The organism is Vibrio sp. OPT18, assembly GCF_015163615.1.
GTDB lineage: Bacteria > Pseudomonadota > Gammaproteobacteria > Enterobacterales > Vibrionaceae > Vibrio > Vibrio coralliirubri.
Genome location: NZ_JADDYK010000063.1, coordinates 104332 through 154336, shown reverse-complemented (window position 1 = coordinate 154336; position 50005 = coordinate 104332). Strand labels below are relative to the sequence as shown.

36 protein-coding genes are annotated in these 50005 nt (G+C 46.0%); 10 read left to right on the top strand and 26 right to left on the bottom strand.

What is annotated here, in order from left to right:
* The 4 genes from IQQ51_RS27320 to pfaD all read left to right on the top strand — a co-directional run.
* Positions 1 to 3896: phosphopantetheine-binding protein (locus tag IQQ51_RS27320; protein WP_228012964.1), on the top strand; the 3896-nt coding region annotated here is incomplete at its 5' end.
* Positions 3896 to 5953: a PfaB family protein gene (locus IQQ51_RS17815; protein ID WP_193841695.1), complete on the top strand. Its 2058-nt coding sequence runs from the start codon at positions 3896 to 3898 to the stop codon at positions 5951 to 5953. The genes IQQ51_RS27320 and IQQ51_RS17815, both read left to right, overlap by 1 nt.
* On the top strand, positions 5950 to 11901 hold the full coding sequence (locus IQQ51_RS17810) for a beta-ketoacyl synthase N-terminal-like domain-containing protein (protein ID WP_193841694.1): 5952 nt from the start codon (positions 5950 to 5952) through the stop codon (positions 11899 to 11901). Before IQQ51_RS17815 ends, IQQ51_RS17810 begins: the two co-directional genes overlap by 4 nt.
* A gap of 44 nt (positions 11902 to 11945) precedes the next feature.
* Positions 11946 to 13583: an eicosapentaenoate synthase subunit PfaD gene (gene pfaD / locus IQQ51_RS17805; protein ID WP_123311352.1), complete on the top strand. Its 1638-nt coding sequence runs from the start codon at positions 11946 to 11948 to the stop codon at positions 13581 to 13583.
* A 96-nt stretch (positions 13584 to 13679) separates the two neighbouring features.
* Here the strand turns inward: pfaD and hflX are convergent, their stop codons facing one another.
* The 11 genes from hflX to prmB form a co-directional block, all read right to left on the bottom strand.
* Positions 13680 to 15047 (bottom strand): GTPase HflX, encoded by a 1368-nt coding sequence (gene hflX, locus IQQ51_RS17800; RefSeq protein ID WP_193841693.1) that lies wholly within the window; start codon positions 15045 to 15047, stop codon positions 13680 to 13682.
* A 226-nt stretch (positions 15048 to 15273) separates the two neighbouring features.
* On the bottom strand, positions 15274 to 16419 hold the full coding sequence (locus IQQ51_RS17795) for a S8 family serine peptidase (RefSeq protein ID WP_193841714.1): 1146 nt from the start codon (positions 16417 to 16419) through the stop codon (positions 15274 to 15276).
* Positions 16420 to 16559: 140 nt separating this feature from the next.
* Positions 16560 to 17672, bottom strand: a complete 1113-nt coding sequence (locus tag IQQ51_RS17790; RefSeq protein ID WP_017056923.1) for an ABC transporter ATP-binding protein — start codon at positions 17670 to 17672, stop codon at positions 16560 to 16562.
* Between the two features lie 6 nt (positions 17673 to 17678).
* On the bottom strand, positions 17679 to 18536 hold the full coding sequence (locus tag IQQ51_RS17785; protein WP_050052727.1) for a carbohydrate ABC transporter permease: 858 nt from the start codon (positions 18534 to 18536) through the stop codon (positions 17679 to 17681).
* A complete protein-coding gene (locus tag IQQ51_RS17780; protein WP_009848503.1) occupies positions 18533 to 19471 on the bottom strand; it encodes a carbohydrate ABC transporter permease in 939 nt (312 codons plus the stop codon). The genes IQQ51_RS17785 and IQQ51_RS17780 overlap by 4 nt, the downstream gene beginning before the upstream one ends.
* 181 nt (positions 19472 to 19652) lie before the next feature.
* On the bottom strand, positions 19653 to 20900 hold the full coding sequence (locus IQQ51_RS17775) for an ABC transporter substrate-binding protein (protein ID WP_193841692.1): 1248 nt from the start codon (positions 20898 to 20900) through the stop codon (positions 19653 to 19655).
* A 111-nt stretch (positions 20901 to 21011) separates the two neighbouring features.
* A complete protein-coding gene (locus tag IQQ51_RS17770) occupies positions 21012 to 22457 on the bottom strand; it encodes an ATP-binding protein (RefSeq protein ID WP_193841691.1) in 1446 nt (481 codons plus the stop codon).
* A 45-nt stretch (positions 22458 to 22502) separates the two neighbouring features.
* Positions 22503 to 23231 (bottom strand): response regulator, encoded by a 729-nt coding sequence (locus IQQ51_RS17765; RefSeq protein WP_050621072.1) that lies wholly within the window; start codon positions 23229 to 23231, stop codon positions 22503 to 22505.
* Positions 23232 to 23390: 159 nt separating this feature from the next.
* Positions 23391 to 24848 carry a protein adenylyltransferase SelO gene (locus IQQ51_RS17760; protein WP_193841690.1) on the bottom strand — a complete coding sequence of 486 codons (1458 nt, stop codon included), beginning with the start codon at positions 24846 to 24848 and terminating at the stop codon, positions 23391 to 23393.
* A gap of 569 nt (positions 24849 to 25417) precedes the next feature.
* On the bottom strand, positions 25418 to 26059 hold the full coding sequence (locus IQQ51_RS17755; RefSeq protein WP_193841689.1) for a LysE family translocator: 642 nt from the start codon (positions 26057 to 26059) through the stop codon (positions 25418 to 25420).
* Between the two features lie 253 nt (positions 26060 to 26312).
* Positions 26313 to 27245, bottom strand: a complete 933-nt coding sequence (gene prmB, locus IQQ51_RS17750) for a 50S ribosomal protein L3 N(5)-glutamine methyltransferase (RefSeq protein WP_017060640.1) — start codon at positions 27243 to 27245, stop codon at positions 26313 to 26315.
* 62 nt (positions 27246 to 27307) lie between these two features.
* Between prmB and smrB the strand changes: the two genes are divergently transcribed.
* Positions 27308 to 27838, top strand: coding sequence for an endonuclease SmrB (gene smrB / locus IQQ51_RS17745; protein ID WP_017633130.1), 531 nt, complete (start codon positions 27308 to 27310; stop codon positions 27836 to 27838).
* 111 nt (positions 27839 to 27949) lie between these two features.
* Here smrB and sixA read toward each other — a convergent pair whose 3' ends face one another.
* Positions 27950 to 28414: a phosphohistidine phosphatase SixA gene (gene sixA / locus IQQ51_RS17740; protein ID WP_017064097.1), complete on the bottom strand. Its 465-nt coding sequence runs from the start codon at positions 28412 to 28414 to the stop codon at positions 27950 to 27952.
* A 305-nt stretch (positions 28415 to 28719) separates the two neighbouring features.
* Between sixA and IQQ51_RS17735 the strand changes: the two genes are divergently transcribed.
* Positions 28720 to 31497, top strand: coding sequence for an insulinase family protein (locus IQQ51_RS17735; protein ID WP_193841688.1), 2778 nt, complete (start codon positions 28720 to 28722; stop codon positions 31495 to 31497).
* 552 nt (positions 31498 to 32049) lie between these two features.
* Here the strand turns inward: IQQ51_RS17735 and fadJ are convergent.
* Together fadJ and fadI are read right to left on the bottom strand one after the other, a co-directional pair.
* Positions 32050 to 34266 (bottom strand): fatty acid oxidation complex subunit alpha FadJ, encoded by a 2217-nt coding sequence (gene fadJ / locus IQQ51_RS17730; protein ID WP_193841687.1) that lies wholly within the window; start codon positions 34264 to 34266, stop codon positions 32050 to 32052.
* Positions 34266 to 35573 carry an acetyl-CoA C-acyltransferase FadI gene (gene fadI, locus IQQ51_RS17725; RefSeq protein ID WP_048607862.1) on the bottom strand — a complete coding sequence of 436 codons (1308 nt, stop codon included), beginning with the start codon at positions 35571 to 35573 and terminating at the stop codon, positions 34266 to 34268. Before fadI ends, fadJ begins: the two co-directional genes overlap by 1 nt.
* A 552-nt stretch (positions 35574 to 36125) precedes the next feature.
* Between fadI and IQQ51_RS17720 the strand changes: the two genes are divergently transcribed.
* The 4 genes from IQQ51_RS17720 to IQQ51_RS17705 all read left to right on the top strand — a co-directional run bounded on the left by IQQ51_RS17720 (position 36126) and on the right by IQQ51_RS17705 (position 40536).
* Entirely contained in the window at positions 36126 to 36674 is a 549-nt protein-coding gene (locus tag IQQ51_RS17720) for a sigma-70 family RNA polymerase sigma factor (RefSeq protein ID WP_017060646.1), read from the top strand.
* Positions 36667 to 37395 (top strand): DUF3379 domain-containing protein, encoded by a 729-nt coding sequence (locus IQQ51_RS17715; protein WP_048613142.1) that lies wholly within the window; start codon positions 36667 to 36669, stop codon positions 37393 to 37395. The genes IQQ51_RS17720 and IQQ51_RS17715 overlap by 8 nt, the downstream gene beginning before the upstream one ends.
* A gap of 297 nt (positions 37396 to 37692) precedes the next feature.
* Positions 37693 to 38931 (top strand): outer membrane protein transport protein, encoded by a 1239-nt coding sequence (locus IQQ51_RS17710; RefSeq protein ID WP_193841686.1) that lies wholly within the window; start codon positions 37693 to 37695, stop codon positions 38929 to 38931.
* 297 nt (positions 38932 to 39228) lie between these two features.
* The gene (locus IQQ51_RS17705) at positions 39229 to 40536 is read left to right on the top strand and encodes an outer membrane protein transport protein (RefSeq protein ID WP_193841685.1); all 1308 of its coding nucleotides are present in this window, start codon (positions 39229 to 39231) and stop codon (positions 40534 to 40536) included.
* Positions 40537 to 40628: 92 nt separating this feature from the next.
* On the opposite strand, the gene IQQ51_RS17700 is transcribed toward IQQ51_RS17705, so the two are convergent.
* The 12 genes from IQQ51_RS17700 to IQQ51_RS17645 all read right to left on the bottom strand — a co-directional run bounded on the left by IQQ51_RS17700 (position 40629) and on the right by IQQ51_RS17645 (position 49915).
* Complete coding sequence (locus IQQ51_RS17700) at positions 40629 to 41414, bottom strand: VacJ family lipoprotein (protein WP_193841684.1); 786 nt, start codon at positions 41412 to 41414, stop codon at positions 40629 to 40631.
* A 118-nt stretch (positions 41415 to 41532) separates the two neighbouring features.
* Positions 41533 to 42753 (bottom strand): c-type cytochrome biogenesis protein CcmI, encoded by a 1221-nt coding sequence (ccmI, locus tag IQQ51_RS17695; RefSeq protein WP_050621064.1) that lies wholly within the window; start codon positions 42751 to 42753, stop codon positions 41533 to 41535.
* Positions 42753 to 43244, bottom strand: a complete 492-nt coding sequence (locus IQQ51_RS17690; protein ID WP_048607850.1) for a cytochrome c-type biogenesis protein — start codon at positions 43242 to 43244, stop codon at positions 42753 to 42755. The genes ccmI and IQQ51_RS17690 overlap by 1 nt, the downstream gene beginning before the upstream one ends.
* Positions 43241 to 43792, bottom strand: a complete 552-nt coding sequence (locus IQQ51_RS17685) for a DsbE family thiol:disulfide interchange protein (RefSeq protein WP_017060653.1) — start codon at positions 43790 to 43792, stop codon at positions 43241 to 43243. The genes IQQ51_RS17690 and IQQ51_RS17685 overlap by 4 nt, the downstream gene beginning before the upstream one ends.
* A 5-nt stretch (positions 43793 to 43797) precedes the next feature.
* On the bottom strand, positions 43798 to 45768 hold the full coding sequence (locus IQQ51_RS17680) for a heme lyase CcmF/NrfE family subunit (RefSeq protein ID WP_193841683.1): 1971 nt from the start codon (positions 45766 to 45768) through the stop codon (positions 43798 to 43800).
* Complete coding sequence (gene ccmE / locus IQQ51_RS17675; protein ID WP_017064106.1) at positions 45765 to 46247, bottom strand: cytochrome c maturation protein CcmE; 483 nt, start codon at positions 46245 to 46247, stop codon at positions 45765 to 45767. Before ccmE ends, IQQ51_RS17680 begins: the two co-directional genes overlap by 4 nt.
* Positions 46244 to 46450: a heme exporter protein CcmD gene (ccmD, locus tag IQQ51_RS17670; protein ID WP_009848525.1), complete on the bottom strand. Its 207-nt coding sequence runs from the start codon at positions 46448 to 46450 to the stop codon at positions 46244 to 46246. Before ccmD ends, ccmE begins: the two co-directional genes overlap by 4 nt.
* 14 nt (positions 46451 to 46464) lie before the next feature.
* Complete coding sequence (locus IQQ51_RS17665) at positions 46465 to 47205, bottom strand: heme ABC transporter permease (protein ID WP_017064107.1); 741 nt, start codon at positions 47203 to 47205, stop codon at positions 46465 to 46467.
* A gap of 148 nt (positions 47206 to 47353) precedes the next feature.
* Positions 47354 to 48022, bottom strand: a complete 669-nt coding sequence (gene ccmB / locus IQQ51_RS17660) for a heme exporter protein CcmB (protein WP_017060658.1) — start codon at positions 48020 to 48022, stop codon at positions 47354 to 47356.
* 1 nt (position 48023) lies between these two features.
* Positions 48024 to 48641, bottom strand: coding sequence for a cytochrome c biogenesis heme-transporting ATPase CcmA (gene ccmA, locus IQQ51_RS17655; RefSeq protein WP_048607846.1), 618 nt, complete (start codon positions 48639 to 48641; stop codon positions 48024 to 48026).
* Between the two features lie 267 nt (positions 48642 to 48908).
* On the bottom strand, positions 48909 to 49421 hold the full coding sequence (locus tag IQQ51_RS17650) for a DUF2802 domain-containing protein (RefSeq protein ID WP_050711930.1): 513 nt from the start codon (positions 49419 to 49421) through the stop codon (positions 48909 to 48911).
* Positions 49421 to 49915: a chemotaxis protein CheW gene (locus tag IQQ51_RS17645; protein ID WP_017064109.1), complete on the bottom strand. Its 495-nt coding sequence runs from the start codon at positions 49913 to 49915 to the stop codon at positions 49421 to 49423. The genes IQQ51_RS17650 and IQQ51_RS17645 overlap by 1 nt, the downstream gene beginning before the upstream one ends.
* Positions 49916 to 50005 lie beyond the last annotated feature (90 nt).

Below are 50005 nucleotides of genomic sequence, written 5' to 3'. Positions count from 1 at the left end.
TCGTTACTTACATGAACAGCAAGATGCCAGCATCAGCGCCTGTTGCAGCACAGCCAAGCGCAGCCGCTCCTGTTCAAGCCGCTAACGGTCTTGATGCGAAAGTCGTTCAACAAACCATGCTAGAAGTGGTTGCTGAGAAGACAGGTTACCCGACGGAAATGCTTGATCTAGAAATGGATATGGAAGCAGACCTTGGTATCGATTCAATCAAGCGTGTTGAGATTCTTGGTACGGTTCAAGATGAACTGCCTACTCTTCCAGAGCTAAACCCTGAAGACTTAGCTGAATGTCGCACTCTTGGCGAAATCGTTGCCTACATGAACAGCAAGCTTCCAGCTTCAGCTCCAGTGTTTGCACAAGCACCAGTAGTTACTCCGGCAACAGCTAGCAATGGTCTAGATGCGGCTGTCGTTCAAAAAACCATGTTAGAAGTGGTAGCAGAAAAGACGGGCTACCCGACTGAAATGCTAGATCTAGCAATGGATATGGAAGCTGACCTTGGTATCGATTCAATCAAGCGTGTTGAAATTCTAGGTACGGTACAAGACGAATTACCGACTCTTCCAGAGCTCAACCCTGAAGACTTAGCTGAATGTCGCACTCTCGGCGAAATTGTTGACTACATGAACAGCAAGCTTCCGGCTTCGGCTCCAGTAGCGGCTCAAGTATCTGCACCAGCGCAAGCAATTTCAAACGGTTTAAACGCAGAACAAGTTCAAGGCACAATGCTGAGCGTAGTAGCGGATAAAACTGGCTACCCAACAGAAATGCTCGACCTAGCCATGGACATGGAAGCAGACCTTGGCATCGATTCAATCAAACGTGTTGAGATCCTTGGTACGGTTCAAGACCAGCTACCAACATTGCCAGAGCTAAATCCTGAAGATCTCGCTGAGTGTCGTACTCTTGGCGAAATCGTTGACTACATGAACAGCAAGCTAGGCGCTAATGAGGCTCCTAACGCAGCACCTGTTTCAGATGCAGTTGCAGAAAGCACGAGCAACGACCTAAACCCTGCTCATGTTCAATCCACAATGATGGAAGTGGTTGCCGACAAAACAGGTTACCCAGCAGAAATGCTCGACCTAGCAATGGACATGGAAGCTGACCTTGGTATCGACTCAATCAAACGCGTTGAAATTCTAGGTACGGTTCAAGACCAGCTACCAACGCTACCAGAGCTAAACCCTGAAGACTTAGCTGAGTGTCGTACGCTTGGTGAAATCGTTACCTACATGCAAAGCAAGCTATCCGCAGCAGCACCCGTAGCGACTCCTAAAACTGAATCGGTAACACCTATCGCAGAAACAGCGACAGCGGAACTTCCTCCACACAATGAGGTGGCGCTAAAAAAGCTACCAGCGGCAGATAAACTCGTCGATTGTTTCTCAAAAGACGCTTGTGTCGTGATCACAGATGATGGTCACAACGCCGGTGTTCTAGCAGAAAAGTTGACCGCTAACGGCATTCAAATTGCTGTAGTGCGTAGTGCTCTTTCTGCCGCGTCACCTTTAAACAGTGAAATCGCAAGCTACACACTCAACAGTATCGATGATGCGGGTGTGACAGCTGTGATTAACGACATCGAAGCAGACCTTAAAACATCGAACAAAGTAATTGCAGGCTTCATTCACCTACAAGCTATCGTTGATGCAAAACAAAGCAACGAGCAAGCGGTTAACTTGAATGCAGACTCAAGAGCTTCGCTAACCACAGCGTTCTTATTTGCGAAGCACTTAAATGGCCAACTGAATGCCGTTTCTGGTCGTAGCGTGTTCTTCACACTAAGCCGTATCGATGGTGGCTTTGGTTACCTAGATACTAAGCAATTAGCGAATGCAGAACTTAACCAAGCAGCGCTGTCTGGTCTAACTAAGACACTGAGCCATGAATGGTCAAACGTGTTCTGCCGTGCATTGGATGCTGACGCTTCTATTGATGCTCGTCACCTATCTGAGGCTATTACAGGCGAACTGTTCGATATCGATACCAACACGGTTGAAATCGGCCTTAGCCATGCGGAAAACGGTGATTCTGGTCGTGCAACATTGATTGCTGCAACACCAGGTACTGCACAAACCAAAAACACAGGTGCTCAACTCACCAAGAGCGACAAAGTTCTGGTGACGGGTGGCGCTAAAGGCGTGACGTTTGAATGTGCACTAACGCTTGCTAAGCAATGTAAGTCTCACTTCATTCTTGCAGGTCGTAGTAAGCATATTACTTCAGCTGAGCTACCTCAGTGGGCACAAGGCAAGCAAGAGAAAGAGCTAAAACCTGCTGCAATTGCGCACCTACAAGCTACGGGCGATAAGCCAACGCCGAAAAAAGTTGATGCCTTGCTAAAACCGGTATTGAGCAGCCTTGAAATCAACGCAGCACTTACCGCTTTCAACGAGATTGGCGCGAGCGCTGAATACCTAAGCTTAGATGTTTCGAACCATGAGTCAGTTGCGAAAACGCTGGCGAATTTCGACGGCATCACGGGTCTTATCCACGGTGCAGGTGTACTGGCTGACAAACACATTCAAGACAAAACACTTGATGAACTGAACATGGTTTACGGCACGAAAGTGGGTGGACTAGAAGCGGTTCTTGGTGGTCTTGATAGCAGTAAGCTAAAACTGATTGCGATGTTCTCTTCGGCGGCGGGCTTCTACGGAAACACAGGCCAAAGTGATTACTCAATGTCTAACGAAATCCTAAACAAAGCGGCTCTGCAACTGTCTGCTCGCAACCCTCAAGCGAAAGTGATGAGCTTCAACTGGGGACCGTGGGACGGTGGCATGGTCAACGCAGCACTGAAACGTATGTTCACCGAGCGCGGCGTGTACGTTATTCCTCTTCAAGCAGGTGCAGAACTATTTAGTTCTCAACTGCTGAACGAAACTGGCATTCAACTGCTGGTTGGTACTAGCATGCAAGGTTCTGACAACAAGGAAGCTGCTGTAAAAAAGCTTAATGCGGAGTCTGTGCACCTTGCAGAGAGTCCGCTGAATAAAAGCATTACTGTGACACGTCATCTTGATCCTAAGGCATTGCCTTTCATTCAAGATCACTGCATTGCCGGTAACCCAGTGTTACCGACAGTGTGTGCCATCCAATGGATGCGTGAAGTCGCTGAGCAACTGTTAGGGGTGAACGTTAGCGTTCACAACTACAAACTGCTGAAAGGTGTGATTTTTGATACTGATGCAGTGCAAGAGCTGAAACTGGTTCTTTCCTCTGATGCTAAATCAAAAGGTCAGCTAAAAGCAGTGATCAGTTGCCAAGGGCGACCACAGTATCAAGCTCAGTTGCAAGTTGCCTCTGTGCAAGTGTCTGAAGATGTTCAACAAGCGTCGACAAAGCGCTTTGAAGCCAACACTTCAGCACCTGTAACAACGGCACAAGCTTTATACAGCGACGGCACTCTGTTTCATGGACCAAGACTGCAAGGTATTACCTCAGTTGAACGTTTTGACGACTTAGGCTTATTGGCTCAATGCCAGTTGCCTCAGATTGAAAACAGCGACTGCGGATCATTTATTCCTAAGCAAGGTTTTGGTGATAGCCAGCCATTTGCTGAAGATTATCTGTTGCAAGCCATGCTGGTATGGGCTCGATTGAAGTACGGCGCGGCAAGCCTACCGTCTGCAATCGGTGAGTTTATTTGCTACGCACCGATGCACAATGGTGACCAAGGTTGGCTAGAGCTGAGCGTAATAAAAAGCACGGCTCGTTCACTGCAAGCTGATATCTCGCTTTACCACCAAGATGGTCGTTTAAGCGCAGTAATGAAAGGTGCCAAAGTCACTATCAGCAAGAGCTTAAATGACGCATTTTTACCGAAATCTAACTCAGCAGTGTCGAAGAAAGAGGCGACTAAGAACCCAGAAAAGGAGCAATTGTCATAGTGACTGTTCCTACTAATAAAGCGATGCCATTGCGCATCGCTCTTTTAGCTCAGCCAGCAAACGCGGCTGAGCTTTCTGCCGACTTATTCCCCTCGTTCCCTGAAATGGTTTCTGTTGTAGTTGATGGCAATTTTAATCAAGCACTTACTCAAGCAATTGAGGTAGTCAATCAAGGTAATGTCGTTAAGCTTGGTTTGGATTCTCACTCACCATCATTGTTGATGTTGAGTGCACTGACCGCTGCTCAGAATAAGATTCATCCACACGCTTATCTAGCGAGTTTTGTAGATGCAGCTACCGAAGATAGCGTTCAGCTTTCTCTGGATATTGCACGCCGCCCCGCTACAGATTTAAGCCATCAACAGCAACACTCAGCACTCTCTGCTTCACAGCAGTTTGATGAATTGTTGAATATGGTTAATGCGATATCGAGCCGTTCATTACCGAGCCATTCATTACCTAACCATTCATTACCGAGCCATTATTGGTTCACTGAGCCGAACAAAGCTCGTGTTGCTTCATTGACCTTCAATGACGATAGCCAACAATCCACCAGCCTGATATTGACTCAAGCGACCGGTTTACACGAACCAAAGCCATTGCTATCCAGCGAGCGTTTGATGTTTGTGGTTTCTGGCTGCGAGCAAACTGAATTGGTTTCTCAGTTGGCCTCACTAAGAGCTGAGCTTAAATGCGTTAGTGATTCGGCAGACAGCGAACTTGTCGCCAGCTTGATGCATTCAAACCTAAGTCATTTCCAAAGCGCTCAGCACAATGCTGGCCTTAGCGCGAACATCGTGATTCAAGCAGCTTCAATTGATGCTGCATTGCAAGAAATCACAGCGGTAGAAAATGCGTTGCCAAAAGTAATGGCTGACAATAGCCACTACAAAACTCCAGCGGGCAGTTGTTTCTCACCGATGCCTCAAAGCAAAGGTGGTGTTGCATTTGTTTACCCTGGTGTTGGCACGGTTTATCCCGGCATGTTGCGCGAATTTCACCACCATTTCCCACAGTTATTTGCCCGTTTAGAGCGCGAAGGTAACTTGAAAGAGATGCTGCAGGCTGAAAAAACCTACGCTGAAGACTCGCAAGAAATGTCACTCAGTGAATTGGCCATTGCAGGTGTGGGCAGTAGTTATCTGTTAACACAACTGCTGTGTGATGAATTCAAAGTACAGCCAGATTTCGCTTTGGGTTACTCCAAGGGTGAAGCTTCCATGTGGGCTAGCTTAAATGTTTGGAAAAACCCACATGCGCTGATTGAGATGACTCAAACCAGTCCTATCTTCACCACGGCTATTTCTGGTGAACTGACAGCGGTACGTCAAGATTGGCAGCTAAACAGCGACGAAAGCATCCAATGGAATAGCTTTGTGGTTCGCAGTGATGCACAAGCGATTGAGGCTCTGTTACCAGAATTCCCACGCGCTTATCTCGCTATCATCCAAGGCGACACTTGCGTGCTAGCAGGTTGTGAAAGCACATGTCGTGCACTACTCAAAAAACTAGGTAAACGTGGCATTGCCGCGAATCGTGTTACCGCAATGCACACCACACCAGCATTGAGCCAACATAGCCAAGTGCGAGAGTTTTACACGCAACCACTGTTCGACGATTTGCCAAAGCATATTCGCTTTATCAGCGCAGCAGGTCTACCGACGGGCGCACCAATCAATATAGACAGCGACAGCATCGCCCTTTCAATTGCTGATACTTTCTGTTCAACGCTGGATTTCACCGCGTTGATCCAAAGTGCGCGTCAACAAGGTGCGCGTCTGTTTGTAGAAGTAGGTGCCGATCGTCAAACCAGCACATTGATCGACAAGATCAATCGTAGCGACGACGTAGCAGACCAATACTGCACAATCGCTTCCAATGCCAAAGGCGGTGACGATGTTGTCACGCTCATCAAGTGCATTGGTCAGCTCATTACTCATCAAATTCCATTGTCTGTCGAGCCACTTATTCAAGGCCTAGAACAACAGATCACCACGAAGCAATTAAGTGGTGTGTCTCAAGGCAGCGCAGTGAATCATCAAGGAGAGCTAGTATGAGTTCTCAATCGAACCAGTATCAGGCTCAAACTCAAACTAAGAATAAGCAGCAAGTGAAGTGCAATAAGATCGCGATTGTCGGTATTGCGAACCAATACCCAGAAGCGGATACGCCAAAAGACTTTTGGCAAAACTTGCTGAATAAAAAAGATTCTCGAACCACATTAAGCGCTGAAAAATTAGGGGCTAAACCTGGAAGCTATCAGGGCGTGCAAGGTGAATCAGACCGCTTTTACTGTGATAAAGGCGGCTACATCGAAAACTTCAATTTCGACAGCAATGGCTACCGCTTAACAGCAGAATCGTTCAACGGTGTTGACCAGAGTTTCCTGTGGGCTTTGGATACCAGTCGTAAGGCGTTAGTTGACGCAGGCATTAGTTTAAATGCCGATGTTTTAGAGCGTACAGGCGTGATCATGGGTGCCCTTTCGTTCCCAACCACACGCTCGAACGACCTGTTTCTGCCGATGTATCACTCGGTCGTCGAAAAGGCACTACAAGCTAAATTGGCTAATGACCAGTTTTCACTGCTACCAACCAATGAAACCGCGCAAGATCTCAACCCTATCAATGGTGCTGCAGCACACAACGCCTCTAAGTTAGTGGCTGATGCGCTAGGTTTAGGCAACGTGCAACTTAGCCTAGATGCGGCATGTGCGAGCTCAGTGTATTCATTGAAGTTAGCGTGTGATTACTTGAACACGGGCAAGGCCGACATGATGTTGGCAGGCGCGGTATCCGGTGCTGACCCATTCTTTATCAACATGGGTTTTTCCATCTTCCACGCTTACCCTGACCACGGTGTTTCGGTTCCGTTTGATAGCAACAGTAAAGGTCTATTTGCTGGCGAAGGTGCGGGGGTTTTAGTCCTAAAACGCTTAGCTGATGCAGAGCGTGATGGCGATAACATTTACGCAGTCGTCAGCGGTATTGGCTTGTCGAACGATGGCCGTGGCCAGTTCGTATTAAGCCCAAATAGCAAAGGACAAGTACAAGCCTTTGAACGCGCTTACGAGGCTTCAAACCTATCACCAGACAGCATTGAAGTGATTGAGTGTCACGCAACCGGCACACCATTAGGTGACAAGGTTGAGTTAACCTCAATGGAGCGTTTCTTTGCTGACAAATTGAATGGTTCTAACCCGCCATTGATTGGCTCTGCGAAGTCAAACCTCGGCCACTTACTGACTGCTGCGGGTATGCCGGGGATTATGAAAATGATCTTTGCGATGAAAGAAGGCGTGCTTCCTCCAAGTATTAATTTGGACAAGCCACTATCGTCGCCTGAAGGTTTATTTGGCCCACAGACTCTGCCAACGCAGGTTCAACCTTGGCCAAGTAAAGCGGGTAACTCAGAGCGCTGCGCGGGTGTTTCTGTATTTGGTTTCGGTGGTTGTAACGCTCACTTACTGCTTGAAGCGTATTCAGACACCAGTCATGTAACCCAGACTTTAGAGTCGGCATATCCAAGCCTACAACCGTCTAATTTAAGCATTACTGGCCTAGCGTCTCACTTCGGTTCTCTGCAAAGTATCAACGCGCTGAGCACTGCAATTGAAACCAACAACGATGCTTTCATTGCTTTGCCTAAGAAACGCTGGAAAGGCTTAGACCAACATCCAGAACTACTGAATCAGTTTGGTTTACACGGCATTCCAAACGGAGCGTACATCGATCAATTCGATCTCGATTTCCTACGCTTTAAAGTGCCGCCGAATGAAGATGACCGTTTGATCTCTCAGCAGTTGTTACTGATGAAAGTTGCAGACGAAGCCATCAAAGATGCCAAGCTTGTAGCAGGCCAAAAAGTTGCAGTACTCGTTGCGATGGAAACAGAGCTTGAGATGCACCAATTCCGTGGACGCGTAAACCTGCATAGCCAATTGGCTGACAGCTTTGCCAACATGGGTATCGAACTAACTCAAGACGAATACCAAGCGCTAGAAACCATCGCGATGGACAGTGTGATGGACGCAGCCAAGCTGAACCAATACACCAGTTTCATCGGCAACATCATGGCTTCGCGTATCTCTTCATTGTGGGACTTTAACGGCCCTGCCTTTACGATTTCAGCCGCTGAACAATCAGTTGCTCGTTGTATCGATGTCGCGCAAAACCTAATGTCGCAAGAATCCATGGACGCAGTCGTGATTGCAGCCGTTGACCTTAGTGGCAGTGCGGAACATGTGATTCTGAAGAACAGCATGAGCCCAGTGTCACTTGCTCCAAAATTCGGACAACCGCAAGACGGCAGTTGGAATGTGGGCGAAGGCGCAGGTGCGATTGTTCTTGTTGAAGAGAGTCGAGTAGCGAGCAACCAAGAGACAGCTTACGGCAGTATCAACGCCTTAGCCTTTGGTTCAAGCGAGCGTAACAACGCCGTTGCTGATGAGTTACTGACTCAAGTCGGTATGAGCTCGAACGATGTTTCTCTGCTTGAGCTTAACCATGCACCAGAGTCTTCGTCATATCAGTCTTCGTCTCTAAGTTTAGCGAGCACAAAGACGACTCAAGCGAGTCAACGTGTGGGTCACTGCTCTGCAGCTTCTGGGATGGCAAGCCTGTTACACGGTCTGCTCAACCTGAACCATGAGCCACTGAATCCAAATGTCAGCTCTAAAAACGCGATTGTTGCCAACATCAGCGAAGGCCAATGTTCACAGCTGTTACTAACTCAATCGAGTGTTGAATCTCAATCACTTTCCGTTCGTTTAAGCAGTGAACTGGCGAGCGATGCTAAACGTCAATTGGTTAAGCAAGTGACTCTTGGTGGTCGCGATATCTATCAACATATTGCCCAAACCCCAGTGACTAACTTAGCAACGATTCAACAGAAAGCTTCTGGTAAACAAGCAGCAAGAGTGGCGTCGGTTCCAACGACCGCAAACATTCAAGCTGCCCTTGTGCAAAAAGAGTTAGAGAAGAAAGCATTAGCGCAGAACGCGGTAGAGCCAGTCATCGAAACTCCTACATCAGTATCCCCTACTCTGGCGCCAACTCGCCACAGTCAGCTAACAGGTAACCACAGCAATATGACTCATGTCCTATCCGCTAAAAATGGCGCGTCTCAAATCGACGCTAATACGGATGCAGCATCACAGCCGTCTGTAACACCACACGACCAAGCTTTTACTCAGAACCAGCAAGCAGCACAGCAAATACACAAAGCATTCCTGCACACTCGTGCCCAGGGTATGCAAATGGCTGATGCACTATTGAAAGCACAGTTAAACGCAATTACGTCTGGTTTAGATAGCTCAGCCGCTTCTCAACAAACGAATGGTCAACAAACGGCAGCTCAGCCTATTCAAGCTCAACAGGCTCCGATTCAGGAAGCACCAGTCAACGTACTTGCAACTCCTGCACCCGTGAAACCTATCCGTAAACCATGTATCTGGGATTACGATGATCTGGTTGAGTACGCGGAAGGCGACATCGCCAACGTATTTGGCCCTGACTACGCGATCATCGATAGCTACTCGCGCCGCGTTCGCCTACCAACCACAGACTACCTATTGGTATCTCGTGTAACCAAGCTCAACGCGACAGTGAACGAGTACAAGCCAAGCACCATGACCACCGAATACGACATCCCAGTTGATGCGCCGTATCTTGTCGATGGTCAGATCCCTTGGGCTGTAGCGGTAGAATCTGGTCAGTGTGACCTAATGCTGATCAGCTACCTAGGTATTGATTTTGAAAACAAAGGCGAGCGTGTTTATCGCCTGCTTGATTGTACACTGACCTTCCTTGGCGACTTGCCTCGTGGTGGCGACACACTGCGTTACGACATCTCAATCAACAGCTTTGCTCGCAATGGCGACACGCTACTGTTCTTCTTCTCGTACGAGTGTTTCGTTGGCGACAAGATGATCCTGAAAATGGATAACGGTTGTGCAGGCTTCTTCACTGACGAAGAGCTGGCTGACGGCAAAGGTGTGATTCACACTGAAGATGAAATCAAGGCTCGTAAGCTGGCAACTAAGCAACGCTTCGCCCCTATGTTGCACTGCCCTAAAACCCAGTTTAACCACCAAGAACTGCGCCACCTACTGACTGCAAACATTGCAGAGTGTTTTGGTCCAACTCACCAATCTGATCGCCACCAGCCTTCTCTATGCTTCAGCTCAGAGAAGTTCATGATGATCGAAAAGGTCAGCCGTGTTGAACCGCAAGGCGGCACATGGGGACTTGGGCTGATTGAAGGTCACAAGCAGCTAGAACCTGAGCACTGGTACTTCCCTTGTCACTTCAAAGATGATTCAGTAATGGCTGGCTCTTTGATGGCAGAAGGTTGTGGTCAACTGCTTCAATTCTTCATGATGCACCTTGGCATGCATACGCTTGTTCAAAATGGTCGTTTCCAACCGCTTGAAAATGCGCCTCAACAAGTACGCTGTCGTGGTCAAGTTCTCCCACAATCGGCAGAGCTGACTTACCGCATGGAAGTGACCAAGATTGGTCTAAGCCCTCGCCCATACGCGAAAGCTAACATCGATATTTTACTGAACGGCAAAGTGATTGTTGATTTCCAAAACTTGGGTGTGATGATCAAAGAAGACGACGAATGTACTCGTTACCTACCTTCTTTAGAAACAGCTGTCGCGACCCCTGTTATCGAAAACTTGGGCCATACACCAGCAGTGAACCAACAAGCTTCAGCAAATGCGCCACTTATGGCTCAAATTGAAGACCTAGAAACTGCGCCAAACAAAGGTGTGATTCCACTTCAACACGTTGAAGCTCCGGTGACTCCAGATTACCCGAACCGAACACCCGATACGGTTCCGTTCACGCCTTATCACATGTTCGAATTCGCAACGGGCGATATCGAGAAATGTTTCGGCCCTGATTTCTCTATCTACCGTGGAATGATCCCACCACGTACTCCATGTGGCGACTTACAGCTAACCACTCGTGTTGTTGAGATCGACGGTAAGCGTGGCGACTTCAAGAAGCCTTCATCGTGTATCGCAGAATACGAAGTGCCAGAAAATGCATGGTACTTTGATGAAAACAGCCACCACACATTGATGCCTTATTCGGTATTGATGGAGATTTCACTGCAGCCAAACGGCTTCATCTCTGGCTACATGGGTACAACACTGGGCTTCCCGGGTGAAGAATTGTTTTTCCGTAATCTAGATGGCAGCGGTAAAATGTTACGTAACGTCGACTTGCGTGGCAAAACGATTACCAACGATTCTCGTCTACTTTCAACGGTCATGATGGGCACCAACATCGTACAGAGCTTCAGCTTCGAACTGAGCACTGACGACGTGCCTTTCTACCAAGGTACAGCGGTATTTGGTTACTTCAAAGGTGCTGCACTGAAAGACCAACTAGGTTTGGACAACGGTAAGGTGACTCATCCTTGGCACGTTGATAACAACCGCACGCCGGATGTAAACATCAACCTGCTAGACAAAACAACTCGTTACTTCAATGCACCCGTTTCAGCTGCAGGTGAAGTTCAAGAGCACTACAAATTGGCTGGCGGTCGTTTGAACTTTATCGATACCGTGCAGATCACTAGCGACGGTGGTAAAGACGGCCTTGGCTACCTATATGCAGAACGTACGATTGACCCAAGCGATTGGTTCTTCCAATTCCACTTCCATCAAGACCCAGTAATGCCAGGTTCTCTAGGTGTCGAAGCGATCATCGAGCTGATGCAAACCTATGCGCTAAACAAAGATCTTGGCGCTGGCTTCCGCAATCCGAAGTTCGGTCAAATCCAATCTGAAGTGAAATGGAAATACCGTGGTCAGATTAACCCTCTGAACAAACAGATGTCACTGGATGTACACATCACTGCAATCAAAGACGAAGACGGCAAACGCATCATCGTTGGCGACGCAAACCTGAGCAAAGATGGTCTGCGTATTTACGAAGTGAAAGACATCGCGATTTGTATCGAAGAAGCCCCTGCTAGCGATAAAGCATAAGCCGCCATTAGTGACAGAGACAGAGAACTAGGAAAGAATTTAGTATGACAACTCAAACTACAATCAATAACGAAAAGCTATCTCCGTGGCCTTGGCAGATCGAAGAGAACACAACGCGTTTCGATAGCGCTGCAATGTCGACAATTTTGAAAGATTTAAGCCTTGCTTGTTACGTAGTGAACCACCCAGAGAAAGGCCTAGGCGTAAGCCAACAAGCTGAGATTGCATCGGGCGATTCAGCAAGCTCTGCGAACAGCCAGCCTGTTAGCGCCTTTGCTCCCGCTCTTGGTACACAAAGCCTAGGCGACGAAGATTTTCGTCGCTGCCACGGCGTGAAATACGCTTACTACGCTGGCGCAATGGCAAATGGCATTTCATCTGAAGAGTTGGTGATTGCGCTTGGCCAAGCTGGCATTCTTTGTTCATTTGGCGCGGCGGGTTTAATCCCGTCTCGTGTTGAGCAAGCGATTAACCGCATTCAAGCAGCACTGCCAAACGGTCCTTACGCGTTTAACCTGATTCACAGCCCAAGCGAACCCGCACTAGAGCGCGGCAGTGTTGAGCTGTTTTTGAAGCATAAAGTAAAAACGGTTGAGGCTTCTGCTTTCTTAGGTCTAACACCGCAAATCGTTCACTACCGTGCAGCGGGCCTTAGCCGCGATGCACAAGGTGAGATTCAGATTGGCAACAAGGTTATTGCTAAAGTAAGCCGTACTGAAGTCGCAAGTAAATTCATGCAACCTGCTCCGGTGAAAATGCTACAAGCTTTGGTTGATGAAGGTCGAATCACAGCAGAACAGATGGAGCTAGCACAGTTGGTTCCAATGGCGGATGACATTACTGCAGAAGCGGATTCTGGTGGCCACACCGATAACCGCCCTCTGGTTACCCTATTGCCAACGATTCTTGCGTTGAAAGAACAGATCCAAGCTCAGTACCAATTCAAAACACCGCTGCGTGTTGGATGTGGTGGTGGCGTCGGCACGCCTGACGCAGCTCTAGCAACGTTTAACATGGGCGCAGCATACATTGTTACTGGTTCGATTAACCAAGCCTGTGTTGAAGCTGGCGCGAGCGAACACACACGTAAGCTGCTTTCGACAACTGAAATGGCTGACGTGACTATGGCTCCGGCGGCAGACATGTTCGAGATGGGTGTGAAGCTGCAAGTGGTTAAGCGCGGTACTTTGTTCCCAATGCGTGCAAACAAGCTTTACGAGATCTACACACGCTACGACTCAATTGAAGCGATTCCAGTTGAAGAACGTCAAAAGCTTGAGAAACAGGTATTCCGTTCAACACTGGATGATATTTGGGCGGGTACTGTGGCTCACTTTAACGAGCGTGACCCTAAACAGATCGAACGTGCTGAAGGCAATCCAAAACGCAAAATGGCGTTGATCTTCCGTTGGTACTTGGGGCTTTCTAGCCGTTGGTCAAACACAGGTGAACAAGGTCGTGAAATGGATTACCAAGTATGGGCAGGCCCTGCACTTGGCGCATTCAACGCATGGGCGAAAGACAGCTACCTAGATGATTACCAGCAGCGTAATGCAGTCGACCTAGCAAAACACCTAATGCACGGTGCGGCGTACTTGGCTCGTGTTAACTTGCTGACCTCACAAGGTATCAAGCTTGATCCAGAGCTAGCACGTTGGAAACCGACTCAAAGAATGGCATAGTCATTTCAATACAGAGTTAATTAACTCAGCGAATAAAAAAAGCGACCTTATCAAGTCGCTTTTCTTTTGGTCATTATTCTTAAGCTAGCTAAAAGATTAAGACTTCTGCATACGCTTTTTCAGTCGAGCTAAGTCAATTTCACTAGAGCGAACGGTCAACTTAATACACTCGTAATCGTATTCTTCTTTTACCACACTCATGTTTGAGCGAATCTCACCGATGATGCCTTGGCCAGAATAAGGAATCGTGATCTCTTCTTCGATCATGCCTTCTTCAGCAACACCAACAATGTACTTGTGCAGTTTCGTGATATCCAGAGGATCACGAGTTGACGTTAGCATCGCATCTGGGAATTCTTCGATCAGCTCTAATTGCTGCTCTTCAGTCAATCTATCGCACTTATTCAGCACTAATAGTTTTTCGCTGCCTTCAACGCCCACTTGCGCTAATACTTCGTGTACCACATCAAGCTGTGCGCGGAATGAAACATCAGAAGCATCAACCACATAAAGCAGTAATGAAGCATCATGCGCTTCTGCTAGCGTTGAGTGGAATGAAGCAACCAGATCGTGTGGCAGTTTCTTGATGAAACCCACAGTATCCGAAACCAGAATACGCGGTTGAGTGATTGGCTGAAGCGCACGAACCGTAGTGTCTAGCGTTGCGAACAGTTTATCTTCACCCACCACTTCGGTTGCGGTCATTGCACGCATCATCGAAGATTTACCGGCATTGGTGTAGCCCACTAAAGCAACAGTGAAAAGCTCCGCGCGCCTTGTGCGTCGGGTCTTCATTTCATCTTGTACGCTTACTAGTTCACGCTTAAGCGCAGCAATTTGGTCACGTACGTTACGACGGTCTAGCTCTAGTGAAGTTTCACCGGCGCCCTGACCCATTTGACGCTCTTTATCACCCTCAGCCGTTTCACGAAGTCGTGGCACTAAGTAGTTTAGACGAGCGATATCAACTTGCAGGCGAGCAGTACGAGTACGAGCGTGACGGCTGAAGATTTCGATGATGATGCCAGTACGGTCAAATACTTCCACACCCAAACTCGCCTCAACAGTACGCAGTTGAGATGGGCTTAAATCACAGTCAAAGACCACAACATCAGCGGCGCCGTATTGGAAATTGCCCGTTGGAAGATCATCAAAATCTAGCTCGTCGATTTCTGAATCAAATAGACCTGATTCATCAAGGAAGTCTTCATCTTCTGCTTCTTCAATCGAACCTTGGTAACCGGTTAGATGAGCAATTTCCGCAAGCTTACCTGCACCCAACACGTTTTGTCGTTGAGCTGAGCTGTGGTGCTGCGATTGAGTACCAACCACTTTAAACCCTAGGGTTGTTACTAAGCGAGCAAGTTCGGCAAGAGACTCTTTTGCTTCGTCACCTTTGAAGTCCGGTGTCGTAATAGAAATAAGTAAAGCGTTACTAGCTGAGGGTTTTGCTGTTAGTTTCATGTATTCTTCTGTTTATGCACCAAAGTGCAACCTAGTATTTGGTCTAAAGTTAAGTCGATCCTACGCGTTTCTACGTCAGCTTTATATAGCCACATCACACTAAATATCAGCTTTGATGATAATTAACTGTCTACTCGATGATTATTCACAATAAAAAACGACCCATTAGGTCGCTTTTTATTGCCTACAACGGCATTTGTTACACCTACTTAAACTATCAAACAAGTTAATTACTCACTGCAATAGGGTCAGGAGATCCGTCGGGATCATTATTCACATCCCCGTCCAAAGAAAATGAGCCTCCGGTGGCTAACAGTACTCCACAGAAGTGAGGAGCCGCCATTGAGGTACCATTATAAGAAACCGTTCCTCCGCCCGTTTTGGTCGATAACACATCGACTCCAGGTTGAGCGTAATCTACATCAGAGCCATAATTGGAAAAGTAAGCGAAATTATCGTTAGATTCGCCAAATGCGGAAATAGTAAATATATTCGTGCCGTTGGTACTCGCTGGCGTAAACCCACTGGCATCCTGCCCTGAATTACCCGCTGCGATTGAGAAAAATATCCCTTGAGCAGCGGCCGTTTTAATCGCGCCATCCAAGGCGGCTGAATATCCAGCTCCTCCCAAACTCATATTGGCACAGTCACCAGAGTCACCATAACGAGCAACATGATCAACTCCTGCAATCACGCCCGACATTGAACCACTGCCGCTATTATCTAACACCCGTACTGGAATTACCTGTACACCAGGAGCAACACCAACGACATCAAAACCGTCATCACACGCACCAATCGTTCCTGCTACATGCGTGCCGTGACCATTACCATCGCTAGTATTGTTTTTCTTACCGCGAGTAAAGTTTGCCCCTCGAGATTTGTTTACATTTAAATCTGGGTGATTACTGTCAATACCCGAGTCTATAACCCACGCAACAGATGAGGAATTACTCATATCAACAGTACCACCGTTGACTCTGGTTACACCCCAAGGAACCTGCTGAACAGCTCGCTCAACACTATCTCCACCTCCGCCTCGATTAGGTTTACCTCCTCGCGGTAAAGCATGCATGACGATATCAGGCTCAATGTAATCAATCTCGGGGAACCTATTTTTAAGACCTTTGAGAGCTTGCTCTGGGACCTTAACAGAAAACCCTTTCAAGGCATGGCTATATTGATGACCAACTACACCACGCCCATTGGCAACTTCGCGCGCGATATCGTTCGCCCGTGATTCCGATACACTCTGTTTTAAAACGACAATATAACTGTCTCTCAAATCATGATTAACAACAGCAGATACAGGAGAGGAAAGAAGAGCAAGTGACATTGCTCCTACGAGTAATTGGACTCTCATTGCAGACATCCTTTTTATAAAAATTAATCTCCCATCAAGCATAGACTCTACTGAGTTTTTTATCATTAATGTGACAATTAACCTGTCTTGATACAAAAACACCCCATCAAACGATGAGGTGTTTGGTGAAACTAACTTGCTAGTAACACTTAGAAATCGATTCTCGCTTCCGTCTGAGCATCGAAGAATACGGCTTTGGATAGGTCAAAATGCAGCGGTGCCATTTGCCCAACCGACACCTCAAACTCCGGTGACAAGCGACACGCGACTTCTTGGTCATTCACTTTGACCATCGCGATAGTATCTGGCCCTGTCGGTTCCAATACCTCCAGCTGTAAGTCCAGCTTTGTCGAGGCAGAAACATCATCGCCTTCCTGTTCAGTAATGTGTTCTGGACGCAGCCCAATCACCAACTCTTTGCCATCTTGGTCACGCATACTTTGTGGCAAACGAATATGGTGTTCTTGATCTGCGGTACCAACCACTTTAATAATCGGATTCTGTTCCTCATCCAAGTCCACCATGGTTTTAATGAAGTTCATTGACGGTGACCCCATAAAGCCAGCCACAAACATATTGTTGGGTTTGGTGTAGATCTCTTGCGGTGTACCGAGCTGCTGCAGTTCACCATCTTTCATTACTGCGATGCGATCCGCCAGTGTCATTGCCTCGATCTGATCATGGGTTACATAAACGATCGTGGTATTCAGCTTCTGGTGCAAGCGCTTAATCTGATGACGCATCTCAACACGTAACTTGGCATCCAAGTTCGAAAGCGGCTCATCAAACAGATACAGCTTAGGACGACGAGCTAGAGCGCGTCCCATCGCGACACGTTGACGCTGACCACCAGAAAGCTGCGATGGCTTACGATCCAGCAACTGTTCAATTTGCAGCATTTCTGCCACTCGATTTACTTCAGCATCGATCTCGTCCTGAGGCATCTTGCGAATCTTCAAACCGAAAGCGATATTGCCGCGTACCGTCATGTTTGGGTAAAGCGCGTAGGATTGGAATACCATCGCAATGTCGCGGTCTTTAGGTTCAACCTGCGCCACATCTACACCATCAATCACAATCTCACCCGAGCTAATATTTTCGAGCCCAGCAATGGTGTTCATTAAGGTCGATTTCCCACACCCCGAAGGGCCGACAAGTATCAAAAATTCCCCCGAATCGATACTGATGTCGATGCCCTTTAACGTTTCGTTGTCCGCGTTGCGATAGGTTTTACGGATCTGTTTTAAATCTAATGTTGCCATGGGTAATTATCCTTTTACTGATCCTGCCGTTAGGCCACGAACAAAATATTTTCCTGCGAAGACATACACCAACAGCGTTGGCAGTGCGGCGATGATCGCGGCAGCCATGTCGACGTTGTATTCTTTAACGCCTGTACTGGTGTTCACCAAGTTGTTTAATGCCACGGTGATCGGCTGAGTTTCTGAGCCGGAGTAAACCACCCCAAACAAGAAATCATTCCAGATAGCGGTGAACTGCCAGATCACCGTCACCATGATGATTGGCGTTGAGATCGGTAATAAGATCTTGAAGAAGATGGTAAAGAAGCCTGCACCATCGAGCTTTGCCGCCTTGATTAATTCATCAGGAATCGAGATATAGAAGTTACGGAAAAACAGTGTCGTAAACGCCATGCCGTAGATAACGTGGACAATCACCAAGCCAATCGTAGTGTTCGCTAAACCCATCTTGCCGAGCATTGTTGCCATTGGTAGTAGCACCACTTGGAACGGAATAAAGCAGCCAAATAACAACAAACTAAAGAACAGGTTTGAACCTCTGAATTGCCATTTCGTCACCACATAGCCATTGAATGCACCGAGCAGTGTTGAAATCGCAACCGCAGGAATCACCATTTGGAATGAGTTCCAGAAGTAGCCTTTGATACCTTCACATTTCACGCCCGTACAAGCGGTGTCCCACGCTTTATACCAAGCATCAAACACCCACTCTTTAGGCAAGCTCATTAAATTACCCGCCTTGATGTCTGGCAGAGTTTTGAATGACGTCAGCGCCATTACGAACAATGGCATTAGATACACTAAACAGAAGAAAAGCAGTGCTGAATAGATAAAGATTCGAGCAAAGTTGACGTTATTCATCATGACTTTTTCTCCCTAAGTTCAGAGTAAAGATAAGGCACGAGAATCGCTAAGATACCAGCAAGCATCATCATGGCACTGGCAGCACCAAGGCCGATTTGTCCACGAGTAAAGGAGTGCGCATACATGAAGAGCGCAGGAAGATCCGATGAATAGCCCGGACCACCCGCCGTCATTGCGGTCACAAGGTCGAAGCTCTTAATCGCAATGTGTGAGGTGATAATCACCGCACTGAAAACCACTGGGCGCAAGCAAGGCAGAATGATTTTGAGATAAATAGTAGGTAAGCTTGCCCCATCAATTTGTGCCGCTTTGATAATTGATGAATCGATGCCGCGAAGACCCGCTAAGAACATCGCCATCACAAAGCCTGAAGACTGCCAAAGTGCCGCGATAACCAAGGTATAGACCGACATTTCAGAGTCAACCAACCAATCAAATTTGAAGTCAGTAAATCCCCAATCTTGCATCAGCTTTTCAATGCCAAGACCCGGATTAAGAATCCATTTCCACGCCGTACCTGTCACGATAAATGACAACGCCATTGGGTAGAGATAGATAGTTCGAATCGCCCCTTCTTGGCGGATATTCTGGTCAAGCAATACCGCTAAACCAACACCTAGCAAGATAGCAATTGCCATGAACAGAAAACCAAACACACCGAGGTTGGTGATAGAGGTGATCCAACGATCGTTATCCATCAGCTTTTCATATTGGGTTAAACCAACGAAGTTAAAGCTCGGCAGAAATCGAGAGTTGGTGAACGACAGCGCTGCCGTCCAAAAAATGTAGCCGTAGATACAGACCACGGTTACTAACGCGGTCGGCGCCAGTACAATTTTAGGTAACCAATGTTGCAACCTGTCAGCAAAACTTGGTTTCGGTGCAGGCTGGCTCCTTGTGGGTTTTGGAGTCGACTCAGTCAAAACATGCTCCATAACTTATCCTTGTTGCACAATCGAGCCGATGGCTTACCTTTTGGCACCACATCAGCATCACGCATATCAGAATTGGGAGTGAAGAGTAGATAGGCTCCCTACGAGCCTACCCACCCTGGGGGTTCGATAAAGCAACACAATCCGTCACTCACGTGCGTTGTGTGTCACTTATCAAGTTAGATTAGATAGCCGCTTTCACTGCTTTTGCTAACTTAGCTGCCGCTTGTTTAGGATCGGCATCTTTCTCGTTGAAGAAGTTGGTTACCACGTCGTAAATTGCGCCTTGCGCGTAACTTGTCGTCGCTAGGCCGTGAGCCATACTCGGAACAAGGTCGCCAGATTCCGCACTCGCTTTGAAGGTTGCCATAGAGTCCAACGCACATTGGTCGAACTTAGACATATCCATATCGAGACGTACAGGGATAGAACCTTTGTTTAGGTTAAAGACTTCTTGGAAATCTTTAGTAAGAATGGTTTTTGCTAGGTCTTGTTGCGCTTTTTGGTTCTCTTTGTCACTTAGTTCAAAGAACGCAAAGCTATCGATGTTGAAAGTGAATTGGCCATCAGTACCCGGAGCTGGTGCACAGATGTAGTCTTTACCCGGCACTTTGCCTGCTGCAGTAAACTCACCTTTCGCCCAGTCACCCATGATTTGCATTGCCGCTTCACCATTGATAACCATTGAAGTTGCGACGTTCCAATCACGACCTGGCGAGTTGCTGTCGATGTAGTCACGCATCTTTTTGAACTTAGTGAACACTTCCACCATTTTGTCACCAGATAACACGTCCATATCAAGATCAACGAACGCTTTGTTGTAATCTTCACTGCCTAGTACATCAAGTGCTACCGCTTCAAAGACAGTCGCGTCTTGCCAAGGTTGGCCACCGTGAGCCAGAGGAATAAAACCAGCCGCTTTGATCTTGTCTGCCGCCACGAAGAACTCATCTAATGTGGTTGGAACTGTAACGCCTGATTTGTCTAAAACAACAGGGTTAGCCCAAAGCCAGTTAACACGGTGAACGTTGACAGGAACCGCTACATATTCACCGTCCCACTTCATCACTTTAGTGACAACTTCTGGCAGTAGTTCATCCCACTGTTCTTGTTTCGCGGTTGCATCGAGAGACGTTAGAAAACCTAAACCACCCCACTCTTGAATATCATGACCTTTGATCTGCGCGGCAGATGGAGGATTGCCCGACACTGCTCGAGTTTTCAAAACAGTCATCGCACTTTCACCGCCGCCACCAGCAACAGCGAAATCTTTCCAAGTATGGCCTTGTTCTTCAATCATCTCTTTCAGTACAGCTGCGGATTTCGCTTCGCCACCGGCAGTCCACCAGTGAAGCACTTCCACTTCACCAGCTTGAGAAAATGTTGAGGCAGCAAGAAGAGATAGAGTAAGTAGGGTTTTATTGATTTTCATTATTATCTTCCATGTTTTAGCGGACTCGACGTCCGGTTCAATAAAGAGTCTACTTATTTTGATTTTTAGGATTGAAACAAAAGGTAAGCCCTATGTAACATAATTGTTACATTACACTTCTAGGCCTGTTGGGATATAGACTTTGGCTTCTAAGCCACCTTGAGAGGAGTTGCGAATAATGAGATCTCCGCCGTGCCCATGCAGGATATTTCGGCAGATCCCGAGGCCAAGACCGTGTCCTTGATCATCCGTTGCTAACCTAAAGTAAGGTTCAAAAACTAACTCTAGCTTGTCTTCTGGAATACCGAGACCACGGTCTTGAATGGTCACGACCACCCAAAGATCATCACCGCTGATTTCAACAACTGCTGAGGAACCATACTTAACCGCGTTGTCGATTAAGTTGGTGAGTACACGCTTTATCGCCAATGGTTTAGCGACCAATGGCTCAATGACGACCGGCTCGAACTCAACCTTTGTCTGATACTGATTATGCGATTCAATCACAGCAAGCACCATTTCGTTGAGGTCAATAATGGCATTGTTCTCGTGTAGATCGGTGTCTCTTACCGCTTGCAAAGCACCTTTAACCATCATCTCAAGCTCATCGAGATCTTTGTTGAATTTGTCTTTCTTTACTTCACTCTCCAACAACTCTGCACGCAATCTAAGCCGCGTTATTGGTGTCTTTAAGTCATGGGAAATTGCCGAAAAAAGGTGCTCACGGTCGGCAACATAACGGCGAATCCGCTGCTGCATGCGGTTGAATGCTCGGGTTGCGGTGACCAGTTCCGTTGCCCCTTCTTCGTTAAGTGGAGGCTGCTGAATATCCATGCTCATTTCGTTGGCTGCCCTTGCTAGCTTTTTAAGCGGGCGAACTTGGCGGCGAATCATTAAGTAGGTCAACACCAATAGAATCAGCGTTGAAGAGAGTAAAAAGATCACCTGTTCACGACCAAGAATGGTGTCATCAAGTTTTACATAGGGAGCTGGTAACAGTGCGGCAATATACACCCATTCGTGACTGGCTAGCTCTATCTGAACAACCAAAATAGGTGGATTAAGAGGTTCTAACGTTAAAGTATGATGTGCCCACGATCGCGGGAGATCGCTTAAATATATGTCATTTTTAAGCAAACGAAGATGTTCAGGGCGAGAGAAATCTACACGAACTGATTCCACTTTATTGAGCTTGTTACTCAAAACACTTTCTATCGCTTCAATCGAAGCGGTTTTTAAACGGGTATCAGGGATCGGTTCGACAATCAAAGCCTCTTTATTGAAAGAAACAAAGAAGCGCGTACCGCCCATATTGCGGATCTGATCTAATACGATATGACGATATTTGACGGGTAGAGACTGAAAGAAAGTCACCGTCGAGGCAAACATATTGGCCATGCTTTCGGAGGCAGAACGAATCCCTTCCAACTCTTTGTGTTTGGATTCGCTATACCAAATAGACGTTGCGATACCCTGAGCAATCACCACGGCTAACAAGGTCAGTAGCAATGTTCTTGCGACCAAGGAATTGGGTTTTAATCGACTCATCCAGTTCATAGGAAGTACTTCATTGGCAAGGCGTTCATTAACAGCACTTGATTATCAGTGTTCATACTGAACAGGCACAGCGAGGATATAGCCATTGCCGCGCATGGTTTTGATGTAGTGAGGATACTTGCCACTGTCGCCCAATCGGCTTCTCAGGCGACTAAGCTGCACATCAATGCCTCGCTCAAAAGGCAACGCTTCACGGCCTCTGGTAGCGAAAGAGATGGTGTCACGGTCGAGAACTTCGTTAGGACGAGTTAAGAACAACATCAACAGAGAAAAATCACTGCCCGACAAATCCATCTCTTCTGAGTGTTCATTGTGGGAAATTCGATGCGCTAATGTATCAAGCGTCCAGTCCCCAAAAATAATCTGCTTTGGCAATGCATCACTTGGCTTGTCATCCACCACTTGAACGCGGCGCAACAACGCTTTGATACGAGCCATTAACTGACGAGGGCTAAACGGCTTGGCAATGTAATCATCAGCACCAATTTCTAAGCCGATAATCTGGTCGGTTTCATCCGATACGGCAGTAAGCATGATGATAGGCACATTCGATTGCTTACGGACGCGTTGACACAGGGTAAAACCATCGTCACCGGGTAGCATCACATCCAGCAGAATCAGATCTGGATAACCTTGGTTTTGCAGATGAGCTTCTAGTTCAATACCATCTCCCACAGAAGAGACATCGAAACCCGATTTTGTGAGGTACTCTTCCAGCAGCTCGCGGATTTCTTGATCATCATCCACCACGAGAATTCGAGTATTTGTTGGCATCGCCCAAACCTATTAAATTTACAACTTATTCACATAGTGTATAGGCTGGCCGATTGTTTGATTATTGACATGTTTGTAAAGTTAGAAGAACAAACAGATAAAGATCACAACTTAGTGACCTCTACCTGAATCTTTAGGGCTTAATCCGCTATTGGTTGGTTATGAAGAGCAGCTGATCTCCATGGCTTTACCCCACTCAGGAGGTAGAGCCGCAAGGTATTCATAATCCGGGTGTTCCGCATAAGGGTCAGCCAGTACCACCATCAAAGCGTCAATATCGCTGCTATCACCGCGCTCTGCTTTGTCGATAGCTAACTGAGCTAGGTAGTTTCTAAGGATGAATTTAGGGTTTACCTGTCTCATCTTTTCGCAGCGCTCTGCCACTGAGCTCTCTTCCAGTTCACAGCGTTGTAAGTAGTTATCTACCCACAGCTTTGCTGCCTCTCGGTCGATAACCAAATCAATCACTTCTTGCGGCTGCAAGGTATCCAAATTCGACAACGTTCTAAAAAATCTTGGGTAGTCGACTTTGTTTTGCGACATCAGCTCGAACATAGATTCAAACAAACGACTGTCACCGTCTTGTTTCGAAAGCAGCCCCAATTTACGACGCATCATCTGACTGAAATAACCGTTCATTTGTGGTTCGTACTGCTCTAAAGCCGCCTCTAAGTCGGCCTTATCCACCAGCGGAGAAAGTGAGTGAGCCAGTGCCGACAGGTTCCAAAGCCCTATTCTTGGCTGTTGGTTAAAAGCATAACGACCTTGGTAATCCGAGTGATTACAGATCAAGCGAGAGTCGTATTCGTCAAGAAATGCGAATGGACCATAATCGAAAGTTTGCCCGATGATCGACATGTTATCGGTGTTCATCACACCATGAGCAAAACCATTCGCTTGCCACAACGCGACCATTTCCGCAGTGCGATCGACAATCTCATTAAACATGGCAGCGTAAGGCTTCTCTTGATTAAGGCATTCCGGAAAGTGCCATTCAATCACTTTATCAGCCAGTAATTTATGTTCTGCCAACTGATTTGTATAAAAAAGATGTTCAAAGTGACCAAATCGAATGTGGGATTCTGCAGCACGCACCAGTAGCGCCCCCCACTCTTGCTTCTCACGATAAACTGGCGTGTCACTGGTCATCATGGCTAATGCACGTGTGGTTGGGATGTTAAGCCCCGCCATCGCCTCGCTACATAAGTACTCACGAACCGTTGATCGAATAACAGCGCGTCCATCACCCATACGAGAATAAGGCGTTTTACCTGCACCTTTGAGGTGTAAATCGAACGTTTCGCCACTTTTCGCGACAACTTGAGCTAATAATAGCCCTCTTCCATCACCTAAATCCGGGTTATAAGAACCAAACTGGTGGCCTGCGTATTTCATTGCTACAGGCGAAAACTGCTCAGGTTCAACATTGCCAGATAACGTTTCAAGCAATTCCTGTGAAGCATCATCAAATGGCGGAAAGCCTAGTTCATCCGCAAGCTTATGGTTCCATGCGAGCCATTGAACATTATTTAGCGGTGTAGGTTGAATTGGGGTATAGAACAATCGAGGTAATGCAGTAAATCGATTGTTAAATGAAATAGAATCCCAGACAGACATGAGAGATACACTGTAGATAAAAGATAACTTAAGATTATCACAGTTTCGTAACAACTTCAGAAGTGCGATGACGCTTGTTTATAGAGATAAGGTGACAAACCAGTCCACTGAAAGAAGGTGGTGACTTAAGGCAAGGAGTGACAACGAGAAAGTGGCAACTAGGAGTAAATGACTAGGGGAAGCTTGCTAGAAGAAGATGACTAAGAAAAAGTTAAGTGGCTAGCCTGATGAGAAAAGCCACATTTATAAGAGAAAGAGTTCTGACTTTGAAGACTTTTTAACAAGTGATTTCATAATAAAAACTAAAACTATAGAGCCATGAAGCTGACTACATTAGAGCAAGAATACCCACTAGAGAAAGGGTAGAGAAAATCCAAGTACGACTGATTACGCCAAAGTTACTGTGTTGAATCATTTCTTGATGCTGCATATGTCTCTCCTTGAGAACGTGATGGTGTAACTACAATATATCGGCTTTTCGCCAAAAGCAGCAAGCACATTAATATTAACCTTTTATGACAGCACCAAGAATATTCTGTAATCATTCACCTCTCTGATAAAACAGAAAGTTATGCTCGACTGGTCGTCGAAAGCAGTGCACCAGCCCCAATAAAGACACCTCCAGTGACACGATTAAAGACCCTAGCTCGACCTTTCGCAAACAACCAATTTGACGACTTCGCACCCAAGTAGGCATACACCAGTAACCAAGACAATTCCATGACTGCGAAGGTCAAAGCAAACACGGCAAACTGGGGAACCAGAGCGATCGATGGGTCAATAAATTGAGGAAAAAGTGCGGTAAAAAACAGGATAGCTTTGGGGTTACTCGCGCCAACAATAAAGCCACTTAGGTAATGTTGCACAGCACTTTCTTTAACAGATTGAGCACCGCCTTGTTGATTCGACAGGTTGTCATAATCTTGTTGGCTAGAGCGCAGTGACTTCCAGCCGAGGAAGATCAGATAAGCTGCACCAGTCCATTTTATGACATTAAATACCACTTCAGACGAAGCAATAATTACCCCTAGTCCGGTAAACGATAAGGTTAGAATGCCAGTAATCGCTGTTAAGCTGCCCAAGGCGGTAAATATCGATAATTTAAAGCCAGATTGCACACCTTTGGTCATGCACAATAAAGAACTCGGGCCTGGTGATGCCGTTAAGATCAGCACCGCAAATAAATAATAAATCCATGTATCAAAGCTCATCGTGAATCCTCCTTAACTCACTAAAACGACTAAATATTAAACACCAATATGTAATAAGCCCTCATATTAATCAACTAAATATTGCGCTGAACTTCTTCGATATAAAGGCAAACATCTTTAATCTAGGCAATAAAAAACGCCATGCATTGCTGCATGGCGTTTAAATAAAAACGTTTCAAATCGAACGTCTTATTCAGTTTCAGGTTCTAAGCTTACAGCCCGATGACCGGATCATTCGTTTATTAGCTGCAACCTAGTCTTTGTAGATAGAGAACTCATCAGCGCAAGCAACAAGCTGCTCACGAGTGATCATGAATACGCCATGACCACCGTTAGAGAATTCAATCCAAGTGAATGGAATCTCTGGGTATTGATCCATCATATGAACCATTGAGTTACCTACTTCACAGATAAGAATACCATCGTCAGTTAGGTAGTCTGGTGCGTTAGCTAAGATGCGACGAACCAATTTCAGACCGTCTGTACCCGCAGCTAGGCCAAGTTCTGGCTCGTGAGTAAACTCATCAGGCAGGCTGTTCATATCTTCTTCGTCCACGTAAGGTGGGTTAGATACGATCAGGTTGTATTTCTCTTTTGGCAAATCACGGAAAAGATCTGAACGGATTGGGAACACTTGTTGCTCCATGCCGTGATCTTGAACGTTCTGCTCTGCAACTTGCAATGCGTCTGTAGAGATATCAATCGCATCTACTTCAGCGTCAGGGAATGCGTGAGCACAAGCAATAGCGATACAACCGCTACCCGTACACATATCCATGATGCGAGTTGGCTCTTCAGTTAACCAAGGTTGGAATTGAGCTTCGATCAGCTCACCAATTGGAGAACGAGGCACAAGAACGCGCTCATCAACGAAGAACTCAAGACCACAGAACCAAGCTTTGTTGGTTAGGTAAGCCGTTGGTGTACGATCATTAATACGCTTGATTACGCGCTCAACAATACGCAGACGCTCGCTACTCGTTAGACGAGAGTTCATCACATGCGAAGGAACATCAATCGGCAGATAAAGAGTAGGTAAGATAAGTTGTACTGCCTCATCCCACGCGTTATCAGTGCCGTGACCATAAAATAGGCCAGCTGCGTTAAAGCGGCTAACAGTCCAACGAATCACATCTTGAAGCGTGTGTAGTTCTGATACCGCTTCTTCTACAAAAATCTTATCCAAAATTGTCTCCGAAAAGCGCTACAATACTGCTAATTACGTTTCTAATTAGAATTCATAACCTGATGAGCAAAAAAGACACCGACTTCGATGACGATTTCGCCCTGTTCAACGATGCAGTAAAGGGCGTTAAAAAGTTGCAACAGGATACCATAGTCCAGCAGCCAAAAAGAAATGCCAAGCAAAAAGAAATTACTCGAACGGCAAGACAAGCCAGTGATAGCGAGTTTTATTTCTCGGATGAGTTCATTCCGCATCTTAGCGAAGACGGTCCGACACGTTATGCGCGCGATGATGTCTCTAAATATGAGGTCAAGCGCCTACGTCGTGGTGTCTATGTTCCTGACGTGTATCTCGATATGCATGGTATGACTCAACAAGAAGCCAAACGTGAGCTTGGCGCGATGATTGCGCACTGCGTGAAAGAGAGCGTGGCGTGTGCCTGTGTTCAGCACGGTATCGGTAAACACATCCTTAAACAGAAGGTGCCTTTGTGGTTAGCACAGCACCCAGATGTGATGGCTTTCCACCAAGCGCCGTTAGAGTTTGGCGGCAATGGCGCACTATTGGTTCTGTTATCGATTCCTGAGAAATAATTCTGGTTAACGAATTCTCTCTCACCAAAAAACAACAAAGGGCATCCCAATCATATTGAGATGCCCTTTCTAATTATCTGCAACTTTGTCATCAAACAGAGCTCAACGAGCTTATGGATTGATGTTCCAAAGCAACTCACCTTTTTGTGTCTCAAGGTTGAAGTCGATACACGCTAGGCCCGAAGTGGGAAACATAGGCGGCGCCATGCCTGTTGCAAACTCTGCCGTTAGGTAGCCCACTAGAGGTAAATGAGAAACAAATAAAATGGTCTCTAGTTTTTCTACTTCAGCCATTGCTAAGGTCAAATCAAACACATCGTCGGACATTCCATAAGGCGTAATATCATCACAGGTTTCAACTTTCTTTCCAGAAAACGCCTGAGAGATCTCTAACCACGTTTCTTGTGCCCTTAAATATGGGCTCACCAGCACTTTATCGAATTGACTAATCCCCTGCTCATTTGCAGCTTGTGCTACTGCAAGAGAAGCCATTTTCCCGCGCTTGGTCAACGCTCGTTCTGCATCCGAGTTCGCAAAATGTTCTGCTTCACCGTGGCGCATAATGAATATTTTCATGTTCAATCCTGTCTTCGTAACATGTCGAAAGTCGATATATCCCATATATCAGCGAAACGCTACTTAGGTTTGGCTCTCAATCCAGAGAAACCGCAGTCAATATAAATAATTATATCAAGTCACTTGCCAAAGAGTTCGACTTTCTTAACAATCTTGTTAAAAGAAAATAAATTACTGATAAAAATCGATAAAAGTGATTTAGAAATCGCCAAAAAGCACTTCATATCCCAAAATATGATCACAAGGTTTGCACGCCGAATCATCGGGTACATAATTTAAAAACCACCTTCTCTGGAGATGCTCCTGTGCACTTAAGCCCAAATGATGAACATCAATACCGCTACATAACCTTAAATAACGGGTTACGTGTACTGTTAGTTCAGGATCAAAATGCTCAAAAAGCAGCAGCCGCATTAGCCGTCAATGTGGGGCATTTTGATGACCCTACAGACCGAGAGGGTTTAGCTCACTACTTAGAGCATATGCTATTTTTAGGAACTGAAAAGTATCCAAAGGTCGGAGAGTTCCAAAGTTTTATCAGCCAGCATGGCGGCAGCAACAATGCTTGGACAGGAACAGAGCACACCTGCTTCTTTTTTGATGTTGAATTGAATGCCTTTGAAAACGCACTCGATCGCTTCAGCCAATTTTTTACCGCTCCCCTGTTCAACGAAGAAGCGTTAGACAAAGAACGCCAAGCCGTTGATTCCGAATACAAGATGAAACTCAACGACGACTCACGACGCTTGTACCAAGTTACCAAAGAGCTGGTGAATCACAATCACCCATTCTCGAAGTTTTCTGTCGGTAATATCGATACGTTGGGCGACAGAAATGGCGAGACGATTCGACAAGAGATCTTGGCTTTCCACCAGCAACAATACTCTGCTGACTTAATGACGCTGACGCTTTCTGGCAATCAGGCATTAGATGAGATGCAAAGCTGGGTTGAGGATCGCTTTAGCTCAATCACCAATCACAACCTACAAGGCAAGAAGGTTGAAGTACCGATTGTCGGCGAATTAAGCACTGGCGTTCAAGTGCACGTTGAGCCGATAAAGGAAGTGCGTAAACTCATACTAACCTTCCCGATGCCAAGCATGGACGAGCACTATGGCGTTAAACCACTGTCGTTTTTTGCACATCTTTTAGGTTACGAAGGCGAAGGCAGTTTGATGATGCAGTTGAAAGAGAAGGGTTGGATTACTTCTCTCTCAGCAGGTGGCGGCGCAAGTGGCAGCAACTATCGTGATTTCACAGTCAGTTGTTCATTGACCATCGAAGGTTTAACCAAAACCGATAACATCATCCAAGCGATATTTCAGTACATCAAGTTAGTCGAGCAACAAGGCATCGAGGAGTGGCGCTACCTAGAAAAACGCGCCGTTTTAGAGTCTGCTTTCCGCTTTCAAGAGCCAGCAAGACCGCTTGATGTGGTCAGCCATCTAGTTATCAACATGCAGCACTACCAAGAGCAAGATGTGGTGTATGGCGATTACAAAATGTCGCATTTCGATGACAAATTACAGCGTTCTTTGCTACCTTACTTAACCGTCGACAACATGCGTGCGACCATTGTTGCTCAGGGATTCGAGTATGACAGGGAAGCGAAGTGGTACTTTACGCCCTACTCGGTCACACCTTTTAGCACTGAACAAATTCAATGCTTTACATGCATTAACCCCGGCTGGCAATTTGAACTCCCAAGCAAAAACCCATTTATTTGCTACGATCTAGACCCTACTGAACTCGAAGGTGACGCTAAGTACCCACAACTATTAGAAGAGCTCGATGGCTTTAAGCTATGGCACCTGCAAGACCATCAATTCCGAGTGCCAAAAGGGGTGGTGTATGTGGCTATCGATAGCCCGCACTCAGTCGCTAGCCCAAGAAATATCGTTAAAACACGCTTGTGTGTAGAAATGTTCTTAGACTCGCTGGAAAAGGATACGTATCAGGCTGAAATCGCCGGAATGGGCTACAACATGTACACCCATCAGGGCGGTGTAACGCTCACTCTGTCTGGGTTTAGCGAGAAGCAGCCACAACTGCTCAATATGATTCTTGAACGTTTCCAAGCACGCGACTTTAGTCCAACACGCTTCGAAACCATCAAGCATCAATTGCTCAGAAACTGGAACAACGCGTCGCAAGATCGCCCTATTTCGCAGCTGTTTAATGCAATGACTGGGATACTTCAACCAAATAACCCGCCCTATTCCGTGTTAATTGAAGCGCTAGAAACGATAGAGGTCGATGAGCTCTCCTCTTTTGTTCAAGCAATCTTGGCGGAACTTCATGTTGAGATGTTTGTGTATGGCGACTGGAAAAAAGCCGATGCACACAAGATGGCTGAAACGCTAAAAGATGCACTGCGTGTTCAAGATCAGGCTTACGAAGAGTCACTGCGTCCGCTCATCATGCTGGGTGAAAACGGTAGCTTCCAACGTGAAGTGGTGTGTAACCAAGATGATTCGGCGATCGTGGTTTATTACCAATGTCCTGATATTTCGCCTAAAAACATCGCGCTGTATTCACTGGCAAACCATTTGATGTCGGCCACTTTCTTCCATGAGATACGAACCAAGCAGCAGCTAGGTTACATGGTCGGCACCGGCAATATGCCGCTCAACCGACATCCCGGTATTGTGTTGTATGTGCAATCACCGAATGCTGCCCCTGCTGACTTATTAGCCTCGATAGATGAGTTCCTCAATGCCTTTTACATGGTGCTGTTGGAGCTAAACGACTATCAATGGCACAGCAGTAAACGCGGCCTCTGGAATCAGATTTCGACACCAGATACGACTTTACGAGGACGAGCTCAGCGCTTATGGGTTGCGATAGGCAATAAGGATGTTGAGTTCAACCAGAGAGAGCGCGTATTAGAAGACCTTAAAGGGTTAACTCGCTCAGACATGATGCGTTTTGTTGTGAGTCAGCTTAAACCTCGTACGGCGAATCGCCTGATTATGCATGCCCACGGTAATGCTCATAATGAGGAAGAGAAGCTATCGGCAGGTGTTGAAATTGGCTCTATTGATGAGTTTCAGTTACGCCCGAAAGATACTGAGCTTGGCTGATAAAGCTTGAATAAAAACCATAAGGTTGATGTGAAAGCATCAACCTTTTTTATTGGATGCAGCCCAAAAGCAGATCTCCTATTACGCTCCTTCGTCGCTTTAGGAGATGACGGTAGTTTTGATTGAGGTGTGTTTGACCACCTTTATAATCAACACAATAGATTAATTTTTATACCTCAATCGTTATTCCCAAGAAAGAGAAACGACCGAGTTGGAAATATCCCACACCGACCAAGCCTACCAAACAGAACAAATCCCTCTACTCGTCATTCCCGAGAGGGAGGAACGACTGAGTCGGGAATCTCCCACACCGGACAAACACCACCTGACAGAACACATCACTACCCCGTCATTCTCGAGAAGGAAGAATGACTGAGTCGGGAATCCCCCACACCAAGCCAACGCTACCAGACAGAACACATCACTCTCCCACGTCATTCCCGAGAAGGAGGAACGACTGAGTCGGGAATCTCACTCCTTTAGCATATCTCCATAAAAATAAAGCCCGCATCAATCGCTTGATGCGGGCTTCTTAATCAATGAATTAGAGAGTTACTTGTAGAAAGACTCACCCAAACCAGCGCGTGTCAGTAGGCCATCACATGGCGCAAAACGATCACCGTACTTCTTAGCGAAGTCGTTCATCATCTCAACCAGTGACTTAATGCCGATTTGATCCATATAACGGAACGGACCTCCTAGAAATGGCGGGAAACCGATACCGAAAATCGCACCGATATCACCATCACGAGGGCTGCGGATAATGCCGTCATCCAAACAACGAACCGCTTCGTTTAGCATAGGTAACACACAGCGCATCGCGATATGGTTATCGCTCAACTTAGGATCTGGTTGCAGCTTAAGCAGCTTGTAAACTGACTTATCGACTTCCTTCTTCTTCCCTTTGTAAGTGTAGAAACCTTTACCACTCTTACGGCCTTTACGGTTGTCATTCAAAAGAATGTCGAACACATCAGGGCCTTGGAAACGATCGCCAAGCTCATTCACTAAAATAGGAATGATCTTCGCACCGATATCAACACCCACCTCATCTAATAAGGTGATAGGGCCAACCGGGAAACCGAAGTCCAATAACGTGCTGTCGAGCTTTTCAATCGGCTCGTTCGCTAGCAGTAAATGCGCAGCTTCATTCATGTACGGAGCAAGAATACGGTTCACGTAGAAGCCAGCGGTGTCTTTCACAACAATCGGGGTTTTGCCTTGCTTCTTCGCTAATGCAACCACCGTCGAGATCGTCTCTTCTGACGTTGTTTCATGAGGAATAACTTCAACCAGCGGCATTTTCTCTGCAGGGCTGAAGTAGTGAAGACCGACAACGTTTTCTGGTCGCTGTGCCTTCTCTGCAATCTTATGGATTGGTAACGAAGATGTGTTGGTCGCAAAGATCGTCTCTGGCTTGGCATTGGCTTCGATGTCCGCAACCATTGACTGCTTAAGGTCGAGGTCTTCAAATACCGCTTCAATCACCACATCGGTGTGATTAAAGCTAGTAAAGTCGATACCACCAGAAAGCTGAAGCATCTTACTTTCAAGACCCGCCCTGCTCAGAATGCGACGCTTACGCTGCTTATCGAACAACTTGAAGTTGTAGTTAAGCGCGTTCAGCACACCTTCATTGGAAACGTCTTTGATACGAACTGGCACTTTAGCCTTAGCAACGCTGACATGGCTGATACCTGCGCCCATAAGACCCCCGCCAAGCACACCAACACGCTTAACCGCTTTTGGTTCTGCGTCTGCGCCGTGCTCTTTTTTCATTTCCGTAGTTGCAAAGAAAATCGAACGAAGGGCTTTAGATTCAGAAGTCATAACCAGTTCTGAGAAACGCTTCGCTTCATACTGAAGGCCTTTGTCAAAGCCGTTCTCAAGGCCATAACGAATCACGTCTAGAATCGCATCTGCTGCTGGGTAATTGCCACGTGTTTTCTGATTTGTCTTCTTAGAAGCTTGCTCAAAAATCACTTTACGACCAAGGCCGTTACGTGAAATTAGCTTCTCTTTGGTCGACGCTTGGCTTTTCGATGCTAGACGCTTACCTTTTTTACTGCCCGTATTCTTTTCAACAAAGCTTTTAGCGACTTCAAGCAGGATAGTTTCAGGCACACAAGCATCCACAACACCGAGCGATTTCGCTTTCTTAGCGCGCAGTTGCTTGCCCGTTAGGATTAGGTCGAGCGATGGCAGCAAACCGATAAGGCGAGGTAGACGCTGTGTACCGCCAGAACCCGGCAATAAGCCTAGTTGTACTTCTGGCAGACCAAGACGAGTCTTATCTGAATCGGTACATACACGGTAATCACACGCCAGTGCGAGCTCTAAACCACCGCCTAAACATGGGCCGTGAATCGCTGCGACTACTGGGTACGGCAGTTCAGACAGAGTTTGGAACATCTCCTGCCCTTGGCGAGCCAGAGACTGTGCTTCGTCAGCCGTTTTACACGCATCAAGCATTCTTACATCAGCGCCAGCGATAAAGTTATCTGGCTTAAGAGAATGAACGATTAGGCCCTTAACGCGGCTTTGCTTTTCTTTGAGTTGCTCGAAGATGGCTTTCATTTCTTCAGCAAAAGCCGCTTGCAGCGTGTTCATTTTCTCGTTCGGCACATCAATCGCTAACCAAGCAATATCTTGCTCATCGATATTAAGAGAAAATGCTGCCGATTTCTTTTTGGTTGATTCAGTCGCAGACGTTGAATCTGATTGAGCGACTGTTTCGTTTTCTGTTGTTGCATCAAGAGTCGTAGACATTATTCTACCTCCAAGATCATTGCAGCACCTAAACCACCAGCCGCACAAGCTGTGTTCAGTGCCAAGCCGCCACCGCGACGTTTCAGTTCACGTAATGTTTGAGTCATCATGCGCGCGCCAGTCGCTGCAAATGGGTGTCCGTAAGCAATCGAGCTACCCAGCACGTTGAACTTCTCCATATCAATCTCACCGATCGCTTTATCGCGGCCAAGATTCTTCTGTGCAAACTCATCGCTCGCAAACATTTTAACGTTAGCCAAGACTTGGGCTGCGAATGCTTCGTGCATCTCGATCAGTGTTAAGTCTGACAACTCTAAACCTGTGTTCTTCAATACTTGTGAGGTCGCGTAAGTCGGGCCCATCAACATGTCCGTTTCAACACCAATCGCTGAGAACGCATAACCACGAATATAACCAAGCACTTCTAAGCCTAGTTCTTTCGCTTTACCTTCGCGCATCAACATCACTGCCGCACCGCCGTCAGTCAGCGGCGTAGCATTGGCTGCCGTTACACTGCCGTACTTTCTATCAAAAGCAGGACGCAGCTTAGCGTAACCTTCAACCGTTGAGTCGTGGCGAATGTTGTTGTCTTCCGCTAGGTACTTTTTGTAAGGCGCCGGGAATGCAGTCATCACTTCGTCTTTAATCTTGCCTTCTTTCCATGCCTGAGAAGCCAAAGAGTGAGAACGGTGAGCAAGTGCGTCTTGAGCTTCGCGAGTAATACCATGCGTCTTCGCCATTTGCTCAGCCGTTTGTCCCATGGATAAACCGGTCGAGTACTCTGCAACTGCAGGTGGTACTGGCATCAAATCTTTTACGGAAAGTGTTTTAAGAATCTTCAGCTTTTGACCCATAGTTTTCGTTTTACTCAGCGCTAATAGATTTGCCGCTAACTTTTTCGAAACACCGATAGGCAATACAGAAGAAGAGTCCGCACCGCCCGCAATACCGACATCAATCGTGCCTGCCATAATGCTTTCGGTCACGTTAACTGCCGCTTGGAAGCTGGTCGCACATGCTCGTGTGACACTGTAGGCATCGGTATTAATGTCCATGCCTGTGCCCAACACGATTTCACGCGCAATGTTCGGCGCTTCTGGCATTTGCACGACTTGGCCGAACACAACTTGTTCGATAAGCGCAGGATCGACATCCGTTCTTGCAAGCATTTCGCTTACAACCATTTTGCCTAGGTCAACCGCAGGCACTTGGCTAAATTCTGTGCTCTGACGAGCAAATGGGGTTCGTAATCCAGCGACAACGGCAACACGTTCTCCAGAACGCGTTTTGACTTCCTGTTTGCCCATGGTTTCTCCTTAAAGTTAAGAGGTCTGACCTGAAGCATTGTAAAGAAGTTGTTAATTAAATCAAACGAGCGTTTAAATAAACGTGATACGAGTATCTCACTGTTTGAAAATATAACTGCACATTCAGGCGAACCTTTTTGGGGGAAAGGTTGTCGTAAGAGACTAAACTATTGTAAGCCAAGACTGTTATCGCAATGTAGAGAATGGTTTTCTTGAGGCAAAAAAAAACCACACAAAGCTGTGTGGTCGGAATGTATATAAAGCAATTAACTTAGCGCCAATTGAAATAATCAGTTTCCTGATTAGGAGAAAGTAAAGTCAGCCTTCAAAAGGAAGTGTCGTCTTGCTCAACATGCTAGCCACGAATGACTAACTAGACGACAAGGTGTACTATAACGGGTTCGAGGCCTTAGATTTTGAAGTAGATCAATTTTAATGTGATTTTACGATTTCCTGCCGATCGTTAGCTCTAAAAATATAAAAACGAAGCACAACGTATAGAGGACAGCTATACGCAGAGCAATTATGGAGGCTCGTGTGTCAATAATAAAAATGTTTGGAAAGAAAACAGCCAAGCGTCCGGTCAACTCTGATATGGACAAACAAAGAAAATACGAAGCGCTCGTGCGTGCCTATCATCGTGACCTCTTTCGCTACGCCTATTGGTTATGCAAAGACAAAAGCATTGCCGAAGACTTAGTTCAAGAAACTTGCCTTCGTGCATGGAAGTCACTCGATAGCCTTCAAGATGAAAAAGCCGCTAAATCTTGGCTAATTACCATCTTGAGACGCGAGAACGCTCGACGTTTTGAACGCAAACAGTTTGATCTGGTTGATATCGACGATCACGGTAACGATGCTAGTGTCAGTGATGACCCGCACCATCAACATCAGTGGTTGCAAGCCCAGATCATGAAACTTGAAATTGATTACCGTGAACCTCTCTTCTTGCAAGTGATTGGTGGTTTTAGTGGTGATGAGATTGCCGATATTCTCGATCTCAACAAAAACACGGTGATGACACGTTTATTCAGAGCTCGAAATCAGTTGAAAGAGCTATTGGATACAGAAGAGGCAGAGAGGGGGCAACATAATGGATGATTTGGAATTTCGTCGTCGTGTATTGTCGGAACCTAAACAACGTACACAAGATATTGTTGATGCGGCTGCGAATAGCGAAGCCAATAGTAACTTCTTAGACGATGTACTAGCACTTGATAAACAGATCCACTCTGCGATGAATGTGGATGTGCCAGACGATCTTGCTGATCGTATTCTGTTCAATCAGACCTCAAGCGAAGAAAGCAAAGTAGTAAGGCCTACGTTTGCGAGACGAGCAATGGCAATGGCTGCCTCGGTAGCGTTTGTTGCTGGTTTATTAGTTGGCCAAGTGAATTGGGGCAACGCATTCGTTTCACCAGCTCAAGCTAGTTTGGTTGATACAGCGATGAAGCATGTTGTTGATGAAAAGAGTTTTGTTAGTTCCATCGATGAACAGGTCACATCGCAGCAAATCAACGCAAAAATGAACCCATTTGCTTTTCAGTTTGATGATGCTTTCCCTTACCACGTCTATTACCTAAACCACTGTGGCTTTGGTAAATCCAACGCAGTACATATGGTCTTCCAAGGCGCAAAAGGCAAAGTAACGTTGTTTTTAACCAGTATTCCGACAGACAAACCTATCGACTTTGATGAAAAAGGCATGTCCGGCTCAGTAACACCCGTCGATGGTAGCAGCTTAATCCTTGTGGGTGAAAATGGTGAGGATGTTTCCAAAATCGCCGAAAAGCTGACAAAAATGATCAAACCAATGAGCTAATTCGCTCTTAAAGCCCCGCCACAAAAGGCCCAGCAATTATATTACTGATATTGCTGGGTTTTATTTATAAATAAACCGAAAAACCATTCACACCACCAATACATCTAGAGTTAAAGCTCTAAAAAACAGCATTTCGCACCATTTTCGTGCCAGATAGGCGTCATTTCCATAATTTTCCACTCAAAATTTCCAATGGTCGGATTTGTATATCGTATACTTGCGAATAGGATCAGCCACCATTGAGCAATTGCTCAAATTAATCGCCCTGTAGAGGCGGATATATAAAGGAATAAATGAATGACTACCAACAACACGCGTCTGTTTAAAAAGTCTCTTTTAGCAGTAACAATTACACTAGCGTCTTCGCAAGCGATGGCAGCAGGTTTCCAACTTAACGCACAATCAGCTACCGGCATCGGCCGTGCTTTCGCTGGTGATGCAGTAATCGCAGATAACGCGTCAGTAATGGCACGTAACCCTGCAGCAATGGCACTATTTGATAAAACTGAGCTGTCTCTTGGTTTTGAAAGCATTACATCTATGATCGAAGTTAAAGACGTAGAGTACGTTGGTGGTGCAATTCCAGTAGGCGATACAGATGATGTAGGTGATACGTCAATCGCTCCGAACATCCACCTTATCGTTCCAGTAAATGATAAGTTTGCTTGGGGTGTGAACGCTTACTCAAACTTCGGTACTAAAACAGAGTTTGATGACAGCTACCCTGCGGCTGAATACGGCGGCTTAACGGATGTTAAGAGTATTAACTTCGGCCTTGCAGGTTCATACCGACTAAATAACCAATGGAGCTTCGGTGCTGGTTTAGACCTGATCTATGGGCAAGGTACAATGAAGCGTAGCTCAGGTGCCGGTATGGTTCCTGGTGGCCTTCCAGTTGGAACACCTTTACTAAACGTAGATGAAGCTGACGGTTGGGCTGTAGGCTTTAACGTTGGTACCGTTTACGAGTTAGATGAAAATAACCGTTTTGGTCTATCTTACCGCTACAGCCCTGAAATCACGGCTAAAGACGATAAAGGTCAAGAGATCACTCTTCCTCTACCGGACATTGCTGAATTCTCTGGTTACCACAAAATTGAAGACACTAAATTTGCAGTCCACTACTCAGTACAATGGATCGGCTGGGGTGACTTCGACCAAATCGAATTCGAAAACTTGTCTCAAGGTCTAATCCAAGGTACTTACAATAAAGAATACCAATGGCAAGATGGCTGGCACTATGCCATTGGTGGTACTTACTACCTAAACGACACTTGGACTCTTCGTACTGGTTACATGTACGACACAAGCGCACAAGACGAGCTGACTTCAATTTCTGTACCTGACTCTGATCGCCAATGGCTATCTGCTGGTTTCACTTACCACATTGATACAGCGTCAAACGTAGACTTTGGCTTTACCTACCTACTAGGTGATGACGTAGATGTTACGGAGACTTCTTCAGGAACTCCGCTTACAGCAACGACACATGCTGATGCTATACTACTAGGCCTGCAGTACAGCCGTAGCTTCTAATATAAGCTAGGTTATAAATCTCCAAAGGGTCGCATTATGCGACCCTTTTTTATTACCTAAACCACTGACCTTTATCATTTTAGGCTTACAACTGTAGCCTGCAAGGCCAATATATGGCTACAAGTGTACGCTCAAATTTCGCAACACAGCCGAAACATTTAGATTATTTCTCTAATAATTAAACACATTTACTCATTAAATCCCTAAAACACTGTTTTATTCGAATTTCATTTTTAAAGTAATGACTCTAAAAGTAGAATCACGCCACTAAATACTTATGATTCAGCGAACATAATAATGAAAATGAATAAGACTCTTCTATCTGCTGCAGTGGCAGTTGGACTACTTTCGACTTCTACCGTAACTCACGCGGCAGGTTTTCAACTAGCAGAATACTCAGCGACCGGTCTTGGCCGCGCATACGCTGGTGAAGCAGCAATGGCTGACGGTGCAGACGCACAATGGCGTAACCCTGCTATGCTGACTTACCTAGAAGGCACTCAGGTTTCTGTTGGTGCTATCTATGTTGATCCAAATATTGATATCGATGGAACGTCTACTTCAGTTGGTGGTGCTTCAACGACTCCATCAAATTCAAGTGATTTCGCTCACAGCGCAGTGATCCCAAACTTCTACGTTTCTCATAAGTACAACGACAAGTTCGCATTAGGTTTTGCTGCTGGCACTAACTACGGTATGGAAACAGACCTAGGTAAAGACTTTGGTGGCGCTAACCATGGTAACGAAGCAAGTGTTACTACGATGGAGCTAAACCTAAACGCAGCTTACCAAGTACTTGAAAGCGTATCTATTGGTGGTGGTATTCGTTACATCATGGCTGAAGGTAGCTTTGGGGCGGTATCAGCAACAACAATCCCAACCATGGTAAACCAAGGTGATGCACTTAAATACATGGAAGGTGATGATACTGCATGGGGTTGGCAAGTCGGTACTGCTTGGCAGATCAATGAAAGCAACCGTCTAGGCTTCACCTACAAATCTGAAGTAGATCTAACATTGGAAGGTCACGCAGAAGGTCTTGCTTTTGATTCCGTAGCAAACGCAATTGGTGGACCAGTTAAATCTAAGTACAACGGTTCTATGGCATTAGCTCTTCCTGCTACAGCAGAATTGGCAAGCTTCCATCAACTATCAGATAAAATCGCTGTACATGCGAGCGTTAACTGGACTAATTGGAGCAGCTTTGAAGAACTAGTAGCTGACATCCCTGAATTCGGCCCTGCTCGAACTCAAGATATCAAGCAAGAGAACTGGGAAGACAACTACCGCTTTGCGATCGGTACAACTTACCAAATGACACCTAAATTAGCTCTGCGCTCTGGTATTGCGTACGATACTTCAGCGGTAAGCGAAGAGCACCGTACTGCGACGATTCCGGAAACAGACCGAACTTGGCTAAGTATTGGTGCAGGCTACCAATGGTCTGAGCAACTAACACTAGACGCTGGTTTCACTTACATCCTAGCGAAAGACGCAAAAATGGTTGAAGATGACGCAAGTTCTGCGCCATTTGGTGGTGACTTCGAAGGTGAAGTGACTGGTAGCATCTGGTTAGTGGGTATCCAAGCTAACTACCGCTTCTAATCTGTTTTACTTAATCTAAGTAACAAGCATTAAAAAGGCTCGATGTTGTATCAACATCGAGCCTTTCTTTTATCTATTGCTAAATCATGTTTCTAGTAATCTTCTAGATAGCCATCGATGAAATCTTCCTCTTCAAGGTCGACCTCTTCAGGTTCAATCTCGGCTTTGAAATCACGACGTTGAATGTAAACATCACGCGTTAATGCATATGGATCAGGAGAGTTATCCAACAGCGCTTCTTGCGACACTAACTGAGCACGTGTTTCCATACCCTCAAATGCCCACTTGCCTAAGCTAGCCCAAAAGTTCAAGAAAGACAGAGGCACATACATACCATCAACGGTTTCAGTTACTTCACGCGTTGTTATTGGGCCATAACCCGGTACCATGAAGTACGGACCATTCCCTACCCCGTAATGACCAATCGCATCAGAGAACGACTTATCATCGTATTTGGTAATCCCCGCTTCGCTGGCAATATCGATTAAGCCTAATAAACCAATCGTTGAGTTAATCCAAAAACGATTAAAATGGTCGAGTGCTTTTTCACCATTGCCCATAATAAGATTATTCACCATGCTTGATGGTTCGTCTAAGTTGGCTAGAAAATTGGAGATACCAGAACGCACTGGCACAGGGGTGTAGTCAACATAAGCGAGGGAAACAGGACGAACTAAATAAGGATCTAGATATTCGTAGTTGATATCCCACATCGCTCGGTTGAAGCCTTCAAAAGGATCATTCGGGTGGGACTCTTCGACGTATTCAGAGGTTTCGAGGTTATCATCGTTAACACTTTCGTCCGGCGCACTTGAACACCCAACCGTTAAGCTTGCGATAAAAAGTAAACTCGAGAGTCTTAAAACACTGGCAGACATATCACCTTTTCCATAAGGAATAATAAAAAAGGCCAGCAATCGCTGGCCTCAATTGTTTGGCTAAGTCTATACCGTTTATCTACAAATCGGAATAGCTAACACCTATGCAAAGTGATGATTAATATTGCTTATTGATATCAATGGTGACTGGAGCGCCCAATTCAACCACTTCACTTTCACCGTACCAATCGCCTTCGCGAGTTGAAACGTTGCCGTCTGTATCAAGCCTAGCTCTAACCATCAGAGTTTCAAGGCTAGACAGCTCTTGCCCTTCCAGCATGCTGTTGCCATCATCTAGCACAACAGTACGAGGGAAAGTCCCTAGTGGGTAACGAGCGGCTGCGATAGGCATTGGAGAACCATCCGCTCTGTGTACTGACACAATTAACACTGAGTTAGGGTCAGCATTCACGTCTGCAGATAGATCGAGCGTTACAGCAACAGTCTTACCTTGGTCGACACCCATAGTGTCACCCATTTTCTTCTGAGCACTTTCAATACTGCGCGAAAGCATTTCATAGCGACTGTCTTGTGGACCAATCATCTGTTGCATGATGCTCCAGTACTTCACAGCACCTGGATAGTCTTGACGCTCAAATGCATCGAACGCTAGCAGTGAGAACACACGAAGGTCGACGTAATCGTTTTGAATCAAACGGCTCAAAATCAAACGAGCTTGGTTTTGATCAGCTTCATCAGGTGAAAGCATCAGAGCTTGTGCGAAACCTAACTGAACATCTTCATTCTTAGGTTCAAGCTTGTAAGCTCGTTCCATAGAGTCTTTTGCTGTTTCAGCATCACGGTTAGCCAGTGCAATACGACCGAGTAGTAACCAACCTGTTGAATCTTTTGGTTGGTAATGCAGACGAGTACGAAGCGCCAGAGTCAAATCTTCCAGCTCATCATCCGTTAGTGCACCACCTTCCGATGACATTAGCTTTTTAGACAATTCAGGAAGATTCGAGCTCACTTCTTGCCAGTGTTGAACTTTGTCCAATGCACCGAACTTAAAGTACATACCATAAGTCACAACGACGACAAGAATGATCGACGGTACAACCACACCAAGCGTAGAGATTTGAGTCTTCTTCATCTCTTCTTGTGCAGGAACATCATCAAGCAGAGACTGTTTCAAATCAGCGATCAGTTCTTGTTGGTTATCAACAAGACCTTCCTCTGCTTCTACTTCTAACTCGACAAGACGGTCTTTATAGAATGCTTTGTTCAACTCGTCGCGAAGCATTTCATCATTGTTTGCCTTCTTATTAATGAAAGGCAGAACAATTAAGAAAATTGCCGCTAGCGAAAGGATAATGGTAGAAATCCAAAATAGAGTCATTACTTCTTATCTCCGTCGTTCTCTTCATCGAGTAACGCTTTTAAGCGAGCTTCTTTGTCTGCATCCCAGTCTTTATCTGACTCTACTGCTGCTTTTGATTTTGACTTTCTGCTTCGTAAAATAATCAAACCAAATCCAAACACAACAACCGCAAACGGACCAATCCAAAGGATCGATGTAGCTAGTGTCAGTGGTGGATTGTAAGTCACAAAGTTACCGTAGCGAGCAATCATGTAATCAATGATATCTTGCTTCGACTTGCCGTCTTTTGTCATCTCGTACACTTTTTGGCGTAAGTCGACCGCTAGCTCAGCATTCGAATCACCAATCGTGTTGTTCTGACATTTAGGGCAACGTAGCGTATTACTCAACTCTTTGAACTGCTGTTCTTGATCCACAGTTTCAAATTCATGGAACTCGATAGGCGCAGCAGAAACAGTCGCTGAGATTGCGAACGTTGCGAATAGAGTAATCAGTGCCTTTCTAATCATTTCGATTCCTCCAACAACTCTTGATACATCGGCTCAAGCGTCGATGCCCAGTTAGTTGGGTTCACGTCACCAACATGGCGGTAGCGAACTACGCCGTTAGCATCGATTAGGAAAGTTTCAGGCGCGCCATACACGCCAAGGTCAAGACCTAGCATGCCATTGCCATCGAATAGGCTGATTAAGTAAGGGTTACCCAGCTCTTTTAACCAACCAACGGCTTTGTTGCGATCATCTTTGTAGTTAAGACCAATGATCTTAACGCCTTGATCCGCAAGCTTGTTCAGGTAAGAGTGCTCTGCATAACAAGTAGGACACCAAGTCGCCCACACGTTAAGAAGCAGTGGCTCACCTTTAAAGATCGCTTGATCATGAAACTTTCCTGGTTGTTCTAAGTCTTCTAGACCGAACTCAGGAACAGGCTTACCAATCAATACTGATTCAAGCTTAGTCGGGTCATCGCCCGACTGGTTGCGCATTAATTGCGTGGCAAAGATTCCAGCTAGAACCATGAACGCAATCAATGGAATGAATAAAATCTTCTTGTTCATTCGAATTAAGCCTCCTGCTCTTCAGCCGACTTTTTTGTTGGCTTACGGAAACGGTAACGACGGTCACTGATAGCAATAGCACCACCAATCGACATAATCAAAGAACCAGTCCAGATCCAACGTACAAATGGTTTGTAGTAGATGCGTACAGCCCAAGATTTGTTGTCGTCTAAACGTTCACCCATTGCGATGTAAAGGTCGCGCGTTACGCCACGGTCAATCGCTGCTTCTGTCATCATAGACTTAGCTGTGGTGTAGAAACGTTTTTCAGCGTGAAGCGTGTTGATGTATTTGCCTTCTTTTGTAATTTCAAAGTCAGCAATGTAACCATCATAGTTAGGACCATCTTTGTCACGAACCCCTGTAAACAGGAAGCTGTACTCTTCAAGCTGGTAGCTTTCACCTGGCGCCAGACGTACATCGCGTTCGATGCTGTAGTTTTGCACCATCGCGATACCAATCACTGTCACAGCCAAACCAATGTGACCACACATCATTGCCCAGTGGCTACGAGGTAGCTTAGTTAGACCTTTCAGGAATGTATGACGGTGAGTCGCACGCTCATGTAGCTCAAAGCCGTGCATGAAGATGATCCAGAACGCCATTACCCAACCAGCAAACGCAGTACCACTGAAGCGGTCAGCCAGTAAAGCAACCATTAGCGCACTCAAGCCAAGTGAGAATGCACCTGAAATCAGCATTGGTTTAACAAGCTTAGATAGGTTGTCACGTTTCCAGCGGATCAGAGGACCGATACCAAGCAGGAACGAGAACGGGATCATTAACCAGAAGAACAACATGTCAAAGAATGGTGCACCGATAGATACCGAGCCCAAGCCTAACTGTTTGTGAACTAATGGCAGTAGCGTACCGACTAATACAACGACAAGCGCTGCAATCAATAAGATGTTGTTACCAAGCAATGCATTTTCACGAGAAACCAAATCGAAGTTACCGCGAACACGAACCGATGCGCCTTTAACGGCGAATAACAGCAGTGAACCACCGATAACAAAGACTAGGAAACCTAGAATAAACATACCACGAGCAGGATCCGACGCGAATGCATGAACCGATACCAAGATGCCCGAACGAACTAGGAATGTACCTAGTAAGCTTAGCGAGAATGCAGAGATAGCCAGCAGTACTGTCCAAGCTTTAAATGTGCCACGCTTTTCGGTTACCGCTAGAGAGTGCATTAGAGCAGTACCAGCCAACCAAGGCATGAATGAAGCGTTTTCTACTGGATCCCAGAACCACCAGCCACCCCAGCCAAGTTCGTAGTAAGCCCACCATGAACCTAGTGCGATACCTACCGTTAGGAATAACCAAGCTGCGATTGTCCAAGGACGCGACCAGCGAGCCCATGCCGTATCAAGACGACCACTCATTAGAGAAGCGATTGCGAAAGAGAACGCAACAGAGAAACCTACATAACCCATGTAAAGCATTGGCGGGTGAATAATCAAACCCGGGTCTTGCAGTAGTGGGTTCAAGTCACGGCCATCTACAGGGAAGAAAGGCAATGTACGTAGGAACGGGTTAGACGTTACGATAATGAACAGCAAGAAGCCGACCGTAATCAAACCCATGATAGCCAGTACGCGAGCAACAGACTCTTGAGGCATACCACGGCTAAACGTCGCTACTGCAACCGTCCAACCCGCTTGGATAAGAACCCAAAGCAGTAATGAACCTTCGTGAGCGCCCCAAACCGCCGTAATTCGGTAGTACCAAGGCAGTTGGCTATTCGAGTTACTTGCTACGTATTGAATCGTAAAATCATTTGTGTAGAACGCGTAACACAGGATAAAGAACGAAATCGCTAAGAATCCGAACATACCCCACGACAACGGTCGTGCGCTGTTCATCAATAATGTGTTATTTCGAGCGGCTCCATACAGTGGGAGCACGCTTAGCAGCAATGCAAGTCCCAAGGACAGGATCATCGCAAAATGGCCGATCTCGGCTATCATTGAGCATTTCCTTCTTTTTGTTCAGTCGTGTATTGCAAAGGCTCATGGGTTTTCTTCATTGCTTCCGCAACTTCAGAAGGCATGTACTCTTCATCGTGCTTTGCCAACACCTCAAACGCTTCGATTGTCGTTGCATTTTTAAGAACACCCTGAGCAACAATACCTTGGCCTTCACGGAAAAGATCAGGAAGGATGCCATCGTATAGAATTGTTACTTTAGGGCCTACATCTTGCAAATCAAAGCTTACACGTAGTGATTCATTGTCACGGCTTACAGAGCCGACTACGACCATGCCACCAATACGTAGGCGTTGACCAACTTCAGGTTTCTTACCATCTTTGCCGTTGACCAGCTCAGTTGGTGTGTAGAACAGATCCATGTTCTGGTTAAGTGCGTAAACCATCAATCCAACAGTCGCACTGATACCAAAAAAGATCGCTAAGACAATGCCCAGCCTCTTTTTACGTCTTGGGTTCATAGAGTGTTCTCCATATTTTTTGCTGCATCGATACGAGCTTGACGATCAATCTTAGCTTGTACTTCATTTAGTAATTGCTTACCACGACGAACGCTTACGACCAGTAAAATGATCATCGCGAGGAATGTGATTCCAAATGCACTCCATACATACGAGGCATAGCCTCCCATGGCAAAGAAATCACTCAAAGATTCAAAATACATAATTACCTACCCTACTACGCTTTTTCAGCCGCAAGCTTGCGAACCCATGGACGGTGACTTTCTTTACTGATGATTTCGTTACGGAAACGAACCATAGTCACAGCACCAAAGAAAAAGGCGAAGCCGAAGATGTTAAGAAGAAGCGGCCATAACATGTCACTTGAAATAGAAGGCTTGTCGAACTTAGTGATTGTCGCGCCTTGGTGAAGTGTGTTCCACCACTCTACTGAAAAGTGAATGATAGGTAGGTTGATGACACCAACGATAGCCAAAATGCCTGCCGCTTTGGCTGCTGTTTTTTGGTCGTCAAAAGCGTGGTGAAGTGCAATCACACCTAAGTATAAGAATAGAAGAATCAGCTCTGAGGTTAAACGCGCATCCCAAACCCACCAAGCACCCCACATTGGTTTACCCCAAACAGCGCCGGTTAATAACGCAATGAAGGTAAACACAGCACCAATCGGTGCCATCGCCAGTGCGGCCATGTCTGATAGCCTTACCTGCCATACCAACCCGATAAAGGCAGCAATCGCCATCGACATGTAAACACCCATCGACCAGATTGCAGACGGCACATGGATGTAGATGATACGGAAGCTATCGCCTTGTTGGTAATCAGAAGGCGCAAATGCAAGCCCCCACACGGTACCGACGGATAGACACAATAGCGCTAGGATCGAAAACCATGGCAAAAGTTTACCAGCAAGCTGATAAGAGGTTTCTGCTTTGGCATAGGGATGGAGCCATTTCCACATGTTGTAATCTCACTCTTACTTCATATTGCTTACAGCTATTAAAGCTATAATTATAATAATTTTATTTGTCTTGCTTTCAGTTTTACTGACTCTATGAGTCCAATCGACACGTTTGGTTCACATTGGCTATACGATAACGGAACCCCAATCAGTTCACACTCACTCTAAGTGCGGCACTGATCGCAAAAGGTGTCATAGTCATCGCACCCATTAACATTGCCCCAAGCACCGCCAATTGACCGTTGTATGCAACGCCCAAAGCCGCAGCGTCAATCGCTGACGTCGCGAAGATTAAAATGGGGATGTAAAGCGGCAAGATTAACAGGCTTAACAGGACTCCGCCCTTCTGTAACCCAACGGTTAACGCAACACCAATCGCACCAATAAAACTCAATGCGGGTGTTCCTACCAGCAAGGTCAACACAACTGAGAGCCATGTATCAAAATCTAAAGACAACAAAACAGCCAATAATGGGCTGATTAAAATCAATGGTAACCCGGTCAACAACCAGTGTGCTATGACCTTGGACAATACTACCAACTGCAACGGGATGGGCATCAGCATCATCTGCTCAAGGGCGCCATCTTGAAAATCGTCGCGGAAAAGACGCTCTAAAGAGAGCAGTGCAGATAGCAAAGCGGCCACCCAAACTATACCCGCAGCAATACGCGCAAGTAGGTTTGGCTCGGGGCCGATACTCAAAGGGAATAGAGTGATAACAATGATGAAGAACCACAAAGGGTTAAAGATATCTGCTTGACGTCGAAATGCGATAAGCAGTTCGCGTCGGATAATCGTGGTCATTGAAGAGATCATATTACTCACCCAACTTTATTTTTCTTAGTTTCGGGCTATCAGCAAACATATCTTGGTGTGTGGTTAATAACACAATGCCACCGTTGTCTGCATGCTGAGAAAAAAGAGATTCGAGAACTTTCACGCCCTGCTTATCAATCGCAGTCAGCGGCTCATCGAGAATCCACAACATTTGCTTGCTCAACCAAAGGCGAGCCAACGCAACTCGGCGCTGTTGGCCTGCTGAAAGTTGCCCCGCAGGTACGTCTTCTCTGCCCGCAAGCCCAACTTGAGCCAGCGCGTGGTAAAGCTCTTCTTTGCTAGTACCGCCACTGTGAATCGACTGATAAAAGCTCAGGTTCTCATAAGCACTAAGCTCGCGCTTTACACCTGTTTGGTGACCAAGAAAAAGTAAATTTTGATGATACACATCTCGACTCGATTCAATAGACTCACCGTCCCAGGAGATAGTACCGTCATCGCGATCGCCTAAGCCAGTAATAATCCTAAGGAGTGTCGTTTTCCCAGTACCGTTACGACCTTCAACCTGAACCAGTTCACCTGGTTTCAATTGAAAAGACAACGATTCAAACAGAACCCTGTCGTCACGAATAGCAGTTAAATTTGAGACTTCTAGCATAGGTAAATTTAGTCGAGTAATGAGAGCGCTATAGTAGCACACCAACATGGTGACAAAACAGGACTAGGCGTTTTCGATAGAACAAAGTCGGTAAGAAACTGTTACCACCGCATCACAATTTACACATTTTCATCAACAAACAAGATATTGTCGTAGATACAAGCACTTATAAACATCGTTCTATATAGATCGGACAGGCATAAAAAAAGAAGCCGAAGCTTCTTTTAAGAGGAATACGTAATGTTCAATACGAATTAAGCGCTCAATTTAACGACGTCGAGGCGGGTCTCTGCGATCGCGAGAGGCATCGGGTTGATCATCGTACGATGAAGGGTTACTTCTCAACGAAGGGATTTTTTCCTTACCCGCGAGCTTATTCTGTAGAGACATCATTAGCTCAGCTTCCGCTTTAGGTAATTCACACTCTTCGATCAGTTCGTTTATCCCGGCACCAAGCTGAACCATTTTTGTTGCACGTGTGTACAAGCGTCCATCGGTGTCAGCATGTTCCAACTCAACAATGCGTTCATTCAAGTGCTTGATCAGATCTTGCTGTTCCGTCACTTTCTGGCCAAGGCCAACCACAACAGAGCGAACCTCAAGCAATTGCTTACTCGATTTTTGAAGCTCTTTGTCCAAGTTACGAACTTGCAGACGTGACTGATCGAGCTGCTTTTGAATCGCACGTTTTACTTTGCTAATCAAAATCAGGATAAATAACGTAAAAACCCCAACGCCTGATATCAGGGCAATAGGGCTTAAAGGAAGCGCTTCAAACATTACAGGTGAGCCATCTCATCCCATTCGTCTTCGCTTAGTAGTTTGTTTAGATCTACTAATATAAGCAGCTTGCCATCTCGGTTACTAACACCTTGGATGAACTTAGCACTTTCATCAGTACCAACACTTGGCGTTGTGTCGATTTCAGAAGAACGTAGGTAAACCACTTCAGCAACGCTATCGACTAGAATACCAATTACTTGACGCTCAGATTCAATAACGATGATACGAGTGTTGTCTGTGATTTCACCTTGCATCAAACCAAAGCGAGAACGAGTGTCGATAACAGTAACAACGTTACCACGTAGGTTGATAATACCTAGAACGTAATCTGGAGCACCCGGTACTGGAGCAATTTCGCTGTAACGCAGTACTTCACGCACTTGCATTACGTTGATGCCGTAAGTTTCTTCTTCTAGCTGGAAAGTCACCCATTGAAGTACTTCATCATTTGTTTGCTCTTTTCTTACTTCAACTTCACTCATATGAGACATAGATAATCCTCTTGCCGTCGTTACCGACCACTATTATTAACTTGATGCTTTTGTTGTACCAATCGTAGTACTAGCTCAATGCTTTTACAT

Bases quoted from the DNA above. Each gene is read 5' to 3' on its own strand.
- IQQ51_RS17785 (WP_050052727.1), bottom strand. From the start codon at position 18,536: ATGATGAATAACGTCAACTTTGCTCGAATCTTTATCTATTCAGCACTG.
- IQQ51_RS17650 (WP_050711930.1), bottom strand. From the start codon at position 49,421: ATGTTTGAAGCGCTTCCTTTAAGCCCTATTGCCCTGATATCAGGCGTT.
- fadI (WP_048607862.1), bottom strand. From the start codon at position 35,573: ATGGGCAAACAGGAAGTCAAAACGCGTTCTGGAGAACGTGTTGCCGTT.
- IQQ51_RS17780 (WP_009848503.1), bottom strand. From the start codon at position 19,471: ATGGAGCATGTTTTGACTGAGTCGACTCCAAAACCCACAAGGAGCCAG.
- pfaD (WP_123311352.1), top strand. From the start codon at position 11,946: ATGACAACTCAAACTACAATCAATAACGAAAAGCTATCTCCGTGGCCT.
- ccmA (WP_048607846.1), bottom strand. From the start codon at position 48,641: ATGCTAGAAGTCTCAAATTTAACTGCTATTCGTGACGACAGGGTTCTG.
- IQQ51_RS17645 (WP_017064109.1), bottom strand. From the start codon at position 49,915: ATGTCTCATATGAGTGAAGTTGAAGTAAGAAAAGAGCAAACAAATGAT.
- IQQ51_RS17770 (WP_193841691.1), bottom strand. From the start codon at position 22,457: ATGAACTGGATGAGTCGATTAAAACCCAATTCCTTGGTCGCAAGAACA.
- fadJ (WP_193841687.1), bottom strand. From the start codon at position 34,266: ATGTCTACGACTCTTGATGCAACAACAGAAAACGAAACAGTCGCTCAA.
- IQQ51_RS17755 (WP_193841689.1), bottom strand. From the start codon at position 26,059: ATGAGCTTTGATACATGGATTTATTATTTATTTGCGGTGCTGATCTTA.
- IQQ51_RS17760 (WP_193841690.1), bottom strand. From the start codon at position 24,848: ATGTCTGTCTGGGATTCTATTTCATTTAACAATCGATTTACTGCATTA.
- ccmD (WP_009848525.1), bottom strand. From the start codon at position 46,450: ATGTATTTTGAATCTTTGAGTGATTTCTTTGCCATGGGAGGCTATGCC.
- IQQ51_RS17710 (WP_193841686.1), top strand. From the start codon at position 37,693: ATGACTACCAACAACACGCGTCTGTTTAAAAAGTCTCTTTTAGCAGTA.
- sixA (WP_017064097.1), bottom strand. From the start codon at position 28,414: ATGAAAATATTCATTATGCGCCACGGTGAAGCAGAACATTTTGCGAAC.
- IQQ51_RS17810 (WP_193841694.1), top strand. From the start codon at position 5,950: ATGAGTTCTCAATCGAACCAGTATCAGGCTCAAACTCAAACTAAGAAT.
- IQQ51_RS17685 (WP_017060653.1), bottom strand. From the start codon at position 43,792: ATGAACAAGAAGATTTTATTCATTCCATTGATTGCGTTCATGGTTCTA.
- IQQ51_RS17795 (WP_193841714.1), bottom strand. From the start codon at position 16,419: ATGTCTGCAATGAGAGTCCAATTACTCGTAGGAGCAATGTCACTTGCT.
- IQQ51_RS17700 (WP_193841684.1), bottom strand. From the start codon at position 41,414: ATGTCTGCCAGTGTTTTAAGACTCTCGAGTTTACTTTTTATCGCAAGC.
- ccmB (WP_017060658.1), bottom strand. From the start codon at position 48,022: ATGATCTCTTCAATGACCACGATTATCCGACGCGAACTGCTTATCGCA.
- IQQ51_RS17775 (WP_193841692.1), bottom strand. From the start codon at position 20,900: ATGAAAATCAATAAAACCCTACTTACTCTATCTCTTCTTGCTGCCTCA.
- IQQ51_RS17715 (WP_048613142.1), top strand. From the start codon at position 36,667: ATGGATGATTTGGAATTTCGTCGTCGTGTATTGTCGGAACCTAAACAA.
- IQQ51_RS17690 (WP_048607850.1), bottom strand. From the start codon at position 43,244: ATGATTAGAAAGGCACTGATTACTCTATTCGCAACGTTCGCAATCTCA.
- smrB (WP_017633130.1), top strand. From the start codon at position 27,308: ATGAGCAAAAAAGACACCGACTTCGATGACGATTTCGCCCTGTTCAAC.
- IQQ51_RS17680 (WP_193841683.1), bottom strand. From the start codon at position 45,768: ATGATAGCCGAGATCGGCCATTTTGCGATGATCCTGTCCTTGGGACTT.
- IQQ51_RS17790 (WP_017056923.1), bottom strand. From the start codon at position 17,672: ATGGCAACATTAGATTTAAAACAGATCCGTAAAACCTATCGCAACGCG.
- ccmE (WP_017064106.1), bottom strand. From the start codon at position 46,247: ATGAACCCAAGACGTAAAAAGAGGCTGGGCATTGTCTTAGCGATCTTT.
- IQQ51_RS17720 (WP_017060646.1), top strand. From the start codon at position 36,126: ATGTTTGGAAAGAAAACAGCCAAGCGTCCGGTCAACTCTGATATGGAC.
- IQQ51_RS17765 (WP_050621072.1), bottom strand. From the start codon at position 23,231: ATGCCAACAAATACTCGAATTCTCGTGGTGGATGATGATCAAGAAATC.
- hflX (WP_193841693.1), bottom strand. From the start codon at position 15,047: ATGAAACTAACAGCAAAACCCTCAGCTAGTAACGCTTTACTTATTTCT.
- IQQ51_RS17665 (WP_017064107.1), bottom strand. From the start codon at position 47,205: ATGTGGAAATGGCTCCATCCCTATGCCAAAGCAGAAACCTCTTATCAG.
- IQQ51_RS17705 (WP_193841685.1), top strand. From the start codon at position 39,229: ATGAAAATGAATAAGACTCTTCTATCTGCTGCAGTGGCAGTTGGACTA.
- ccmI (WP_050621064.1), bottom strand. From the start codon at position 42,753: ATGACTCTATTTTGGATTTCTACCATTATCCTTTCGCTAGCGGCAATT.